The organism is Synechococcus sp. MU1611 (assembly GCF_020514255.1).
Lineage (GTDB): Bacteria > Cyanobacteriota > Cyanobacteriia > PCC-6307 > Cyanobiaceae > Parasynechococcus.
Genome location: NZ_VTLC01000002.1, coordinates 54,341 through 109,521, shown reverse-complemented (window position 1 = coordinate 109,521; position 55,181 = coordinate 54,341). Strand labels below are relative to the sequence as shown.

Annotated in this window: 59 protein-coding genes and 1 pseudogene (2 of these 60 running past the window's edge); 31 read left to right on the top strand and 29 right to left on the bottom strand. The window is 60.9% G+C overall.

Features of this window, described 5'->3' with window-relative positions:
- Positions 1–502: the final stretch of an AMP-binding protein gene (locus FZZ92_RS05055; protein WP_226397406.1), read on the top strand. Its footprint begins 665 nt before the window's first position; only the last 502 of its 1,167 coding nucleotides appear in the window; its start codon lies beyond the left edge, outside the window; the stop codon is at positions 500–502.
- Here the strand turns inward: FZZ92_RS05055 and FZZ92_RS05050 are convergent.
- A complete protein-coding gene (locus tag FZZ92_RS05050; RefSeq protein WP_226397405.1) occupies positions 473–922 on the bottom strand; it encodes a thioesterase family protein in 450 nt (149 codons plus the stop codon). The genes FZZ92_RS05055 and FZZ92_RS05050 overlap by 30 nt on opposite strands.
- Before the next feature lie 59 nt (positions 923–981).
- On the opposite strand from FZZ92_RS05050, the gene FZZ92_RS05045 reads away from it, so the two are divergent.
- Entirely contained in the window at positions 982–1,659 is a 678-nt protein-coding gene (locus tag FZZ92_RS05045) for a hypothetical protein (RefSeq protein ID WP_226397404.1), read from the top strand.
- 4 nt (positions 1,660–1,663) lie between these two features.
- Here FZZ92_RS05045 and FZZ92_RS05040 read toward each other — a convergent pair whose 3' ends face one another.
- Entirely contained in the window at positions 1,664–1,966 is a 303-nt protein-coding gene (locus tag FZZ92_RS05040) for a DUF2752 domain-containing protein (RefSeq protein WP_370629792.1), read from the bottom strand.
- Between the two features lie 139 nt (positions 1,967–2,105).
- Between FZZ92_RS05040 and FZZ92_RS05035 the strand changes: the two genes are divergently transcribed.
- Positions 2,106–2,612: a DUF6790 family protein gene (locus tag FZZ92_RS05035; protein WP_226397403.1), complete on the top strand. Its 507-nt coding sequence runs from the start codon at positions 2,106–2,108 to the stop codon at positions 2,610–2,612.
- Here FZZ92_RS05035 and FZZ92_RS05030 read toward each other — a convergent pair whose 3' ends face one another.
- On the bottom strand, positions 2,613–3,797 hold the full coding sequence (locus FZZ92_RS05030) for an NAD(P)H-quinone oxidoreductase subunit H (protein WP_226397402.1): 1,185 nt from the start codon (positions 3,795–3,797) through the stop codon (positions 2,613–2,615). It abuts the gene before it with no gap.
- A 54-nt stretch (positions 3,798–3,851) separates the two neighbouring features.
- Between FZZ92_RS05030 and rsmH the strand changes: the two genes are divergently transcribed.
- On the top strand, positions 3,852–4,736 hold the full coding sequence (gene rsmH, locus FZZ92_RS05025) for a 16S rRNA (cytosine(1402)-N(4))-methyltransferase RsmH (protein ID WP_370629790.1): 885 nt from the start codon (positions 3,852–3,854) through the stop codon (positions 4,734–4,736).
- Here rsmH and FZZ92_RS05020 read toward each other — a convergent pair.
- Positions 4,723–5,520: a hypothetical protein gene (locus FZZ92_RS05020; protein ID WP_226397400.1), complete on the bottom strand. Its 798-nt coding sequence runs from the start codon at positions 5,518–5,520 to the stop codon at positions 4,723–4,725. The genes rsmH and FZZ92_RS05020 overlap by 14 nt on opposite strands.
- 33 nt (positions 5,521–5,553) lie before the next feature.
- Positions 5,554–6,687, bottom strand: a complete 1,134-nt coding sequence (locus FZZ92_RS05015; RefSeq protein ID WP_226397561.1) for a cysteine desulfurase family protein — start codon at positions 6,685–6,687, stop codon at positions 5,554–5,556.
- Positions 6,688–6,740: 53 nt separating this feature from the next.
- On the opposite strand from FZZ92_RS05015, the gene FZZ92_RS05010 reads away from it, so the two are divergent.
- The 4 genes from FZZ92_RS05010 (at position 6,741) to FZZ92_RS04995 (ending at position 12,598) form a co-directional block, all read left to right on the top strand.
- Positions 6,741–7,253, top strand: coding sequence for a hypothetical protein (locus FZZ92_RS05010; RefSeq protein WP_226422730.1), 513 nt, complete (start codon positions 6,741–6,743; stop codon positions 7,251–7,253).
- Positions 7,254–7,292: 39 nt separating this feature from the next.
- Complete coding sequence (locus FZZ92_RS05005; RefSeq protein ID WP_115024484.1) at positions 7,293–8,030, top strand: response regulator transcription factor; 738 nt, start codon at positions 7,293–7,295, stop codon at positions 8,028–8,030.
- A complete protein-coding gene (locus tag FZZ92_RS05000) occupies positions 8,027–8,914 on the top strand; it encodes an RNA pseudouridine synthase (protein ID WP_226422729.1) in 888 nt (295 codons plus the stop codon). Before FZZ92_RS05005 ends, FZZ92_RS05000 begins: the two co-directional genes overlap by 4 nt.
- A 234-nt stretch (positions 8,915–9,148) precedes the next feature.
- Positions 9,149–12,598 (top strand): autotransporter domain-containing protein, encoded by a 3,450-nt coding sequence (locus FZZ92_RS04995; RefSeq protein ID WP_226422728.1) that lies wholly within the window; start codon positions 9,149–9,151, stop codon positions 12,596–12,598.
- A 54-nt stretch (positions 12,599–12,652) separates the two neighbouring features.
- On the opposite strand, the gene bchM is transcribed toward FZZ92_RS04995, so the two are convergent.
- From bchM to FZZ92_RS04980, 3 genes are all read right to left on the bottom strand, one after another.
- Complete coding sequence (gene bchM / locus FZZ92_RS04990; protein WP_226397396.1) at positions 12,653–13,366, bottom strand: magnesium protoporphyrin IX methyltransferase; 714 nt, start codon at positions 13,364–13,366, stop codon at positions 12,653–12,655.
- 86 nt (positions 13,367–13,452) lie between these two features.
- The gene (locus FZZ92_RS04985; RefSeq protein WP_226422727.1) at positions 13,453–14,598 is read right to left on the bottom strand and encodes an ABC transporter substrate-binding protein; all 1,146 of its coding nucleotides are present in this window, start codon (positions 14,596–14,598) and stop codon (positions 13,453–13,455) included.
- Positions 14,595–15,779, bottom strand: a complete 1,185-nt coding sequence (locus FZZ92_RS04980; RefSeq protein ID WP_226397394.1) for an N-acetylglucosamine-6-phosphate deacetylase — start codon at positions 15,777–15,779, stop codon at positions 14,595–14,597. The genes FZZ92_RS04985 and FZZ92_RS04980 overlap by 4 nt, the downstream gene beginning before the upstream one ends.
- Before the next feature lie 11 nt (positions 15,780–15,790).
- Here FZZ92_RS04980 and purE point away from each other — a divergent pair, with 11 nt between their 5' ends.
- From purE to FZZ92_RS04965, 3 genes are read left to right on the top strand one after another with little or no spacing between them, the layout of a single operon-like run.
- Positions 15,791–16,345 (top strand): 5-(carboxyamino)imidazole ribonucleotide mutase, encoded by a 555-nt coding sequence (purE, locus tag FZZ92_RS04975; protein WP_226397393.1) that lies wholly within the window; start codon positions 15,791–15,793, stop codon positions 16,343–16,345.
- Positions 16,342–16,971 (top strand): oxidoreductase, encoded by a 630-nt coding sequence (locus FZZ92_RS04970; RefSeq protein ID WP_226397392.1) that lies wholly within the window; start codon positions 16,342–16,344, stop codon positions 16,969–16,971. Before purE ends, FZZ92_RS04970 begins: the two co-directional genes overlap by 4 nt.
- A gap of 21 nt (positions 16,972–16,992) precedes the next feature.
- A complete protein-coding gene (locus tag FZZ92_RS04965; protein ID WP_226397391.1) occupies positions 16,993–18,072 on the top strand; it encodes an AI-2E family transporter in 1,080 nt (359 codons plus the stop codon).
- Here FZZ92_RS04965 and cysC read toward each other — a convergent pair.
- Both cysC and FZZ92_RS04955 read right to left on the bottom strand, forming a co-directional pair.
- The gene (gene cysC / locus FZZ92_RS04960; protein WP_115024469.1) at positions 18,032–18,676 is read right to left on the bottom strand and encodes an adenylyl-sulfate kinase; all 645 of its coding nucleotides are present in this window, start codon (positions 18,674–18,676) and stop codon (positions 18,032–18,034) included. The two genes, FZZ92_RS04965 and cysC, sit on opposite strands and share 41 nt — an antisense overlap.
- Before the next feature lie 31 nt (positions 18,677–18,707).
- Complete coding sequence (locus FZZ92_RS04955) at positions 18,708–19,034, bottom strand: translation initiation factor (protein ID WP_115024994.1); 327 nt, start codon at positions 19,032–19,034, stop codon at positions 18,708–18,710.
- A gap of 29 nt (positions 19,035–19,063) precedes the next feature.
- On the opposite strand from FZZ92_RS04955, the gene FZZ92_RS04950 reads away from it, so the two are divergent.
- Both FZZ92_RS04950 and trpB read left to right on the top strand, forming a co-directional pair.
- Positions 19,064–20,032 (top strand): class I SAM-dependent methyltransferase, encoded by a 969-nt coding sequence (locus tag FZZ92_RS04950; protein WP_226422726.1) that lies wholly within the window; start codon positions 19,064–19,066, stop codon positions 20,030–20,032.
- A 22-nt stretch (positions 20,033–20,054) separates the two neighbouring features.
- A complete protein-coding gene (gene trpB, locus FZZ92_RS04945; RefSeq protein ID WP_226397389.1) occupies positions 20,055–21,311 on the top strand; it encodes a tryptophan synthase subunit beta in 1,257 nt (418 codons plus the stop codon).
- 10 nt (positions 21,312–21,321) lie between these two features.
- Here trpB and FZZ92_RS04940 read toward each other — a convergent pair whose 3' ends face one another.
- Together FZZ92_RS04940 and FZZ92_RS04935 are read right to left on the bottom strand one after the other, a co-directional pair.
- The gene (locus tag FZZ92_RS04940) at positions 21,322–22,299 is read right to left on the bottom strand and encodes a heat-inducible transcriptional repressor HrcA (protein ID WP_226397388.1); all 978 of its coding nucleotides are present in this window, start codon (positions 22,297–22,299) and stop codon (positions 21,322–21,324) included.
- Positions 22,299–22,652, bottom strand: a complete 354-nt coding sequence (locus tag FZZ92_RS04935) for a rhodanese-like domain-containing protein (protein ID WP_226397387.1) — start codon at positions 22,650–22,652, stop codon at positions 22,299–22,301. The genes FZZ92_RS04940 and FZZ92_RS04935 overlap by 1 nt, the downstream gene beginning before the upstream one ends.
- 17 nt (positions 22,653–22,669) lie before the next feature.
- On the opposite strand from FZZ92_RS04935, the gene FZZ92_RS04930 reads away from it, so the two are divergent.
- Genes FZZ92_RS04930 through FZZ92_RS04890 form a run of 9 tightly spaced genes read left to right on the top strand, consistent with a single transcriptional unit; the run spans position 22,670 to position 30,213 of the window.
- On the top strand, positions 22,670–24,286 hold the full coding sequence (locus FZZ92_RS04930; RefSeq protein WP_226422725.1) for a DUF3352 domain-containing protein: 1,617 nt from the start codon (positions 22,670–22,672) through the stop codon (positions 24,284–24,286).
- Positions 24,264–24,749 (top strand): histidine phosphatase family protein, encoded by a 486-nt coding sequence (locus FZZ92_RS04925; RefSeq protein WP_226422724.1) that lies wholly within the window; start codon positions 24,264–24,266, stop codon positions 24,747–24,749. Before FZZ92_RS04930 ends, FZZ92_RS04925 begins: the two co-directional genes overlap by 23 nt.
- Before the next feature lie 16 nt (positions 24,750–24,765).
- Positions 24,766–25,956, top strand: coding sequence for a citrate synthase (locus FZZ92_RS04920; RefSeq protein WP_115094999.1), 1,191 nt, complete (start codon positions 24,766–24,768; stop codon positions 25,954–25,956).
- A gap of 27 nt (positions 25,957–25,983) precedes the next feature.
- The gene (gene nuoH / locus FZZ92_RS04915; RefSeq protein WP_226397560.1) at positions 25,984–27,102 is read left to right on the top strand and encodes an NADH-quinone oxidoreductase subunit NuoH; all 1,119 of its coding nucleotides are present in this window, start codon (positions 25,984–25,986) and stop codon (positions 27,100–27,102) included.
- 59 nt (positions 27,103–27,161) lie between these two features.
- Positions 27,162–27,809, top strand: a complete 648-nt coding sequence (gene ndhI / locus FZZ92_RS04910) for an NAD(P)H-quinone oxidoreductase subunit I (RefSeq protein ID WP_226397384.1) — start codon at positions 27,162–27,164, stop codon at positions 27,807–27,809.
- Complete coding sequence (locus FZZ92_RS04905; RefSeq protein ID WP_115024450.1) at positions 27,806–28,405, top strand: NADH-quinone oxidoreductase subunit J; 600 nt, start codon at positions 27,806–27,808, stop codon at positions 28,403–28,405. The genes ndhI and FZZ92_RS04905 overlap by 4 nt, the downstream gene beginning before the upstream one ends.
- On the top strand, positions 28,405–28,734 hold the full coding sequence (nuoK, locus tag FZZ92_RS04900) for an NADH-quinone oxidoreductase subunit NuoK (protein WP_115024448.1): 330 nt from the start codon (positions 28,405–28,407) through the stop codon (positions 28,732–28,734). The genes FZZ92_RS04905 and nuoK overlap by 1 nt, the downstream gene beginning before the upstream one ends.
- A gap of 18 nt (positions 28,735–28,752) precedes the next feature.
- Positions 28,753–29,703 carry an NAD(+) kinase gene (locus tag FZZ92_RS04895; RefSeq protein ID WP_226397383.1) on the top strand — a complete coding sequence of 317 codons (951 nt, stop codon included), beginning with the start codon at positions 28,753–28,755 and terminating at the stop codon, positions 29,701–29,703.
- A gap of 3 nt (positions 29,704–29,706) precedes the next feature.
- On the top strand, positions 29,707–30,213 hold the full coding sequence (locus FZZ92_RS04890) for a CYTH domain-containing protein (protein ID WP_226397382.1): 507 nt from the start codon (positions 29,707–29,709) through the stop codon (positions 30,211–30,213).
- A 208-nt stretch (positions 30,214–30,421) separates the two neighbouring features.
- Here the strand turns inward: FZZ92_RS04890 and FZZ92_RS04885 are convergent, their stop codons facing one another.
- Positions 30,422–30,700 (bottom strand): response regulator transcription factor, encoded by a 279-nt coding sequence (locus FZZ92_RS04885; protein WP_226422723.1) that lies wholly within the window; start codon positions 30,698–30,700, stop codon positions 30,422–30,424.
- Between the two features lie 67 nt (positions 30,701–30,767).
- Here FZZ92_RS04885 and FZZ92_RS04880 point away from each other — a divergent pair, with 67 nt between their 5' ends.
- Complete coding sequence (locus FZZ92_RS04880) at positions 30,768–31,673, top strand: methylenetetrahydrofolate reductase (protein ID WP_226397381.1); 906 nt, start codon at positions 30,768–30,770, stop codon at positions 31,671–31,673.
- On the opposite strand, the gene FZZ92_RS04875 is transcribed toward FZZ92_RS04880, so the two are convergent.
- From FZZ92_RS04875 to FZZ92_RS04850, 6 genes are all read right to left on the bottom strand, one after another.
- Positions 31,654–32,832, bottom strand: coding sequence for an NDP-sugar synthase (locus FZZ92_RS04875; protein ID WP_115024437.1), 1,179 nt, complete (start codon positions 32,830–32,832; stop codon positions 31,654–31,656). The genes FZZ92_RS04880 and FZZ92_RS04875 overlap by 20 nt on opposite strands.
- A gap of 47 nt (positions 32,833–32,879) precedes the next feature.
- Positions 32,880–33,782 carry a segregation/condensation protein A gene (locus FZZ92_RS04870; RefSeq protein WP_226397380.1) on the bottom strand — a complete coding sequence of 301 codons (903 nt, stop codon included), beginning with the start codon at positions 33,780–33,782 and terminating at the stop codon, positions 32,880–32,882.
- Between the two features lie 87 nt (positions 33,783–33,869).
- Complete coding sequence (locus FZZ92_RS04865; protein ID WP_226397379.1) at positions 33,870–34,253, bottom strand: lipopolysaccharide assembly protein LapA domain-containing protein; 384 nt, start codon at positions 34,251–34,253, stop codon at positions 33,870–33,872.
- A 67-nt stretch (positions 34,254–34,320) separates the two neighbouring features.
- Positions 34,321–35,958: an NAD(P)H-quinone oxidoreductase subunit 4 gene (locus FZZ92_RS04860; RefSeq protein ID WP_226397378.1), complete on the bottom strand. Its 1,638-nt coding sequence runs from the start codon at positions 35,956–35,958 to the stop codon at positions 34,321–34,323.
- A gap of 93 nt (positions 35,959–36,051) precedes the next feature.
- Positions 36,052–38,061 carry an NAD(P)H-quinone oxidoreductase subunit 5 gene (locus FZZ92_RS04855; RefSeq protein ID WP_226422722.1) on the bottom strand — a complete coding sequence of 670 codons (2,010 nt, stop codon included), beginning with the start codon at positions 38,059–38,061 and terminating at the stop codon, positions 36,052–36,054.
- Between the two features lie 34 nt (positions 38,062–38,095).
- The gene (locus FZZ92_RS04850) at positions 38,096–38,827 is read right to left on the bottom strand and encodes an NnrU family protein (protein ID WP_226397376.1); all 732 of its coding nucleotides are present in this window, start codon (positions 38,825–38,827) and stop codon (positions 38,096–38,098) included.
- An 81-nt stretch (positions 38,828–38,908) separates the two neighbouring features.
- On the opposite strand from FZZ92_RS04850, the gene FZZ92_RS04845 reads away from it, so the two are divergent.
- Complete coding sequence (locus FZZ92_RS04845; protein WP_115094925.1) at positions 38,909–39,898, top strand: LysR family transcriptional regulator; 990 nt, start codon at positions 38,909–38,911, stop codon at positions 39,896–39,898.
- Here FZZ92_RS04845 and FZZ92_RS04840 read toward each other — a convergent pair.
- Together FZZ92_RS04840 and FZZ92_RS04835 are read right to left on the bottom strand one after the other, a co-directional pair.
- Entirely contained in the window at positions 39,889–40,521 is a 633-nt protein-coding gene (locus FZZ92_RS04840; protein WP_226397375.1) for a DUF3172 domain-containing protein, read from the bottom strand. The genes FZZ92_RS04845 and FZZ92_RS04840 overlap by 10 nt on opposite strands.
- Positions 40,518–40,865, bottom strand: coding sequence for an NAD(P)H-quinone oxidoreductase subunit M (locus FZZ92_RS04835; protein WP_115094927.1), 348 nt, complete (start codon positions 40,863–40,865; stop codon positions 40,518–40,520). Before FZZ92_RS04835 ends, FZZ92_RS04840 begins: the two co-directional genes overlap by 4 nt.
- 88 nt (positions 40,866–40,953) lie before the next feature.
- On the opposite strand from FZZ92_RS04835, the gene pds reads away from it, so the two are divergent.
- Positions 40,954–42,372 (top strand): 15-cis-phytoene desaturase, encoded by a 1,419-nt coding sequence (gene pds, locus FZZ92_RS04830; RefSeq protein ID WP_226397374.1) that lies wholly within the window; start codon positions 40,954–40,956, stop codon positions 42,370–42,372.
- Positions 42,373–42,375: 3 nt separating this feature from the next.
- Positions 42,376–43,284, top strand: coding sequence for a phytoene synthase (locus FZZ92_RS04825; RefSeq protein WP_226422721.1), 909 nt, complete (start codon positions 42,376–42,378; stop codon positions 43,282–43,284).
- An 81-nt stretch (positions 43,285–43,365) separates the two neighbouring features.
- Here FZZ92_RS04825 and FZZ92_RS04820 read toward each other — a convergent pair.
- Positions 43,366–43,798 (bottom strand): annotated as a pseudogene (locus tag FZZ92_RS04820) (RNA recognition motif domain-containing protein).
- A gap of 61 nt (positions 43,799–43,859) precedes the next feature.
- A complete protein-coding gene (locus tag FZZ92_RS04815; RefSeq protein WP_226422720.1) occupies positions 43,860–45,053 on the bottom strand; it encodes a CCA tRNA nucleotidyltransferase in 1,194 nt (397 codons plus the stop codon).
- Positions 45,054–45,084: 31 nt separating this feature from the next.
- Between FZZ92_RS04815 and FZZ92_RS04810 the strand changes: the two genes are divergently transcribed.
- Genes FZZ92_RS04810 through FZZ92_RS04800 form a run of 3 tightly spaced genes read left to right on the top strand, consistent with a single transcriptional unit; the run spans position 45,085 to position 46,531 of the window.
- Complete coding sequence (locus FZZ92_RS04810; RefSeq protein ID WP_115024415.1) at positions 45,085–45,336, top strand: Ycf34 family protein; 252 nt, start codon at positions 45,085–45,087, stop codon at positions 45,334–45,336.
- On the top strand, positions 45,297–45,956 hold the full coding sequence (gene tsaB / locus FZZ92_RS04805; RefSeq protein ID WP_226422719.1) for a tRNA (adenosine(37)-N6)-threonylcarbamoyltransferase complex dimerization subunit type 1 TsaB: 660 nt from the start codon (positions 45,297–45,299) through the stop codon (positions 45,954–45,956). The genes FZZ92_RS04810 and tsaB overlap by 40 nt, the downstream gene beginning before the upstream one ends.
- Entirely contained in the window at positions 45,956–46,531 is a 576-nt protein-coding gene (locus FZZ92_RS04800) for a YdcF family protein (RefSeq protein ID WP_115024411.1), read from the top strand. Before tsaB ends, FZZ92_RS04800 begins: the two co-directional genes overlap by 1 nt.
- On the opposite strand, the gene FZZ92_RS04795 is transcribed toward FZZ92_RS04800, so the two are convergent.
- Genes FZZ92_RS04795 through rpaB form a run of 5 tightly spaced genes read right to left on the bottom strand, consistent with a single transcriptional unit; the run spans position 46,494 to position 51,162 of the window.
- Positions 46,494–47,147, bottom strand: coding sequence for a lysophospholipid acyltransferase family protein (locus tag FZZ92_RS04795; protein ID WP_166018477.1), 654 nt, complete (start codon positions 47,145–47,147; stop codon positions 46,494–46,496). The two genes, FZZ92_RS04800 and FZZ92_RS04795, sit on opposite strands and share 38 nt — an antisense overlap.
- Entirely contained in the window at positions 47,144–48,040 is an 897-nt protein-coding gene (fabD, locus tag FZZ92_RS04790; RefSeq protein ID WP_226397368.1) for an ACP S-malonyltransferase, read from the bottom strand. The genes FZZ92_RS04795 and fabD overlap by 4 nt, the downstream gene beginning before the upstream one ends.
- Positions 48,041–48,068: 28 nt before the next feature.
- On the bottom strand, positions 48,069–49,058 hold the full coding sequence (locus FZZ92_RS04785; protein ID WP_226422718.1) for a beta-ketoacyl-ACP synthase III: 990 nt from the start codon (positions 49,056–49,058) through the stop codon (positions 48,069–48,071).
- Between the two features lie 57 nt (positions 49,059–49,115).
- Positions 49,116–50,435 carry a phosphate acyltransferase PlsX gene (gene plsX / locus FZZ92_RS04780; RefSeq protein WP_226397366.1) on the bottom strand — a complete coding sequence of 440 codons (1,320 nt, stop codon included), beginning with the start codon at positions 50,433–50,435 and terminating at the stop codon, positions 49,116–49,118.
- Entirely contained in the window at positions 50,416–51,162 is a 747-nt protein-coding gene (gene rpaB, locus FZZ92_RS04775; protein ID WP_115094937.1) for a response regulator transcription factor RpaB, read from the bottom strand. The genes plsX and rpaB overlap by 20 nt, the downstream gene beginning before the upstream one ends.
- A gap of 90 nt (positions 51,163–51,252) precedes the next feature.
- Between rpaB and radA the strand changes: the two genes are divergently transcribed.
- Positions 51,253–52,650 carry a DNA repair protein RadA gene (gene radA, locus FZZ92_RS04770; protein WP_226422717.1) on the top strand — a complete coding sequence of 466 codons (1,398 nt, stop codon included), beginning with the start codon at positions 51,253–51,255 and terminating at the stop codon, positions 52,648–52,650.
- A 1-nt stretch (position 52,651) separates the two neighbouring features.
- On the opposite strand, the gene FZZ92_RS04765 is transcribed toward radA, so the two are convergent.
- Positions 52,652–53,173, bottom strand: a complete 522-nt coding sequence (locus tag FZZ92_RS04765) for a photosystem I assembly protein Ycf3 (protein WP_115024398.1) — start codon at positions 53,171–53,173, stop codon at positions 52,652–52,654.
- An 85-nt stretch (positions 53,174–53,258) separates the two neighbouring features.
- On the opposite strand from FZZ92_RS04765, the gene FZZ92_RS04760 reads away from it, so the two are divergent.
- Positions 53,259–55,181, top strand: partial view of a heavy metal translocating P-type ATPase gene (locus tag FZZ92_RS04760; RefSeq protein WP_226422716.1) — the 5' portion only. Its footprint extends 387 nt past the window's final position; only the first 1,923 of its 2,310 coding nucleotides appear in the window; its start codon is at positions 53,259–53,261; its stop codon lies off the right edge, out of view.

Below are 55,181 nucleotides of genomic sequence, written 5' to 3'. Positions count from 1 at the left end.
TCGCCTGGCCGCTGATGGCGCCCTAGAGGTGCGCACCGATCGGCTGGCCCATGGACGTTGGTGTGCGGATCAGCCGGATCGGTTCGAACAGCTCACGGATGCGGATGGCTGGTGGCGCTCTGGGGATCGAGCCGCTTTCACCCCAGGCCTTCAGATCGTGGGGCGAATGGATGGCGCCATTCATTCCGGTGGTGAAACCGTGTTTCCTGAGCAGCTCGAGCAGCGTTTGATGGCGGCGGTGCAGGCGGCATCGCTTCCGGTGAGTTCCGTGTTGTTGCTGGGTGTTGACAATCCGGAGTGGGGGCAGACGCTGGTGGCGCTGGTCGGCAGCGCTGACGATGCGGTGCTTCAGCGCCTTGCGACCCTTACGCGTTACTGGGAGCCGCCGGAGACACCACGGCGTTGGGTGTTGTGCCCCGACTTGGCCCCTTCTGCGCTGGGGAAATGGCAGCGCCAGCGCTGGCGGGAGTGGTTACAGCGGTTGGATTCGGCCCATGCTTGATGCTTCCAGCCACCGCTCCACCCCATCGGGCAGGGCACAGCGGCGACGCGTTTTGGCGTCGATGGCTATGTGGTGCAGGCAGCCAAGGGCGACAAGCTGCTCCTCCAGCAGTACCTGGCTGTTCACCGCAAAACTGCTGGGATCGAGCCGTTCTGGTTCCAGGCGGATCAGCAGCTTGTCGCCCACCTGCACCGGGGCACGAAAATCGGCATGGCAGTGCACGATCGGCAGGGCCACGCCGGGTTGCTCTCCGCGTCCGCCGGGGAACACCGAACCAGCCGGAAGACCAAAGCATTCCAGGCTTTCTTCCCAGGCCTGGTGGCACCAGCCCAACAGCTGCTGAAAGTGCATCACACCGGCGGCGTCGGTGTCGCTGAAGCGCACGGTTCGGCTCAGCTCCAGCCAGGGGGCAGAGGTCATGGCGTTGTGTTGTTGAAGCTGGTGCCGACTGTCACCCTGACAGAAGTTCAGCTTGAACCATGGCCGCGCCGATCGCTCATGAGCGCCCCTCTATTCAGAAGGCCTGGCAGGCCTTTCTGCAGCACGTCCCCGTGGTTCTGGTGATCTGGGTGGGCTCCATCGTGCTGTCGCTGCTCGGTGTTCTCGCTTATGCCCTGATCATCGTCGTGGTGTCCGCGACCCTTGGCAGCAGCGATGCGGCGCTGGGGCTCGGGGCTGTTCTGGCCCAATTGGTTCAGCTGCCCTTCTCGCTCCTGGCCAGCCTGTTGTCGGTGTTGCTGGTGGCTGTTCCTGCCCTCTATTACGAGCGTGGTGAGGTGGTGACGATTTCAGCGGTTGCTCAGCTGCTCACAAGCCGTTGGGGGCGCTATCTCTTGGCGGGGCTGTTCTTTTCGCTCGCCACCACCATTGGCTTTCTGCTCTGCATCCTTCCCGGCATTGCGGTGGCGTTGGTCACGCCGGTGTTTGTGAATCGCATTTTTGTCACCGACATGGGCATCGGTGAAGCGTTCGCCCAGTCGTTTCAGGTGGTCTACCGCTCGGAGAACGGTTTGAGCTTTGTGGGCCTTGAGGTGTTGACGGGCATCGTTGTGTCGTTTCTTGCCCTGATCACCTGCGGTTTAGGTGGCTTTGTGGTGATCCCCATGGCCAGCTTTTTCCTCCAGAACATGGCCTATGAGCGCGGCCTGTTGCGTTGAGGGTTCAGCCGCTGGGCCAGGTGTTGTTGCTTAGGCGCAGCAGCCAGTAGCTGATCAAAGCTCCACCAACGACGGGAACGGGCCAGAGGGGCAGGCCTTTTGGGATGAGACGGCGTTGGTAGAGAGCCAGGCCACTCCAGAGGATGAGCCCTAGGGCGGTAATGGGGCCGAAGAAATGCCATTGCAGCGAGCCGCTCAGATCACCGGTGAGGGCTGCTCCCGTCGCTCGGGTCAGAAAGCAGGTGGGGCAGGGCATGCCCGTGAGTGCGCGAAGGGGGCAGCCAAGGCCCGGAAGGGCTGGATGCAGGCCCTTGAGCCATAACGTGCCCGTCAGGGTCGCGGGCAGCAGATAACCCGTGCGTTGCAGCCGACGAAGAAAACGGTTCAGAGCTTGATGCGACCAGCTGACCTGGCCACAGTCTGATCAGTGTTGGACGGATGAGGGAATGGAAGCTCTGAGTCGTGCCTTGCTGGCCAATGTGCCGGTCTGGAGCTTGATCTTGGCTCTGGTCCTGGCTGCATTGCAGACCCGCAGAGCCTGGCGGCTTGATCGATGGGCGGAGGCATCCCTGCTTTGGATCGCCTTCTGGGTTCTGGGGATCGGCGGTGTGTACGGCTTTGTGGCTCATCTGGCGTTTGGTCCGTTCATTGCTGAACAGATCGGCTGGTCCAACAGCCCCTTCCAGAACGAAGTGGCCTACGCCAACCTCACCATCGGCCTCCTGGGCCTCACCAGTTTTTGGTACCGACGCCGCGACTATCTGCTGGCAGCCATGGTCGGCTACTGCAGCTGGTTTTTTGCCGATGGTGTCGGCCATGTGGTGTCGCTGTTGGTCGACAGCAACACCGCTCCATCAAATGCCGGGTCGGTGCTTTACACAGATCTGTTGACCCCATTGCTGGTGGTGCTCCTGCTCTGGCTCAGTCGCAAGGAGCGTTGCCGGCTGCGTTGATCAGCGGTCCACTGATCCCATGATCACGTCGATGGAACCGAGGATGGCCATGATGTCGGCCACCTTGTGTCCCTTGAGGATGTGGGGAAGGATCTGCAGGTTGTTGCTGTCGGCAGCGCGGATCTTGAAGCGCCACGGGGTGACGTCGTTGTTGCCCTGGATGAACACGCCGATCTCCCCCTTGCCCGACTCCAGCCGGGTGTAGAGCTCACCGTTGGGGATCTTGAAGGTGGGCGCCACTTTTTTGGCCACGTACTGGAAGTCGAATCCAGTGGCATCGCTGCCCTTGCCTTCGTTGAGGCGCTTGGCTTCGAGGTTTTCGGTGGGGCCGCCGGGGATCATGTCGCAGGCCTGGCGGAGGATCTTGAGCGACTGGCGCATTTCTTCGATGCGCACGCGATAGCGGGCGTAGCAGTCGCCTTCTTTCTCCCAGGCGACCTGCCAGTCGAAGTCGTCGTAGCACTCGTAGTGGTCGACCTTGCGCAGATCCCAGGGAACGCCGGAGGCCCGCAGCATCGGGCCGGAGAGGCTCCAGTTGATGGCGTCTTTCTTCTCGATCGTTCCCAGGCCTTCAATGCGGCGCCGGAAGATCGGGTTGTTGGTGATCAGCTTTTCGTATTCATCAATTTTTGGGCCGAACCAGTCGCAGAAATCGCGGCATTTCTCCAGCCAGCCCCAGGGCAGGTCGGCGGCGACGCCGCCGATTCGGAAATAGTTGTTATTGATCAGCCTCTGGCCGGTGGCGGCTTCCCAGAGGTCGTAGATCATCTCCCGCTCGCGGAAGATGTAGAAGAACGGTGTCTGGGCCCCAACGTCCGCCAGGAAGGGTCCAAGCCAGAGCAGGTGGTTGGCGATGCGGTTGAGCTCAAGCATCAGCACCCGGATGTAGCTGGCCCGCTTGGGCACCGGGATGTCAGCCAGTTTTTCCGGGGCGTTCACCACGATCGCCTCGTAGAACATCCCCGCCGCGTAGTCCATGCGGCTCACGTAGGGCACGAACATCACATTCGTGCGGTTCTCGGCGATCTTCTCCATACCGCGGTGGAGGTAACCGATCACCGGTTCGCAGTCGACCACGTCCTCACCATCGAGGGTGACCACGAGCCGCAGCACCCCGTGCATGGAGGGGTGGTGAGGCCCGAAGTTCACCACCATGGGCTCCGTGCGCGTTTCCAGCTGCGTCATGGGAGCGGTGGTCCGATCGATGAGTAGATCTTAAGGAGTCTTCGCCTGTGGCTTGTGCCCCCCTTCAGCCATGTGCCCGTACTGGCCGATGCGGTGCTGGATGCAGCCCGGCAGATCCCTCGCCCGGAGGGCCTGTTGATTGACGCCACCCTCGGTGGTGGCGGCCATAGCGCCCTGTTGTTGGAACAGCATCCAGGCCTGCGCTTGATTGGCTTGGACCAGGACGCCACGGCCCGGGCGGCGGCGGCAGAGCGTTTGGCGTGCTTCGGAGAGCGTGTTTCGATCGTTGCCACCAACTTTGCCGACTTTGTGCCGCCCGAGCCCGCCGTGATGGTGCTGGCTGACTTAGGGGTAAGCAGTCCCCAGTTGGATGTGGCGGAGCGGGGTTTCAGTTTTCGCCTCGATGGTCCGTTGGACATGCGCATGAACGCGGGGGGTGAGGGGGAGACCGCGGCCGAGCTCATCGACCGCCTGGAGGAAAACGAGTTGGCGGATCTGATCTATGGCTATGGGGAGGAACGGCTCTCTCGCCGCATCGCCCGGCGGATCAAAGCCGACATCAAGGAGAACGGCGCCTATGGCGGCACCGCCGCGTTGGCCTATGCCGTGGCGGGCTGTTACCCCCCCAAGGCGCGGCGAGGGCGGATTCACCCAGCCACCCGCACCTTCCAGGCCCTGCGCATTGCGGTGAACGATGAGCTGGGGGTGCTGGATCGCTTGTTGCAGCAGGCCCCCGACTGGCTAGAGCCTGAGGGCCTGCTCGGGATTATCAGTTTCCATTCCTTGGAAGACCGCCGCGTCAAGACCGCCTTCTTGCGGGATGAGCGCTTGCAACGGATCACCCGCAAACCGGTGGTGGCCACCGACCAAGAGGAAGAGGCCAATCCCCGCAGCCGCAGTGCCAAATGGCGCCTGGCCTGCAGGGTCAGTGAGGGCTGATGAAGCCGGTTTTGTCTTCTTGGCCAAACAGCTGTCGGTAGGCAGCGCCGGTGATGCAAATGCAGACCGGAGCGGCGGCCACCAAACCCACCACGCAGGCCAGAAACCCCAACAGCAGGATCAGCACCTGCAGGATCAGCAGGCCCAGCACCTGCCACCACTGGCCCTGCACCACAGTGATGCCCCGTTGGATCGTGGCGATCGGGTTTAGATCCTCCAGCAGCGCAATGAAGCCAAGGAAACTTTGGTTCACCTGGATGTAAGTGGCGAACAGCCAGCCGACGGCCAGGGTCAGCAACGCCAGGGGGCTGCTGCTGACGTTGAGCGCCAGCTCCAGGGCGGCCGCACTGCCTGCGTCTGCAAGCTGCGGATCGTTGGGGTCCACTGTTAACGCCAGGTTCATCAGTGGTCGAAACACGGTCCAGGCATCTGCGGCATTGAGGGCCACGACGATCACCAGCAGGGCGATGGGCAGCAGCAGCAGAGTCAGCACCAACTGTCGGCTGAACAGGCGCCAGGCGGCAGAGCCGTTCCAGCGGGTGAAGTCTTCGAAGCTGGGGGCGGTGCCTTCCAGGGCGATCCAGGAGCCGCGGATCAGGCCGACGCCGCCCCAAAGGTTCACCAGAGTCGCCACCAGCGCGCCCAGGACGGGAATGAGATTGGCCAATTGGGCGAGCAGCGCGCTGAGCAGCACAAAACCGACAAAGACCCAGGGGGCCAGGCGAAAAGCACGCCAGCCTTCCTGGATGGCGGTCCCGACGGAGAGTTCGGCCCTGCTGCTCATGGATCTAGCTCAGTCGAATGGAACGTAGGGGGATCAGAGCTGGGCGGCAGCGACGGCGTCGTGGATCACGGCGATGGCCTGTTCCACCTCGGCTGCTGTGGTTTCGCGCCCCAGGCTCAGGCGCAGCGAGGCTTCGGCTTCAGCGCGTGAGCGACCGATCGCTTGCAGCACATGGGATGGAGCGCCGTTGCTGCAGGCGGAGCCACTGCTGCAGGCCAGGTGGGGGCGCAGGGCCCGATGTAGGCGGCTGCCGTTCACCCCAGGCAGGCTGATGTTGATGTTGTGGGGCAGGCGCGGCTCCAGCGCTCCATTGAGCAGCACGCCGGGAAGGCGCTGCTGCAGGCCTTCCCAGAGCTGATTGCGCAGGCGTTGCAGCCGGCTGTTGCGCTCATCCCGCTCTTCAAGCGCGAGGCGGGCTGCCGCGGCAAAGCCCACGATCAAGGCGGTGGGCAGGGTGCCGGCCCGGAGCCCTGCTTCCTGGCCACCCCCCCACTGCAGCGGTTCGATGGCGATGCCCTCCCGCAGTACCAGGGCGCCGATGCCTTTGGGCCCATACAGCTTGTGGGCACTGAGGCTCAGTAGATCAACCCCCAGGGCGTCGGGGTTCAGCGGCAGCGTCCCGAAGGCCTGGGCCCCGTCGCTGTGCAGGGTGATGCCATGGGCCTGGCAGAGGGCACCCAGCTGCTCCAGCGGCTGGAGCACACCGATTTCGTTGTTGGCTGCCATCACGCTCACCAGCCGGGTGTCGGGGGTGATCGCCTCCTCCAGCTGTTCCGGAGTGATCAGTCCATCGGGGCCTGGGGTCAGCAGGGTCACGCTGAAGCCTTCCCGCTGCAGCTGCTTGAGGGGATCGAGCACGGCGTGGTGTTCGCTGGCCACGCTGATCAGATGGGCCTTGCCTAGGGCGCGGGCATGGCCCAGCAGCGCCAGATTGTTGGCCTCCGTCGCACCACTGGTGAACACCAGCCGTTCCGGGGTCACCTCCAGAGCCTCCGCCAGCTGACGTCGCGCCAGCTTCACCGCTGCAGAGGCGCTGAGGCCGAGCCGATGCTGACGGCTGGAGGGATTGCCCCATTCCGCACTCCAGAAGGGCGCCATCGCCTCCACCACCTCAGCCGCACAGGGGGTGGTGGCTTGGAAATCAAAGGCGAGAGCGGAACCGCTCAGGACGAATCAGGCAGATGTTGCGATCATGGTGCTGCATTGCAAACAGCACTGGCATGGGTCTGCGATTGCCGATGGCTCTGCTGGGCTTGGGCTGGTTGGTCTGCGCGCAGCCTGTCAGCGGCTTTGATCGTGAGCAGGTGCTGGAGCAGATGCGCCAATCCCGGCCGGCCGATCTCAAGGTGTTGATCGAACGACCGGCCCCCGTCGGCACTTTGTCGATCGGAATCTATGGGGTGACGCCAGCGCCTTCGAATCCCGATACCCGCAGCTACAGCTTGTGGGAGGAGTCGGCGTCGGATCTGAACGTATATATCGAGAGCGTCAACTGTTCCACCACCAAGCCTGTGCGGGTGAAACGCACGCCGCTGGTGGTGTACGTGCGCACCCTTAATCCCGGCGGCCCGATCACCGATTTCAACAGGGAGGATCACCTGGTTTGGTGGGCAGCCTGCGTGCCGGAGGTCGCGGGAACCGATCCCGCGACGTTGCGTCAAAAAGCTCTGGATCTGGGCTATTCGACCCTGATTCCCGAACAGCAGGAGCAGTTACCCGCACTAGCTCGATGAGCTCGGTCTCCATACATTGCGACCAGAGCGATTCCGGCCATGAGCGACGCGCCCACCCCCACCGATGAATCCGTAGAGGCCGCGGCGCCCACGCCAAGGCTGTTGCTGGTGGATGACGAGCCGGGTCTGCGCACAGCGGTGCAGGCCTACCTGGAAGACGAAGGTTTCGATGTGACCACCGCGGTGGATGGGGAAGAAGGATTCGCCAAGGCCCAGCAGATGCTGCCGGATGTGGTGATCAGCGACGTGATGATGCCGCGGCTCGATGGCTATGGCTTGCTGCAGAAGCTGCGGGCGGATGAACGGCTCGGCGGCACCCCGGTGATCTTCCTCACCGCCAAGGGCATGACGGCAGACCGCACCCAGGGCTATCTCGCCGGAGTGGATGACTACATCCCCAAGCCTTTCGATCCTGATGAGCTGGTGGCGCGGGTGCGCAACGTCGCCCAGCGTCAGCAACGGCTGCTGCAGGAAGCGGCTCGCTTTGCCGACACCGATATGGGCCAGATGGCCAAGCAGATCACCGAGATCCGCTCGCTGCTGGCCCAGGCGGAAGCGCTGCCCTCCACCGAGCCGGTGGTGCACAGCTTCACGCCGCGGGAGGCGAGTGTGCTGCAGCTGGTGGCAGAAGGCTTGATGAACAAGGAAATCGCCCGTCAGCTGGAGACCTCGATCCGCAATGTCGAGAAGTACGTGAGCCGTCTGTTCAACAAGACGGGTACCTCCAGCCGCACGGAACTGGTGCGTTATGCGCTGGAGCACCGTCTGGTGACTTGAAGGCGGCCGCGCTTAACGACGGCTGGACCTACCGCGACAAGGTGCCGCGGATCGATTCCGGCACCTTGGTGAGCGAATGGTTGGCGGATCGCTACCGCCACTCCGATAGGGCAGTGTGGCAGTACAGAATCGCCGCCGGTGAGCTGGATTTGAACGGAGCGCTTCTCTCAGAGGATCGAGCGCTGCAGGGTGGAGAGGTTCTCTGCTGGCGGCGTCCGCCATGGCTGGAGGAGGCGATCCCCGATCAGTGGGAGACGATCCACGATGACGGCGACCTGTTGGTGATCAATAAGCCCTCGGGCTTGCCGGTGATGCCCGGTGGTGGCTTTTTGCGCCACACCCTCACCGCCTTGCTCGAACCCACAGGGGCGTGGCCGGTGCACCGCTTGGGGCGCTTCACCTCTGGATTGCAGGTGTGTGCCCGTTCGCCGCAAACCCGTGCCCTTTGGTCGAAGCAGTTCCGGCCTGATGGTGGTTGCCGAAAGGTGTATCAGGCCTGGAGCCAGCGGGTGCCGGGGTTGGAGTTGGGGCAGTCTTTGACGGTGAGCAGTGATGTGGTGGAACGGCCGCATCCGCTGCTCGGTTGGATCTGGGGGCCGGAACCGTTGGAGGAGAAGCCGATCCGCAAACGGCTCTCAGCCCACTCCGAGCTGGAGCTGTTGGAGCGCACGGCTCAGGGCGATCGCTTGCAGGTGACGATCACCACAGGCAGGCCGCATCAGATCCGAATCCACCTGGCGCAGCTGGGCAGCCCATTGCTGGGCGATCCGTTGTACTTGCTCAATCGTGAGATTTCAGCAACAGCAACCCCCGGTGATGGGGGTTATCGGTTGCATGCTTGCCGGCTGGAGGGCCATGGCCATCGATTCCAATGCGATGACTAGAGATGCTTATTTTTAGTCTTGCTAGATGCAATTTTTTTTGGATCGGGTGTTGGTTGCAGGCAGGCCTGTGATGACTAGCGTAAAAATATTGTAGTTTGAGAAAGATGAACAAGAAAGAGGCGCTCGTTCAGTATCTTTCATGGTCCTTTCTAACTGTAAGTCAAAAGTCAATATTTTCTGCATAGCATGCTTTGGTAGCGCTGCTAAAACCAAGAAAGATCTTTTTTGTGTCCGGTGTCCAGAAAATTGCTTTCAGGTCTCTCTCTGGGCATTGCTCTATCTGTTTCTGCTGCGCATGCACAGGCGGCTCCTTCGCCGGTCGGGTCAGAGATAGCCAGTAGCGGCGTAGTAAAAATTTATACTTTGCCCTCAGAGATGCAAACAGTTGTCGAGGGTGATGACGGTTACTATGCAATTAATTACTACACGTGGTCTGATCCAAAGTCAAATCCAAAAATAGAGGAAGTCCCTGGAATCTCTTTAGGGCAATGGTGGACTGACGAAAAAATAGGAAAATTCTTTCCTTGGGGAGATGATGAGAAGCTGGCAGAGCGCCTTTCGGATGGATATCGAAGTTATGCAGAGACCAAAGGCCTGCTAGATGCTAATGGTGATTTAAATCTAAATGGTTATGATAATGGCGGTGGATTTATTTTTGGAAATTGGAAAGGCTCTCCTCCACTATTAGGCACGCAGAGGCCAGATAATGATTCGACCAGGGGTGAGGGATTAATGTATGAATGGAATTCAATTCAATATTACACTGAAGGGGGTAATGATAATCGAATTCAGGCCTTTGGTGGCTGTGCAGTTAATGCGATTTCTGCAGGCGAAAGGCCAACAACCGGAAATGGTCCCAATGGCTTAATAAAAAGTGCCACTAATCCTTGTGTTTATGATTCTGGGGAGAATGTGGTTGCACAAGATCGCTACGCTCCAGTCTTTGAGGGCGGTACTCTTGTCACGGTTGAAGATGTTCCTGGAGAAGTATCTAATACTGAACTAGATGTTCCTTTCTGGGTTGGTTCCGAAGGCGGAACAATTGATAATGACGGTATTAATACAGCCTTTAATGGTGCCTTCAAGGATGTTTTTGTGGCTTCATTCTCGGGTGTGGGTGATCTTGCTTTTACGGGAAAAGGTATAACCACTCTTGCTGCCGAAAATACCTATACAGGTAATACCAATATCCTTGAGGGTACTTTGCGAGTTACTGGAACGCTGAGCAACTCCACAGCGGTTTCTATTTCCGATGATGCGACGTATGAAGTTGCTAATAGCGATGAGGTTGGTTCGATTGAAGGTGCTGGAAATATTGTTATTGCTGAAGATCAGATGCTGACTGCTGGTGGTTTGGATACGGCTACCACTGTGTCTGGAGAGATCTCCGGTGGTGGTGGCTTTATGAAAGTTGGCGATGGCACACTCACCTTCTCTGGTGTTAACACCTACCAGGGCGAGACAACCGTTGACGATGGTATTTTGTTGCTCGCTAATCTGTCTGCGATTCCTCGGGAATCTCCGACATTCGTGACTGGTACTGGCCAGCTCGATCTGCGATCAGAGCCCACGGGTAAGGGTGAATTCAAGATTGATCGGCTTAGTATTAAAGAAGGTGGAAAAGTGTTTGTTTCTCCTGATCAGCCGTTGGTGTCTAAGACAATTACGCTAGATGCTTACTCTTTGGAGAATTCAAATCCAGGAGGGATCATCACCTCTTTGGATGGAAGAACGAACCCTCCTTTACGTGTGAGTGAGTCATTTGACTATGATAGCGGGACCCTTGTTGTTGCAATTCCTGAGGAATATCACGATGTTGAGTTGGATGATGATGGCAAAGCACGGTATCAAATTATTGATGGAAACGTCGAAAATATTAATGATCTTGCCGAAAATACATATATTGTTGTTAGTGAAGATCAGATTTTTTCCTTCGATGGAATCGGTGAAGAGAACGCCAAAGATGGCCCAGCTCTTTACAAGGGTTATTTAGCCGAAGGCTCTTTAGAGCTTGTTGTTGAAGCAAAGGACCCGGATGAGATTATTTGCGACTTGCATCCTGACTCTGATGAGTGTAAGGAAGAGCCTAATAAGCCTGACCCGGATCCGCCGATCTGCGACTTATACCCTGCCCTTGAAGAGTGTAAAGAAGAGCCTAATAAGCCTGACCCGGATGAGCCGGTCTGTGAGGGCGATGAATGCAAAAACGATAAGCCTGATCCACTTCCCGGTTGTGAAGAAGATGACGACTTGTGCGACGTGATTAGTGATATTGATGGTGATGAGGATGAAGCTTGGGAAGAGGAGGAAGAGGTTGCGGTGGAGATTATTGACGCCGTGCTCGACGGTGTAGAAGATGAGGAGATTGATCTGCTATTGGGCTTTGATTACGGGCAATTGGCAAAGTTGGTGGGCAGTGGCTTAGCCCCACGGAATGTGGATGCGGCGGGCCGTGGTTTGGCGTTGCACAACAACCTGCTGGTGGATGCGGTGTTTGATCGCCAGCCGCTGCGTCAGTTCGAGGAACTGCTGATTTCAGAAGAAGTTGTTGAGGAGAGCGTTGTGGAAGAAGAGGCCGTGATTGAGCAGGCGGACCCCGTGCAACCGCTGTGGCTGAAGGCTGAGGAGCTTGGTGATGGAGAAGCAACTGCCTATGTGGAAGGAGCGGTGGCAGAGGTTGAGGTCGCCGATGTGGAGGTGAATGGCGAGGTTGCTGTTGAGGTTGAGACAGAAGAAGTGGTAATTGAGCTTGATGGGGTGAGCCTTGTCGATCAGCAGGACGACGAGCTGGATCTGGCCAAGCGTGATGGCGTAAGCGCTTGGGTGAAGGGATTCGGCGGCAACAGCAGGGCCGATGAGTCGTCGATTTTGTACAACGACTACGACCTGAGCGCCTATGGCACCAGCTTTGGTGTGGATGTGGCGCTGAGCGAGAGCTTCCAGATCGGTGCTTATGCGAATTACGGCGATCTGAATGTGAACCAGCTCAGCGGTGATACCGGTGGTGGCAGCTGGAACCCTGAGGGATGGGGCGGCGGCATCACTGCCCAATACTCCACCCGCCATTTCTATTTGCAGGGTCTATTGGGGGCGAGTGAATTCAGCGGCGAGCAGTCGCGCCACATCCTGCGCATCAATAGCTATTTGGGCGGCAACACCGCCAAGGGCGACAAGAGCGTCACCAGTTATCTGGGAGCACTGCGGATTGGTGCACCGTTCAAGACCGGTGGCGTGGTGCTGGAACCGCAAGGCCAAGTGGTGTGGACGCGGAACCAAGAACAAGGCTTCTCCGAAAGCCATGGAACGGAGAAGAACCTGCGGCTGAAGTACAAGAGCCGCACGACGAACTTTGCGGAGACGGAATTGGGGATGAAGCTGTCGGTGCCGATCCGTACCGGCGAGCGGTCGCTGTTGGTGCCGAGTCTGCGTGCTGCCTGGCTGGCGGATTGGAACCAGGCGAACGAGGGCCAGGAGATTGGCTACAACTTCACCAAGAAAACGGTGAATTTCGATTCACAGCTGGGCACCGAGAACGGCGCCTTGCTTGAGGCGGGTCTGGACTACACGGTGCAGAACTTCAACGGCATCTCGGTGAAGCTGTACGGAAGAGGTGGCATGGAGTTTTGGGCCAGCGACCGTGGCACCACATGGCGCGCGAGCGGGGGTGTGACCTTCCAGTTCTGAACTCAAAAACGTTGAGCGCGTCCACCCCGTGAAGGGGTGGACGACGCCTCGATGTCACGCCTTGCGGAACTCGATCAACCGCGAGAAGTAGAAGGGGGCTTTGTTCAGGCTGCGGCGCACCAGCTTGAAGCCGCAGGCTTCTGCCGCTTTGACGATGCCGTCTTCCTTCAAGGTGTAGGCCCGGGTGGTTTTGCTGGGGCCAGGGAACAGCTGACCGATGCCCTTCAGCAGAGCCAGCAGCGGCGTGTAGGGCGCAAAGCTCACGATCAGCCGCTCTTCCGTGAGGCTGCAGAGGTGTTTCACCATCTCCTCGGCCGGTTCTTGGGGGTAATGGATGAACACATCCAGGCAGCACACCGTGTGGAAGGAGCCACTCAGGCTTTCCAGGTCGCTGGCGAAGAAGTTGAGCTTGGCCATGTCGAGGCCGGCCTCGCGCGCCCGGCGCTCAGCTTCCTTGGCCATGGCCTCGGAGATGTCGCTTGCATTGATCGACCCAGCCCCCATGGCCGCCAGCGGCAGGCTGAGGCTGCCGACGCCGCAGCCGGCGTCGCAGAAGCTCGCCTGGTTCAGTTCTCCGCTCTCCTTGATCCAAGCCAGCACTTCATCGACGGTTTTCTGGTGACCGATACGGATGTTGCGCTGCACCTTGTTCACGTCATCACTGTCGCTATAGATGCGATTCCAGCGATCAAATCCCGTGGTTTCGAAATAACCTTTGACGACCTTTTTTTCATTCTCTTTTATTTCAAGCTTCTGTTCCGCTGCCACTGTGTTTAAACGATTTTGATCATGTTACCACTGGATATTGCTGATCATGTATCTGTGTTCCTGAGTGCTTGCCGCCCTTGGTGGCCTTAGTCGCGCCAATCTTTCTCAATTTGCTCTGTCAGTCCGCTTCTATTCAATTTTGCTATTTCAACATTGATCGCTTTTTTGAGTTCTTGATTGATGTTGCTTCCGAAGACGAAAGCCTGCGGTGTTTTGCTTGGCATTTGGTAGGAGAGTTCGAATTCATCTTCTAGTTCCGATTGCTTGAGTATTGTTTTGTATGTGGTTATATTCGTTACCATGTGCTTTGGCTTTGGATCACTTTTTCCTTGAATTAGTTCCATTAGGTGTTGCATGTCTGATGCATATATCGGAGTTGCGCCCATGTTGCGCGTGATTCCTGTATTGTTCATCTGTTTTTCTAGCCAGTGAGCATTAGATGTTTCTTTTTGCACTGCCAGGCCTTGTTGGAGAAGTTGGTAGAGTTCCTTGTTGGCTAGTTCGTTTGTTCTTTTTGTGATATTTTCTTCGAAGATAATTGTTGCTGTCGTTCCGATAATGGCTCCCATTAGCAGTGTATGCACAAGGCTTGTGATTAAAACTGTAATGTGATCACGGATCTTGTTTCCGACAATTGTGTCAATGCCATCATTGAGTATCAAAAATGTCCACGCTTTCGCAAGTCGCCTGGCTTTTAGCTTTGACGCGGGTCTTGAGTTGTTGAAGTAACTAGATGACCATGCCGTTAGGCCTGTTATTACGATAAGTAGGAAGCTACATCGAACAACAATTTTGTTCTGAATGATTTTGCCTACAAGGCTGATGACTGGCTTTTTGCTTTGTTGGCTTGCGATCACGATTCCCCCGGTGGTGTAGGGGATTGCGTATTCGATGGATTGCAGTCGTTCGGGTGTGATTTCGTGGCAGGAAGCGATCAGGTCGAATTCCCCATTCGCTGCGAGTGCGACCGCCTGGTCAAAGCTTGATATTGGTTGCATTGTGTAACTGATATTGAGTCTTTCGCTAATTCTTCTCCAGATATCGATGGAGAGGCCTTCGAAGTGTTGATTGATTTGATCCGAGCAGGGGAGATAGTCATCAACTGTTCCAACTTTAACGATGCTTCCTTCCCAGGATGGCATCTCGTTTCCGATAGCTGTTGCGCCTGTGATTGTTGCGCTCACTGTCATGATGACTAGCCCAATCTTCAGGCCCAAAGCTTTGTAATTCATGGGCTTAGTTGTGCATTTCGCCACGATAATGTTTTTTGGTCGATACTCCAGCGAAGGAGGTCTTGGATAGATCGGCCAAGTAGCGCATCGACGCACGACCGGCTGGTTTGAATGGCGATGCGTGGCGCCACCGTGGCGCTCCAGATCGCAGCACTGGGGGCGTCACTCCAGCGGGCGAGACGTTTAACCCCCTCCAGTTGGGGCAGGGTCACCCCTGCCAGGGTTCCGTCCTCGAGGCGGCAGGTGCCGTTCTCCACCACCAGCACCCGCTCGTCCCAGCGGTGTTCCCCGTCGGCAAGGCCATAGGGGGCGAGGGCATCGCTCACTAGCACCGTCTGCTCCGGTGCCAGCCTTTGCAGCAGCAGGGCCATCGTCGGGTGCACGTGCACGCCATCGGCGATCAGCCCCACGGCGATCCCACCGCGCCGGCAGGCCTCTCCCAGCGGGCCTGGCGCCCGGTGGTGCAAGCCCGGCATGGCGTTGAAGGCGTGGGTGAGCATGCCCACCCCCTGATCGAAACCGGCACTGGCCTGCTCGGCAGTGGCGGCGCTATGGCCGAGGGCCACATTGATGCCCAGCTCCCGCAGCCGTTGGATCACCGCAGCGGCTCCCTCCAGTTCGGGGGCCATGGTCACGAGGGCAATCTCCGTCTCGAACCCACCGATCCGTTCAGCCAGGGCTTTCAGGCTGGGGCGTGCCAGGTGCTCACGGGGATGGGCACCGCGGCGGGCCTCCGCCAGAAAGGGGCCCTCCAGATGGGCACCAAGCAGCCGGCAACGGCCGGGACGGTGATGTTCCCGCGCCTCCCGCAGCACGGCCAGGGCCTGGCGCAGCGGCGCGATGCCGCAGGTCACCAGGGTTGGCGCGATCGCTTCGACACCATCGCGCCATAACAGCTCCAGGAGCTCCTCAAGACGGGGCACATCTGCTGGTGTCAGTTCCGGGAAGGCCAGCCCCAATCCGCCGTTGAGCTGCAGATCGACGCCTCGGGGGCTGAGCCAGTCGCCGTTCCAATTCTCATCAGTCTGTTGGTCCTCAGTGCCCATCGCTTCGATGCGGCAAATCAGCCCCTGGGAGTCCAAACAGACGGCATAGCGCTGGTCTCCGTCGCCAGGTAGGGGACCAGGCAAACGAACGTTGGTGATCCGATGCATCAACGCAACACTGGCCTCGGCAGCCATGGGGGGAGACGATGGCAGTCTTGCCCCTCTGCGTTGTGCCGCCAGTGCTCCCCCGAGTTGCCGTTGTGATGGGAAGTGACTCTGACTTGCCCACCATGGATCCCGCCGCCGCCATCCTGCGCGAGCTGGAGGTGGAGGTGGAGGTTCGGGTGCTCTCGGCCCATCGCACGCCGTTGGAGATGGTGAGCTTCGCCCAGGCCGCCCGGGATCAGGGCTTCGGTGTGATCGTCGCCGGTGCCGGCGGGGCTGCCCATCTCCCTGGCATGGTGGCTGCCCTCACCACGCTGCCCGTGATTGGCGTGCCGGTGAAAAGCCGGGCGCTTTCGGGGGTCGACTCCCTCCATTCGATTGTGCAGATGCCGGGTGGGATCCCTGTTGCCACCGTTGCCATCGGTGGGGGCCTCAATGCCGGCTTGCTGGCGGCTCAGATTCTGGCGGTGGCGGATGCTGGCTTGGCCAGGAAACTTGAGGCTTACCGCAGCAGCCTCCACGATGCTGTGGTGGCCAAGGATGCGCGCCTGGTTGATCTGGGCAGCACGGATTACCTCTCCCAGATGGATTCATGAGTGTTCCCGTTCGTTCCACGCTTCGTTCCACGCTGCTTTGGGCGGTGGTGCCGGCGGCCATCGTCTATGCGATTGCGCTGGGCTGGAGTGCTTCAGAGGGCATCAGCGCCAAAATGGTGTTGAAGGATTTGGCCCAGTCCTGCAAAGCGCCTCTGGGGGAGGGCTTTCTCTCAAGCGTGGGCTATTTGCTCTGGATGGCGGCGGCTGCCATTGCCTTGTTTGCGGCGTCCACCCGGCAGATCCAAGGTTCCGTTCTGAACCGGCAATTTGCCTTCTGTGGGGGTGGTTTCTCGCTATGGCTTTGCCTCGACGACATGTTCCTGGTGCACGACCGCTACCTCGGTGAGGCGTTCCTCTACATCACCTACGCCTTCTTCACCGGTCTGCTGTTGTTCCGCTTCCGTGGCCCCCTTCGGCGCTTCGGTGGCGACACTTTTTTGGTTTCCGTTGTGCTGTTGGGCCTGTCGGTTCTGACCGATGCTCTTCAAGGGCTTTGGCCGAATTCCTACGAGACGGTGCAGATTTTTGAAGAGGGATTCAAGTTTCTTGGGATTGCCGCCTGGCTCAGTTTTTGGTGCCATTACGTCAGTTCCGCTTCCAAGCTTTCTTCTCTTGATCAGCACTGATCGAAATGCGTCATCCTCTCGATGACGCCCTGGCCCGCCTGGTTGCGTCTCGGTCTTCTCCTCCCCGTGCTGGGCTTGAACGCCTTTGTGCTGAAGCGCTTGCTGGTTCAGTTCGCGCCGTTCCCTGGGCTGTTTCTGACCGCGGCCTTGATTGCCTTTCTGTTGGATCTGCCCTGCCGCTGGCTTACGCAACGGGGCCTGCCCCGCGCCTGGGCCATCGTGAGCGTTGTTCTGGTGACCGTGGGGCTTTTGGTTTGGGCGGCCGTGGCCTTGGTGCCGCTGCTGATTGAACAGCTCAGCCAATTGATCAGTGCCTCACCGTCCCTGCTGACGGCCGCAGAGCAGTGGATCGACCGGGGTCAGCTTTGGGCGGTGGACCATGGTTTGCCCGCCGATTTCGCTGATCTCAGCAGCGATCTGGTGTCCCAGTTCAGTCGCCTGGCCACGCAGCTGAGCCAGCGCTTGTTGGGACTTCTGGGGGCAACGGTGGGCACCACGATCAATGTGGTGATCGTGCTGGTGCTGGCGGTTTTTCTGCTGCTTGGGGCGGATCCGATCGTCGAAGGCCTGGCCCGTTGGCTGCCGGATCGCTGGCGGGAGCTGGTGCAGACGACCCTCGAGCGCACCTTTCGGGGCTACTTCGCCGGGCAGGTTGTGCTGGCGTTGATCCTCAGTGGCGGCCAGCTTCTGGTCTTCACCGCCCTGAAAATCCCCTACGGAGTGTTGTTCGCTGTGCTGATCGGATTCACCACCCTGGTGCCTTACGCCAGCGCTGTGTCAATTGTCTCGGTGAGTGCAGTTTTGGCAGTACAGGATCCCCGCACAGGATTCGAGCTGCTCGCCGCGGCGATCGTCGTTGGTCAGATCGTGGATCAGGTCATCCAACCGCGGCTGATGGGCAGCATCGTTGGGCTGCAACCGGCCTGGTTGCTGATTGCTTTGCCGATCGGCGCCCGGGTGGGCGCCCTTTACGGCGTGGGGGATCTCCTGGGACTGCTATTGGCGGTTCCGGTGGCCAGTTGCATCAAGACCCTGGCCGATGCCGCCAGGGCTGGCGATGTCAGGCCGCCGGAATCACCCCCCGCTCCTGGAGTGCCTTGATCACCAGCTCCACGGAGTCGGCCAGATCCTGCTTGCCGGTGTCGATCTTCAGCTCGGGCGTTTCTGGGGCTTCATAGGGGCTGGAGATGCCGGTGAATTCTTTGATCTGCCCAGCCCGTGCCTTGGCGTAAAGGCCTTTGGGATCGCGGGATTCGCAGACATCGAGATCGGCAGCGCAGAACACCTCGAGAAAGTCGCCGTCCTCCACCAGGCCACGGGCCTTGTCGCGGTCAGCGCGGAAGGGGGAGACGAAGGCGGTCAGCACGATCACCCCCGCATCCAGGAACAACTTGGCCACTTCACCGATGCGGCGGATGTTCTCCTCCCGGTCGGCATCGGAGAAACCCAGGTCTTTGCAGAGCCCATGGCGGATGTTGTCCCCGTCCAGCACATAGGTGGCGAGCCCCCGCTCGAACAGAGCCGCATTGACGGCGTTGGCCAGGGTGCTTTTGCCGGAACCGGAGAGTCCGGTGAACCAGAGGATGGCGCTGCGATGGCCGCGCTGCTTCGAGCGCTCGTCTCGGCCTACGGAGGCTTCATGCCAAGCGATGTTGGTGGACGCACCCTTGTTGGTGAGTTCTCCGTAGGTGGGGCTGGCAGTCATGGCCACGGCATGAAGTGGCGGCCATTCTCACTTATCCACCAGCTCGTTTCGGCCGGTATCCCTCTTTGCTGAGCAGCTCGAGAGTCAGGTCGACCTGATCTCCTTGAAGTTCGATCACCCCATCCTTGGCGGTGCCGCCACTGCCGATGCGTGTTTTGAGTTTCTTCAGCAGAGCCTTGAAGCCCGCAGCATCAAGCTCCAAGCCTCGAATTACCGTCACAGTTTTGCCCCCCTTGCCGCCGCGAGTGGGCTGCACCCGCACCATTTGCTGAGACTTTGCTGTGGGCTCCGTCGTCGCCCCGCTCGGTCGCTGCAGACTGTCAGCGCTGCTGAATTCCTGCCAGCCGCCCTTCGGCATCCACCCGTCGCAATCGAATTGCATTGTCGATGACCACCCATGCTGCGCCCACAACAACGCCGCGCTGGGCCGACTCCAGCCGCGGCCTCGGCCGTTTGATCGAGGCCTTGATCGGTATCGGTCTGCTGCGTCGTCCCCTGTTCTTCCAGGCGCGGCAGCTGATCATTCGTACGGCTGAGCGCAACGGCATTCCTTGGCGGGCCCGACGCAAGGAGCTGCAGCAGGCGGCAGCACCGTTGCTGGCTGCCAGCACTACGGCAGGTCTCACCCCGCCGGCCTATTACCTATCTCGATTCCATGCCTATGAGCAGGGCAACCTCTGCTGGCAGGCTGCCGCTGAAGCAGAGCAGGCCACCGATGCCATGGCCTTGCGGGTTTGGCCGGAGGAGCCGCTGAAGCCTGCCGAGGCTCAGGCACGACTCCGCGATGCCATCCATGCTGTGGCAGAACCGTTGCTCCCCGCAACGATCGACCGTGTCGTGGATCTGGGCTGTTCCGTCGGGGTGAGCACCCAGGCCCTGGCCCGCTGGCTGAACGCCCGTGCCGCAGCCAGCTCTGTGCACACTCCGACGCTGATCGGCCTGGATTTGTCGCCAGAGATGCTGTCGGTGGCCCGCGTGCGTGACCCCCAGGGCCTTGTGCATGACTGGCGACATGCCGCCGCCGAAGCCACCGGGCTGGCCTCGGGTTCAGTCGATCTGGTCAGCCTGCAGTTCGTCTGCCATGAGCTTCCCCAGGGGGCGACCCGTGCTGTCCTGGCCGAAGCGGCCCGGTTGCTGCGGCCTGGTGGTGTTCTGCTGATGGTGGATCAGGACCCTGGCTCGTCCGTGCTGCAGCGCTTGCCGGCGCCGGTGGCCACGTTGCTCAAGAGCACAGAGCCCTTCATTGAGCAGTACTTCGCCCTGGATCTGCCCGCAGCGCTGCAGGAGGCCGGGTTCCGGAATCCCAGCATCCGTGCCTGCGACCCACGGCACCGTGTGATCGCCTGCTTACGCTGAGCCGACGCTCCAACGTCGATCCGTGACCAGCACTTTGCCCAACGCCAGCACTCCGGATCCCTCCAGCTTGCAGCCGGCGGTTCGTCCCGGCGCCCATGGTCGCTTTGGCCGATTCGGGGGGCAGTACGTGCCTGAAACCCTGATGCCGGCTTTGGCGGAGTTGGAGCAGGCGGCCGCCCAGGCCTGGAATGATCCGGCCTTCACTGCTGAGCTCAACCGCCTGCTGAAGAACTACGTCGGTCGGGCGACACCGCTCTACGAAGCTGAGCGTCTTACTGCTCATTACCGCCGCTCCGACGGTGGTCCCCGCATCTGGCTGAAGCGAGAAGATCTCAACCACACCGGTGCGCACAAGATCAACAACGCTCTGGGGCAGGCCCTGCTGGCGCTGCGCATGGGCAAGAAGCGAATCATTGCTGAGACCGGTGCGGGCCAGCACGGCGTCGCTACGGCCACGGTTTGTGCCCGCTTCGGCCTCGAGTGCGTGATCTACATGGGTGCGGAAGACATGCGCCGCCAGGCCCTCAATGTGTTTCGCATGCGCTTGCTGGGCGCCACGGTCCAACCGGTGACGGCGGGCACCGCCACCCTTAAGGACGCCACCAGTGAAGCCATCCGCGACTGGGTGACCAACGTCGAGTCCACCCACTACATCCTGGGCTCCGTCGCTGGCCCGCATCCCTATCCAATGTTGGTGCGGGATTTCCACGCGGTGATTGGTGAAGAGTCCAAGCAGCAGTGTCAGGAGGCCTTCGGACGGCTGCCGGATGTGTTGATGGCCTGTGTGGGTGGTGGCTCCAATGCCATGGGTCTGTTCCACCCCTTCGTTCAGGACACCTCTGTTCGCCTGATCGGCGTTGAGGCCGCCGGCGATGGCGTGGCGACAGGCCGCCACGCCGCAACGATCACCGAAGGCCGTGCCGGCGTTCTCCATGGCGCCATGAGCCTGTTGCTGCAGGACGGCGACGGCCAGGTGATGGAGGCCCACTCCATCTCGGCTGGTCTCGACTATCCCGGTGTCGGCCCTGAGCACAGCTACCTGCGTGAAATCGGCCGGGCGGAATATGCGGCCGTCACCGATCAGCAGGCCCTGGATGCCCTGCGGTTGGTGAGTGAGCTGGAGGGAATCATTCCGGCCCTGGAAACCGCTCACGCCTTCGCTTGGCTGGAGCAGCTCTGCCCAACCCTGGCCGAGGGCACTGAAGTGGTGATCAATTGCTCCGGCCGAGGCGACAAGGACGTCAACACCGTGGCCGAGAAGCTGGGGGATCAGCTTTAGAGCTCAGGTATCAAGCCAGCAGCAACTCAAGATGTCGGGCTACGCACTGCACCGCAGCGCGTGCCGTGGCGTAGGCCATGCGCATGGGACCTACGAGGGCCACGTGCCCGAGCCCCTCGTTGCAGCGATAGGGGGCTTGAACCACCGCACACGCCTCCAACGCAGGCTGCGGATGCTCGCCGCCGATCCACACCCGTGCGGATGCACCGCGACTTATCAAGGTGCAGGGTTCTTCGTCGATCAGTTCCAGCAGCGGTCGAAGGCTTGCCGTGCTTTCAAATTCCGGTTCGCTCACCAGCCTTGAGAGGCCATGCACCACTACAGACGTGGGGTTGTTGGTGGGAGTGGGCTGGTCGAGGGCGCTGCGCAGCACAGCGCCGCTGCGTTGCAACTGCCTGGGCAGTGCCTCCCAGTTCAGCTCGCCCTCTTCGAGCTGCGCCGACGCCCAGCGTTCCATTGCGGTGAGTTCGGCTTCGGCGCCGTGCGGCAGGCGCAGGTTGAGATGGCTGGCGCTGCCATTGGCTTCCACCAGCATCACCAGCAGTCGATCACCACTCGGCACCAGACGGATCGTCTCCAGTTGGCGGTTCTCCTGCTGCGGTTGGGTGATCAGGCTCATCAGGCCGGTGAAATCCGTTAGTCGCCGCGCCAGATGCATCAGCAGGTCATCGAGACCCGCCCAGCGCAGGCTTAGGCCCGTCAGCTCCCGTTCCAGGTGCTGAACGGCAACGCCTGGTTCAGGCAGCAGCGCATTCACGTAGTGCCGGTATCCCATCGGACTGGGAATGCGTCCGGCTGAGGTGTGCGGTTGATGCAGCAGACCACGACGTTCTAGAGCCCCCATGGCGGAGCGAACGGTGGCTGAGCTGGCTGGGATGCCGAAGCGTTGCACCAGGGTGCGGCTTCCCACCGGTTCCATGGTGTCGACGTAATGGTGCACCGTCGCCTGAAGCACCTGTTCTTGCCGAAGGGACAGGGGCTTGCTCATCAGTAGCGGGGAACGCTGGGATCCACCTGCAGGCTCCAGGCATCAATTCCTCCCTCAAGGTTCCATACCTCGAGGCCCCAGGGCTGGTCCAGCAGCCACAGGCCGAAGTGGTAGCTGCGAACGCCTGCATGGCAAACCACCACCACCGCTTGATCGGGTTTGAGGTCAGCTTGCAGCGTCGTGAGCCATTCATTGGATTGGCTTAGGGGTCGGTGCAGAACTGCGCCGGGGAAAGGTGCGATCGCGAGCTCAGCCGCCTCACGCACATCCACCAGCTGGGGTGAAGGCTGCTCACTTTGCAGCCACTGCTGCAATTCGGAGGCTTGGATTGGTTGTGGTTGGGATTGGCCCATGGCGCCATTCTGCGTTGATGGACAAAGATGAAGGGATCCGAGAACGCCGGCCCATGAAGGCCCGCCCCTTCCTCAGCGCTGCCGGCGCTGTGCTGCTGTCGCTGCTTCTTCTGGCTGCTGGTCTGCTTTGGACCATGGATCGCCAGAGCCCCCTTCATCTGGCTGAGCAGCCTTTGCGTCTGCCCCGGGCGGCTCGCTTTGTGCCGAGGGATGCCGATTTATCCCTGCACTGGCTGGCCGATCCCAGACGTCTGCCCGCCTATGCCCAGGCCGTCGCCCCTGCATCGGAACGCCGCGATGCCCGCGATGGTGCACGGCAGTGGCGTGAGGGGGTCTTCGCCTTGGCGGGCCTGCAGTTCGGTCTTGAGCTGGAGCCCTGGCTTGGTGAGGAAGTCAGCCTCACCCTCACCGATGGCGCCTCCAACGCCGGCTGGGTTCTGGCCTTGACCAGTCGGGATGACGATGGCGCCAGGCGTTTCTTGCAACGGTTCTGGCAGACCCGCAGCCTGGCGGGCACCGATCTGCAGATCAGCAGTTACCGCGGCATCGGTGTGATCAGCGGCCAGGGGGCCTTGGTGGGGCATGACCCCCAACCTCTGGCCACGGCCTTGATTGATGACGACCTGCTCTTGGTGGCCTCAGGCCGGGGCGTGCTGGAGCAGGCCCTCGATGTCTCTCAGCTTCCGGATCAGCATCAGCTGGGGGATGAACGTCTGCAGCGTCAGGTCGCTGATCTCGGTCAGGGTGTGGCGCTGCTGACGGCATCGCCACACGCCCTTCAGCATTGGTTGCAGTTTCCTGAGGTGGTAGCCCAACGCGAGGATCTGAACGGGCTTGTGGCTTCGCTTCGGCCGGAGGGTTCGACCCTTGCGGTGGATGGGCGGCTCGGGTTCCAGCAAGCCATTGCTTCCGCCCCATGGCCTGACCTGACGGATCTGACCGCCTCGGCTGGTGGACATGGCCGTTGGCTGGCGCAGCTGCAAAGTCCAGCACGTCTGTTGGATCCGGGCGAAAGCCATCCGCTGGCCCAGTGGTTCGGCCCGGTTCTCGCGCAGCAGTTGCGGGACCAGCCGGCTGCAGATGCTGTTGTTCAGTCCGATGAAGGCCCTCTTCTCTGGCAAGACCAGTCCGAGGGCTGGCTCTTGGCCACGCGCTCTCAAAGTCCCGCCAGGGATGCGGTGGATGCACGTCTGCAGGAGCAAGGCCTGACCCGGTCTGAGCTGGACGGAGATGGTGAGGTCTTGAGTGTGTGGACGCGTCTTGTTCGCCAGCGGGGACGCCAGCCTGGAGTGGATGCCCAGCTGGCTGTGGCTCAGGTCAGCTCGTCCTCTCTGAACTGGTGGGGTGAGTCGTTGATGGCTCTGGCGCAGCGTCAGAACGGACGTGCCCTTCAGCCTCTCGTGAACCAGTGGCAGGAGCTCGTATCGGCCTCCCAGCCCGTGCAGGCTCTTCTTTTGGCGGATGCCCCGGCTCGATCACTGTTGGGTCAATGGCGGCCGTGGGGGCTGCTGCAGGTGATGGCAGGGCGGCCCTTGCAGGACCAGGTCAGGGGTCTGGCGTTCGCCGTCGACGCTGATCGTCTGGAGCAGGGCGGTACCGAGATTCCTTTGCATGCCCGCCTCGAACTCGGCTGAACTGGTTCTGCTGCGGCATGGCATCGCAGAACCCCGCCAGGCGGGGCGGGATCATCCGGATCGCCCCCTCACCGCGGCCGGGCGTCAGCGCACGCAACTGGTGATGGCAGCCTTGGTGCGACGGGGGCTGAGGCTCGATCGCCTGTTGTCCAGTCCTTACCGCAGGGCACTGCAAACGGCGGAACTGGCCCTAGAGGCGGGGCTCGCCTCACGCCTTGTGGTGGACGAACGCCTCAAGCCAGGAGGGGCCCTTGAAACGCTGCTGAGCTCGGTCGATGGACGGCTCGGCCTGGTGGGCCATGAGCCGGATCTTGGAGACCTGGCCTGCATGCTTCTGGGGTGTCCCCCTGGTGGCCTGCTGTTGAAGAAAGCCGGCGTGATCCAGCTGCATTGTTCGGCGGGCCAGTGGCAGTTGCAGGCCTTGCTTCGCCCGGCACTGTTGATTGAAGATTTAGGTTGCTGATAGAGGCAATCAGGTGGTGGCCCAGCAGCAGACAGGAGACCTGCGCCATGCGCGGACCGGGATCGAACTGCGGCCAGGCCTCGACGGTGTTCCGGCGACCCAGTCGGGCATCTGCGATATCGATGGAGACCAGGGGCTGCTCACCTATCGCGGCTACCCGATGCAGGATCTGGCAGCCAACAGCAGCTTTCTGGAGACGGCCTACCTGCTGATCTGGGGAGAGCTGCCGAGCCGCGATCAGTTGGCGCAGTTTGAGCACGCGGTGCAGATGCACCGGCGTGTCAGCTTCCGGGTGCGGGACATGATGAAGTGCTTCCCGGCCAGCGGCCATCCGATGGATGCCCTGCAATCAAGTGCAGCATCCCTCGGCCTGTTTTATTCCCGCCGGGCCATTGACGACCCGCAATACATCTATGACGCGGTGGTGCGGCTGATTGCCAAGATCCCGACGATGGTGGCGGCGTTTCAGCTGATTCGCAAAGGCCAAGATCCGATTCAGCCTCGGGATGATCTGGCCTACTCCGCCAATTTCCTGTACATGCTCACGGAGCGGGAGCCTGATCCCCTGGCGGCGCGCATTTTTGATCGCTGTTTGATGCTTCATGCCGAGCACAGCCTCAATGCGAGCACCTTTAGTGCCCGTGTCACCGCCAGCACCCTGACGGATCCCTATGCCGTGGTGGCCTCGGCCGTCGGCACCCTGGCGGGGCCGCTCCACGGCGGCGCCAATGAAGATGTTCTCGCCATGCTGGAGCAAGTGGGAAGCCCCGAGAACGCCGGTGCCTTCCTCGACGATGCCGTTGCGTCCAAGCGGAAGGTTATGGGTTTCGGCCACCGCGAGTACAAGGTCAAAGATCCCCGCGCTGTGATCCTTCAGTCGCTGGTTGAGGAGATGTTTGACAGCTTTGGCCATGACGACCTCTACGACGTGGCCCGGGCGATTGAGCAGGAAGCGGAATCCCGGCTCGGCCCGAAAGGCATTTATCCCAACGTGGATTTCTATTCCGGGCTCGTTTACCGCAAGCTCGGTATTCCCAGGGATCTGTTCACGCCTGTCTTCGCGATCGCCAGGGTCGCCGGATGGCTGGCCCATTGGCGTGAGCAGCTGGGGGCGAACCGGATTTTTCGGCCCTCGCAGATCTATTCCGGGTCACAGCCACGCTCCTGGATGCCCATCGAGGAGCGAGTTTCGGCTCCGGCCGCCTAAGTTGCACCCACTTCCGTCGACACCATGGTGAGTCCGGGACTTGACCTGGAATTGAGCTTTAGCCAGGCGCTGCAAGGCTTAGGCCTCTCTCCAGAAGTGGCGAGACTGCTCTGGCTGCCGCTGCCGATGCTGCTGGTCCTGGTGGCTGCAGTGGTGGGTGTTCTCGTGTCGGTTTGGTTGGAACGCAAGATTTCCGCCGCCGTTCAGCAGCGGATCGGTCCGGAATATGCCGGTGCCCTGGGCGTGCTTCAGCCTCTGGCGGACGGCCTCAAGCTGTTGGTCAAGGAAGACATCATTCCGGCGCGGGCCGACAGCCTGCTGTTCACCCTCGGCCCGGTGCTGGTGGTGGTGCCGGTGATCATTTCCTGGCTGATCATCCCCTTTGGCCAGAACCTGCTGATTAGCAACGTTGGCGTTGGGATCTTTCTTTGGATCGCCTTCAGCAGTATTCAGCCCATCGGTCTGCTGATGAGCGGTTATGCCTCCAATAACAAGTATTCGCTTCTTGGCGGCCTAAGGGCAGCAGCGCAGTCGATCAGCTACGAGATCCCCCTTGCTTTAGCAGTGCTTGCCGTGGTGATGATGACCAACTCGCTGAGCACGGTCGACATCGTTGATCAGCAGACCGGAGCAGGCATCCTCAGCTGGAACATTTGGCGTCAGCCGGTGGGCTTCCTGATTTTCTGGATCTGTGCCCTGGCTGAGTGCGAGCGCCTTCCCTTCGACCTCCCTGAAGCCGAAGAAGAGTTGGTCGCCGGCTACCAGACCGAATACGCGGGCATGAAGTTTGCCCTCTTCTATCTGGCCGGATACATCAATTTGGTGCTCTCCGCCGTTCTGGTCAGTGTTCTGTATCTCGGTGGCTGGGGCTTCCCAATCCCTGTGGAGTGGCTGGCTGGCTGGTTGAACCAGCCCATCGATGCACCGGTGGTGCAGGTGATCACCGGGACGGTTGGCATCGTGATGACGGTGCTCAAGGCCTATCTGCTGGTGTTCGTGGCCATCCTGCTGCGCTGGACCACCCCCCGCGTGCGCATTGACCAGCTGCTGGACCTGGGCTGGAAGTTCCTGCTGCCCCTGTCTCTGGTGAATCTTCTGGTGACAGCAGCCCTCAAGCTCGCTTTCCCCGTTGCATTCGGCGGCTAGGTTTTCCTACCTAGGATTTCTGCGCTTCCGGCTCCGCTTCGTTCTCTCCCCTTCAGACCATGTTCGGCTTCCTCAAACAGGTCGGTGATTACACCCGGGATGCAGTCGATGCAGCCCGGAATCTGGCCCAAGGCTTTTCGGTCACGTTTGACCACATGCAGCGCCGTCCGGTCACGGTGCAGTACCCCTACGAGAAGCTCATTCCGTCCGAGCGTTATCGGGGCCGGATTCACTACGAATTCGACAAGTGCATCGCCTGTGAGGTGTGCGTGAGGGTGTGCCCGATCAACCTGCCGGTGGTGGATTGGGTGATGAACAAGGCGACGAAGAAAAAGGAGCTGCGGAATTATTCCATTGACTTCGGCGTTTGTATTTTCTGCGGTAATTGCGTGGAGTACTGCCCCACCAACTGCCTCTCGATGACTGAGGAGTATGAGCTGGCTGCGTTTGATCGCCACAGCCTCAACTACGACAACGTTGCCTTGGGGCGGCTCCCCACCAGCGTCACCACGGATCCTTCGGTGATTCCATTGCGCGAGCTGGCATATCTCCCCGCAGGAGAGTTGGATCCCCACACCGTGCCTGCAGATCGCCCGCGGGCCGGCCAGCTTCCCTCCCAGGTTCTGGAGACCCTCACGCCGCCGCAGAAGCCAGCCGTCAAGGATGAGGGACAATCCTCCAGTGAGGACAAGGAGGGCGACGTATGACCATCGCGACCACCACCGAGCTGATCTGTTTCCTGGTGCTGTCTGCCGTTGTGGTGGTTGGTGCCCTGGGTGTGGTGCTACTCAGCAACATCGTCTATTCCGCCTTTCTGCTTGGCGGTGTGTTCACAGCTGTTGCAGGGCTCTATCTGCTGCTCAATGCGAGCTTCGTGGCCGCTGCCCAGATCCTGGTCTATGTCGGCGCCATCAATGTGCTGATCCTGTTCGCGATCATGCTCGTGAACAAACGGGAGGATTTGAAGGCCATCGCCAACCTCACCACCCGACGGGTGGTGTCAGCTGGCGTCTGCGCCGGTCTGCTGGCTCTTCTGGTCCGCGTTGTGGTGACCACGCCTTGGTCGCTTCCAGGCCCCGCCGCCGTGGGTGAGGAGGCCACCGCCCGCATCGGTGAACACCTGTTCACTGACTACCTCTTGCCGTTTGAGGTGGCTTCAGTGCTGCTGCTAATGGCCATGATCGGAGCGATCGTTTTGGCCCGCCGCGATGTGTTGGCTACCGATGTGGTCACCGGTGAAGTGGCTGACCAGGGCCTGATCGAGAAGGCCCGTACTCCCTTGCTGATGAACCGAGCGGACTGATGAGCGATTTCCTTTCAACGCTTCCTTCCCTGCAGGCTTACCTCCTGGTGGCCGCAATGTTGTTCTGCATCGGTGTCTGGGGACTGATCAACAGCCGCAACGCCGTTCGGGTGTTGATGAGCATCGAGCTGATGCTCAATGGCGTGAACATCAATCTGATGGCCTTCTCATCCTTTGTGGATGGCGATCTGATCCGAGGTCAGGTGTTTGCTGTGTTTGTGATCACGGTGGCTGCTGCTGAAGCTGCGGTCGGTCTCGCGATCCTGCTGTCGCTTTATCGCAATCGCGTTACCGTCGACATGGAGCAGTTCAACCTGCTGCGCTGGTAATTCCCGCACACCTGGATCATGCGTCTCGATCGGGTCTGGGTGATCTATCGGGCCGATAGTCAGCCTGCTCAGAGGGAAGCTCGCCAATGCGCCAAGGAGCTCAAAGCCCTTGGAACGCATGTTGTGACCGCGATGTCAGGGCCGAGGGTGAACCCTTTCCCTGGCTTGCTGGCTGTTGAAGATGCTTTGCCCGACCTTGCTCTGGTGCTTGGGGGGGATGGCACGGTTCTTGGGGCTGCCCGTCATCTTGCGGTGCATGACATCCCGATCCTGAGCATCAATGTGGGAGGGCATCTGGGCTTTCTCACCCACGATCGCCGGGTGTTGCGTGGCGATCAGATCTGGCAGCGACTTCAGGACGATCAGTTCGCGATCGAACGGCGCATGATGCTTCAGGCCATGGTCGATCGCCGCTCCGCTGAAGAACGAACGGCGTCCCCTGGCCTGTTGCAACAGCCGGATCTGGAAGATGACGAAGAGCACCACTGGGCCTTCAACGACTTCTATCTGAGGGCCTATCGCGATGAGATTTCGCCCACTTGCACCCTGGAGTTGGAGATCGATGGAGAAGTGGTCGACCAGGTGCGTGGAGATGGCCTGATCCTGTCCACGCCGACCGGATCCACCGGTTACGCCCTGGCGGCGGGAGGGCCGATCCTGCATCCCGGTATTGATGCCATCATCGTCGCCCCGATCTGCCCGATGAGTCTTTCCAGCCGAACGCTGGTGGTGCCACCCCGGGCAAGGTTGACGATTTGGCCCCTGGGTGCCGGCGATCACCGCATCAAGCTCTGGAAGGACGGTGTGGGCTGCACCGTTCTGGAACCAGGCGAGTGCTGTGTCGTTCAGCAGGCGCGTCACCATGCCCTGATGGTGCTGCTGAACCAAAGTCCCTCCTATTACAGAACGCTGTCGCACAAGCTTCACTGGGCGGGAAGCCTGCAGGCGGCGCAGCCGTCCCAGAATTGATTCATGGCTCTGGAGATCGAACGACGTTTTCTGGTGCGTTCTGACGCCTGGCGCAGCAGTGCCGGCCCCGGGCAGGCCCTACGACAGGGGTACCTGGCCGCTAGTGCTGAGGGGGTGACGGTCCGGATGCGACTGCGCGGAAGGGATGAGGCCTGGCTCACCCTTAAAGCTGCTGCTGATGCCGTTGGTCTGGTACGCCACGAGTTCGAATATCCAATTCCGGTGGCGGATGCCGAGGCCCTCTGGGATCTGGCTCCGCACCGTCTGGAAAAAGTCCGTCATCAGCTGGATTGCCCTGGTGGAGACTGGGTTGTGGATTGTTTTCAGGGGGAGAATGCGCCCCTGGTGCTGGCGGAGGTGGAGCTTGCATCGGCTCAGGTTGACCTGGTGATTCCGCCCTGGTGCGGTCAGGAGATCACAGGGGAGTCCCGTTGGAGCAATGCGGTGCTGTCGCAGCACCCGATTCAGGCTTGGCCGCTGCAGGATCGATGCCGTTTGGGCTGGATTTAAGGCCGGGCTGGATTTATCTTCAGATTTCCTTTAGCTTTGAGGGGTTCTGATCGGTGATCGTTTCCAGTGGTGGGTCTTTACGACACAACTGGAATGCTCCGTTTTGCGGGATCAAGTGTTGAGGCTTGCCTCGAATACGCCACCTTGTTTCGGATTCCTGTCGGTCCCAGCTCCTTGCAAAGTCTTCCGGAACCTGTCATCTCCACCATCAGGGTGAGGGGGGATCGTTTTCTGGAAGGACGCAACAATTGAAGCCGTCCCGGCAGATCTTGCCGTTGTCCATCGCCCAGTTGAGTAGAGCAACCCTGTTCTTGGAACCGGTTTTGGTGAACACGTTGCTCACGTGGTTGTCGACCGTTCGTTTGCTGATGGTGAGACGGTCGGCGATTTCTTGATTGGTCAGTCCTTCTGCCACGAGTTCAATGATCTCGACCTCCCTGGCTGAGAGGGAGATCTCAAGGGGATCAATTCCGTCGAGGGAGGACATGAGTGACCACCGATGGCGTCATGCTAGTCCGGACCGTTGCTCCGATCCTGCATAGTGGGCCGGTGAAATGGAACGGGATTTGAGGACGGCGCTTCAGCGCGCGATTGAGGCCGGCAATCAGGTCCTCACGGCCGAGGTGATGCCGCCTCGTGGTGCGGATCCGACGCATATGTTGTCCATGGCTGAATCGCTGCGGGGCCGCGTTCATGCGCTGAACGTGACCGATGGCAGCCGGGCCGTGATGCGCATGAGCAGCCTGGCGTCCTGCAAGTTGCTGCTTGAGGCCGGTCTGGAGCCCGTCTTGCAGATGGCCTGTCGGGATCGCAACCGCATCGCCTTGCAGGCTGATCTCCTTGGGGCCCACGCGTTGGGGATCCGCAATCTGTTGTGTCTCACCGGAGATCCGGTGCGCGCGGGAGACCAGGCGGATGCGCGTCCGGTCAATGAATTCGAGTCTGTGAAGCTGTTGCAGCAGGTGCAGGCTCTCAACAGCGGTGTCGATCCCGTTCAGGGCACCCTGCCGGACGGGGAGACCACGCTGTTCGCCGGGTGTGCCGCTGATCCGCAATCCAGGAGCTGGAGCGGTTTACAGCGCCGGTTGCATCGCAAGCAGGCCGCGGGAGCCCGCTTCGTTCAAACCCAGATGGTGATGGATCCTTCAGCTCTTGAGCGCTTTCAGCATGAGCTGGCTGCGCCCCTGGGTCTGCCGGTGTTGGCCGGTGTGTTTCTGTTGAAGTCAGCCAAGAATGCCCGGTTCATTAACCGTGTTGTGCCCGGGGCATGCATCCCCGATGAATTGATCCATCGGCTTGAGTGTTCGGAGCATCCCGCAATGGAGGGGGTGGCCATCGCCGCTGAGCAGGTGAAGCGTTATCTCGGCATCGTCAGTGGTGTGCACTTGATGGCGATCAAGGCGGAGGAGCGTATCCCGATGATTTTGGATCGAGCCGGACTCAGCTCGCTGCCTGGGTGAGATCTGTACCCAGCAGCTCAGCCATGGCTTTCTGCTGGGGGGACGGTTCCACTAAATCCTGACGCCGGGCGTCGGTGATCAACCAGTCGAGGGATGCTTCCTGCAGGTCGAAGTGATCGCCGTCCTTGCCCACGCAATAGCGGCCGAACACCAGCTTCTCTAGAAGCTGGACGCCGGCGCCGATGCGCGAATAGTCAAAGATGATCGAATTGTCCACCGTGGCACCCTCACAGATGTGGCAGCTCGGGCCGATCATGGTGGGTCCGATGATCGTTGCACCGTCTTCGATTTTGGTCATCCCGCCCACGTAAACGGGTCCGGAGACGTTGATTTTGTCCCAGTTGGCGGCCACATTCAGGCCGGTGTAAACCCCGGGGCGCACCTCCTTGCCGGGGATTCCGACCTGACGCACATCGCCCATCAACACACTGCGGATGGCTTGCCAGTAGTCGGGAACTTTGCCGATATCCACCCATTCGAAATCCATCGGAATGGCATAGAAGGGTGCCCCGAGCTCGGCCAGTTTCGGGAACAGATCAGAGCCGATGTCAAAGGGCTGACCCGAGGGGATGTGCTCGAAGATTTCCGGCTCGAATATGTAGATGCCGGTGTTGATGGTGTCGCTGAGGGCTTCCTCAACGCTGGGTTTTTCCTGAAAGCTTGAAATTCTGTTCTGGTCATCCGTGACCACAACGCCGTAGCTGCTCACCTGATCCTTGGGGACCCGCTTGGTGACAAGGCTGGCGATGGCACCCTTCTCACGGTGCAGACGCAACGCTTCGCTGAGGTCAAGATCGATCAGTGCATCACCGCAGAGCACCACGAAGGTGTCGTCGAAGAAGTGCTGGAAGTCTTGGATTTTTTTGAGTCCGCCGGCGGATCCCAGCGCGTTGCCGATCAGTTCTCCGTCTTCAATCCGTCCTTCGAAGCTGTACGCAATTTCAACGCCAAAACGCTGGCCATCTCGGAAGTAATTTTCAATCTCTTCGGCGAGGTGGGAGACGTTCACCATCACTTCGGTGAAACCGTGCTCCTTGAGCAGTTCCAGCAGGAATTCCATCACCGGCTTCTGCAGGATTGGAATCATCGGCTTGGGGATCACATGCGTGATCGGTTGAACCCGCGTCCCCTTGCCAGCCGCCAGAATCATCGCCTTCATTGGCGTTTCACGGGGGTCAGTACAAGGTAGTGACCATAGACCCGGTCTTAAGCCGCCACGACTGTCCGGGTCGGCGACGGATCTGGCACCTGAAGGCTGCGGATCGGTAGTTGTGTCGCGGTGCCACTGGCAGGGATGAATTTCAGTCGCAAGGGGCCGTGAAGCCAGCCCTCCTGCTCGAGTTCAACCCGGCCTTGGGAGGAGAGAAACAGCAGAGCCCAGAACACCCCGACTCGGTCACGGTCAAGGTCAGCGGCTGCGGCGACCTCCCAACGCTCCACGAGCTGATCGAAGCCCACCCAGTCCAGGGCAGTCTCCCAACCGTTGAGAAACACCCCCAGCGCTGCGGTGGTTTCCGGGAGTTTTTCGCGGTGGGCCAGTCCAGCGACCTGGGCGATGGCTTCACGGTTGCTGTAGCGCTTCTGCCGTTTCCGCCGTCGCGCCTCCAGTTCGTCCGATTCCAGTTGCTCTGCGATCGATTCCAGTTGTTCGATCAGCTCCCCAAGGGTGACGGGGCGTCTTAATGGCGGTGGAGCGACGGGCCGCCGCAGCAGGTGCTTCTCCGGCCGTCGGGGCAGATCGAAGGCGGGATCAAGCCAGCCCTGCTCATCAAAGTCTGCGTCGAAGTGGTCTTCGATCTCCGGGGCGGGAGGCAGCATGCTGGCCTCGAGCATTTCTGCTTTGAGCCCCACCAGTACAGAGGCGGCCAGAAAGGCTTCGCTGCTTTCGGCTAGGTCCCGTTCATAACTGCCGCCCCGTCCGGCCAAGACGGCAGCCACCTGACCGGGAACCTCGATGCGTTGTCTGAGTTGATCCAGAAATCCGTCGATGACAGCGATCACATCGACATCCCACGGATCGAGATCTCCACTCTCCGCTGCGTTCTGCAACAGCCGGATCGCGAGGCGGGCTCCAGCATCAGCGCCGTCGTTGGGAGCCACCTGGAGCAAGTCAATTCACCCTCTTCCGGCAAGGTATCGGGCGCAAACGGTTGCTGCCAGGGGGCTGTTTCAGCGATTCATCAGCGCGATCAGGCCTCAGTCGGCCGAGTTGTCGCCGGATTCATCACCTTCGGCAGCGCTGGCGGTCACGGTGGCGGCGGGGAGGAGACCCAACTGGGTTTCAACGGTGGAGCGATAGCGGTTGAGGTCGGTTTCCAGCTCTTGGATGCGCACCTGCTGCGCTTCAAATTCGTTGGCTTTGGAGAATTGATCCACGTTGTTGAGCATTCCCGTCCAGGCGGCAAAAAACCACGCCGCTACTGCACCGAATCCAGCCACCAGAAGCAACAAACCGGCAAGAGGCAGGGTGTATTCCATGCCTGGCAACACATGCACGGTGGTTGCGTTGGTGTTCGCCAGCGTGAAAAACACGGTGATCAATCCAAAGGAGAAGATCAGGCCGAAGTTGATCTGGCGCATGTTCTGGAGGAGCGACAATTCAACTTACGGACAGTTGGTAGCTCCCGAACAAGAATCGATACGTGTTTTATGAAGTGCCCACGATGGGGGCCTGGATCACTGCCGGAACCGTTGCTTGGCCTCGAATCAAGGGGGCCGTTGGTGACATCACCTGCTCCATGGCGCCCAGGTTTCGGTTCACCAGGGCTTCAATTGAGCTGCGGTAGCTGTCGGTCATCAGCTTGGGATAGAGCCCAATTCCGATGATCGGCACCAGCAGGCAACCGATGATGTACACCTCACGCGGCTCCGCATCCACCAGGTTGGTGTGGGACACCAGCTCCTCCTTCTCTTTGCCGAAGAAGATCTCCCGCAGCATCGAGAGCAGATAGATCGGCGTGAGAATCACGCCAACAGCGGCCAGTGCGCAGATCACCACGCGGAAGGGCAGGGTGTAGGCCTCATCGGTTGCGAAACCTGCAAACACCATCAATTCACTGACGAATCCACTCATGCCTGGCAGAGCCAGGGATGCGAGGGCACAAACGGTCCACAGCGCGAACATGATCCGCATCTTCTGGCCAATGCCCCCCATCTCATCCAGCTGAAGGGTGTGGGTGCGGTCGTAGGTGGCACCCACGAGGAAGAACAGGCTGGCCCCGATCAACCCGTGGCTGATCATCTGGAGCATGGCGCCACTGGTGCCGAGGGCACTGAAGCTGCCCACGCCGATCAGCACGAAACCCATGTGGCTGATCGAGCTGTAGGCGATCTTTCGCTTCAGGTTGCGCTGGGCGAAAGAGGTGAGGGCGGCGTAGATGATGTTGACCACCCCCAGCACAATCAGCAGCGGTGCGAACTGAGCGTGGGCCGCTGGCAGCAGTTCGCAGTTGAACCGCAGCAGGGCATAGCCCCCCATCTTCAGCAGGATGCCGGCCAGAAGCATGTGCACCGGTGCTGTGGCTTCGCCATGGGCATCCGGGAGCCAGGTGTGCAGCGGCACGATCGGCAGTTTCACGCCGAAGGCGATCAGCAGCCCGGCGTAGCAGAGCAGTTGAAAGCCCGTGCCGAAGTCCTTGGCGGCAAGAGCGGTGTACTCAAAGCTGGGGGTGCCACCGCCGAAGAATCCCATGGCCAAGGCGGCCAAAAGAATGAACAGGGAGCTGCCAGCGGTGTAGAGAATGAATTTTGTGGCTGCGTACTGGCGTTTCTTGCCGCCCCAGATGGCCAGAAGTAGATACACCGGGATCAGCTCCAGCTCCCAGGCCAGGAAGAACAGCAGCATGTCTTGCACCGCGAAGACGGCGATCTGGCCGCCGTCCATGGCCAGCAGCAGGAAATAAAACAAGCGCGGTTTGAAACTCACCGGCCAAGCAGCCAGGCAAGCCAGGGTTGTGATGAAGCTGGTGAGCAGAATCAGCGGCATCGAGAGCCCATCCGCTCCAACCGCCCAAGTGAGCCCCAGATCGGGCAGCCAGCTCACCCGTTCGGACAGCTGCAGGCCACTCAGGCTGGGGTCATAGCCGGTCAGGTACGCCGCAACGGTGATCAGAAAGGTGATCAGCGTCACGATCAGGGCATACCAGCGCACCTTTTTGCCGTCCCCTTCATCGGGAACGAGAGGAACCAGCAGTGCACCCACGATCGGAACCAGGATCGATAGGCTCAGCCATGGCACTGTGGCCTGCACCGGGTCGCCAAGTCCGGCGACTGCGAATTCGAACACGCTGTGAATCCGACCCTTACTGGTTGGATCGTAGAAATCATGGGCGCTGTGTCATCACCTCGATAGGCGATGACACACATGTCCGATTGAGACTTAAGAGATCGGCCCGCCGATGACGCCGAACAGCACCACCAGAGCAATCACTCCAGCGAACACGATCAGGGCATAGAACTGAGCGCGTCCGGTCTCGAGATACTTCAGACCCTCGCCGCTTCCGAGGGTGAGAAGTCCGGTGAGGTTGACAACACCATCAACAACCTTCGCGTCCACTTCGAGAACCTCTCGGGCCAGTTTGCGGCTGCCTCGCACAAACAACTTTTCGTTGACCACATCGAGATACCACTTATTGGCGAAGAAGGCATTCACCGTGGGGAAGCGGCCAGCCACCATTTCACCCAGATCGATCCGATGCAGGGCATAGGCCAGAACAGCCAGGGTGATGCCCGCGACGGAGATAGCCACTGAAGCCCCAGCCAGTGGCAGGAATTCCCCCCAGCTGAACTGTTCTGCCATCTCGAGAGCTTCCTCAGGATTCAGCAGCCCTGCAAAGCGGCTGTTCCAGGGTGTTCCGAGAAGACCAATGAGCACCGAAGGCACCGCCAACACCGCCAAGGGTGCGGCCATGGGCCAGGCGGACTCGTGCACGCTGCCGCCATGGGGATGGTGTTCCGCAGGATCCTTGCCAGCTGCCGTGAGCAGTTGGGTCTGCATGGCGGTGTCGTTGCCGCGGAACTCCCCTTCAAAGGTGAGGAAGTACAGGCGGAACATGTAAAAGGCCGTCATTCCCGCAGTCATGAAGCCCACCACCCACAGCAGGGGGTAACTGTTGAAGGCTTGACCAAGGATTTCGTCTTTGCTCCAGAAGCCAGCCAGGGGAGGAATGCCGCTGATGGCGATGCAACCGATGAAGAAGGTGATCGAGGTGACTGGCATCTTTTTGCGTAAGCCACCCATCAGACGCATGTCTTGGGCGAGCACGGGCTCGTGACCTACCACCTCTTCCATGGCGTGGATCACGGAGCCAGAACCCAGGAACAGCATGGCCTTGAAGAAGGCATGAGTCACCAGGTGAAAGATGCCAGCAACCGGGGCTCCACAACCCATGGCCAGCATCATGTAGCCGAGCTGGGAGACGGTGCTGTAAGCCAGCCCCTTCTTGAGGTCCATCTGGGTGAGGGCGATGGAGGCCCCCAGGAAGCAGGTGATTGTGCCGACGACGGCAATCACCGTTTGAATGATGGGGAATTGGGCGTACAGCGGATCGAGGCGGGCCACCAGGAACACCCCTGCAGCCACCATCGTGGCGGCGTGAATCAGGGCTGAAATAGGTGTCGGACCCTCCATGGCATCGGGCAGCCAGACATGGAGTGGGAACTGAGCCGACTTGGCCATCGGACCCATGAACACCAGCAAGCAGAGCAGCAGTGCTGCCCATGGGGCCACCGTTCCATTGGCCAGGCCGTTCTGCAGACCATCGGCGATGCCCTGGAAATCAAAACTGCCGGTGGCCCAGAACAGGCCAAGGATTCCCAGTAGCAGGCCGAAGTCACCGACTCGGTTCACCACAAAGGCTTTCTGGGCTGCATGGGCGGCACCATCGCGGTCGTACCAGAAGCCAACCAGCAGGTAGGAGCACATGCCCACCAGCTCCCAGAAGACGTAGATCTCCAGGAGATTGGGACTGATGATCAACCCCAGCATGGAGCTGCTGAACAGAGCCAGGTAGGTGAAGAAGCGCACATAGCCCTTGTCGTGAGCCATGTAGCCATGGGAATACACCATCACCAGCAGGGCGATGGTGGTGACCAGCGCGAGCATTACGGCCCCAAGCGGATCAACCACGTAGCCCATCGGCAAAACGAAGCTGCCCGCACTGGCCCAGACGAATAGATGCTCGACCGGTGGGGCCCCATTGAGCTGGTTGAACAGGATGCTGTAGCTCAGTACCGCAGCTGCACCGACACAGGAAATCAACAGCAGCGCAACGGGTTTGCGCAATCGGTTGATCGTGCGGTTGAAGCTGATCAATCCCAACCCGGTCAGCACGGCGCCGAACAGGGGCAAAACGGGAATGAGCCAGGCGAGTTCCTCGGCCGAGGGCATCCGCAAGCAGCAGGTTGAAGCGAGTGTAGGCAGCTCAGCCCAGGAGGTTCTGGAGTGCTGAATTGCGCATCAACCCTGCAGCGGTCGGAATGAAGCGATGGGCCCACCAAAAGATGCCGACGGCGATGGCGATGCCGAGTTGCGCGGGTCGGACGAATTCCTGCCACTGGAGCTGCTGGCGTCCATCCAGAACCGCGGCGAAGGGCACGATGGAGGTGTTGGCCTTGAGTTCATCAAAGGCTTCACCGAAGCGAGCTTTCGAACGCCGGTCGCCATGCCAGACGGCGAATATGTGATGACCGATTAAGCCCACGCAGGTCACCAGCATGAAGCTGCTGCCGATCCAGAGGCCGTGGGTGAGGCACCAGAGAATTTGACCGATGGCCTGCGGATGCCGGCTGATGCGGATGATCCCTGTGGCGTAAAGACGCACCTGCGGTTTCAGCACCGCCGGGATCTCCAGCAGGTTGTAGGTGGCTGGGTAGAGAAAGAAGAAGCTGACGGCTGTTCCGATCCACACCACAGGCACCATCCCGGGGACGCCTTGAAGATTCCACAGCCGCACCCCGTCGTAGCGATGGGCCAGGAACCATCCGATCACCACCACGGCCGAGGGAATGCTTGCCGCGGCGAAAATCAGTCTCCAGGCCCGTGCTCCGATCACGGCCTCAGCTCGGGTGCGCAGGGCTGCTCCACCGCTGTGAATCACCGCAAACAGGATCAGCAGCACCAACATCACGATGCTGCTGTGGTGGGTGGAGGCCATAGGGGCTGCCTGGGAAGGGCGTGATTCTGGCTGGCGGCCCCGGCAGTCCTAAATTTCAAACGTTCCCCCGGGTGTTCCGCGGTGGCCGATCTGCCGTTCACCCTCGACCAACTGCGGATCCTTCGCGCGATTGTTAGCGAGGGCAGCTTCAAGAAAGCCGCCGACAGTCTTTACGTCACCCAGCCCGCCGTCAGCCTTCAGATCCAGAACCTGGAGAAGCAATTGGAGGTGTCGCTGTTCGATCGCGGCGGGCGCAAGGCACAGCTGACGGAAGCCGGCCATTTGCTGCTGAGTTACTGCGACCGCATCCTCAGCCAGTGCCATGAAGCCTGTCGGGCTTTGGATGATCTCCACAACCTCAAAGGTGGCTCCCTGATTGTCGGTGCGAGTCAGACCACCGGCACTTACTTGATGCCTCGGATGATCGGCTTGTTCCGCCAGAAATACCCGGAGGTATCGGTGCAGCTCCAGGTCCACAGCACCCGGAGAACCGGTTGGAGTGTGGCCAATGGCCAGATCGATCTGGCCATCATTGGCGGTGAATTGCCGGCGGAACTCAATGAACTGCTGCAGGTGGTTCCCTACGCCAGTGACGAGCTCGCGCTTGTGCTGCCGGTGAAGCACCCGTTGGCCCGACTGGCTGAACTCACCAAGGAAGACCTCTATCGCCTGGGCTTCGTCTGCCTGGATGCGCAATCGACCACCCGGAAGATGGTCGATCAGCTCCTGGCCCGCTCCGGCCTGGATGTGCAGCGCCTGCGCATCGACATGGAACTGAATTCGCTTGAAGCGATCAAGAATGCAGTTCAGGCGGGCCTTGGTGCCGCCTTTGTTCCCGTGGTGTCGATTGAGCGGGAGTTATCGGCGGGAACGATTCACCGCCCTCAAGTGGCCGATCTGCAGGTGCGGCGCCAGCTCAAGCTGATCACCCATCCCGCCCGCTACTGCTCACGGGCCTCGGTGGCCTTTCGCAATGACGTCTTACCTGTCTTTGCCAGTGCCGACAGCCCCATACGCCAGGCACCAAAAGCTGTGCCTGAGGTGATGGGGGAGCCGCTGATTCAGAACTGATCTGCTTCTGGGGTCAAACCGACCGAGTCGTCAGCCACGCCACGGGTCAGGAATTTGTTCTGAGTGATGTCGGTTTGGTAAACGCAGCGCACCACGGGTTTGTCCCGCACAGAGCCGATGTAGGCAAAGGTATTCATCCGTTGTTTGCATTCACGCTCCTGCTCGGAGCTGATGGCCCCCTCCTTGCGCAGCACCGACCAGTTTTCCCGGCGGATAACGCAACCCGGTTGCAGCGTTGGCTGGGTCACGAAGCTGCTGGAAGGGTTGAGCGTTGTGTACATCTCGATGTCCATGACGAAGGCGCTCGCCCCCCACTGCCGGCAGAATTCCGGGTCTGGCACAGCCATGTCCAGTTGCTGGGAACTGGCGATGTTGCCCTGGTCACCTTGAGTCGTGCTGGTGACAGCACTTCCGATGCCGATCCCCACCACAAGAACGCCTGCCAAAACAGCAACGGTGAGGGTGCTGAATTGGAAGGGGCCCTGAGATCCACCTCCCGGTGGGGGACCTGGTGGTCGCCCGTATCCACCACGCTGCGGGGGGTCGTAGCGATCCCGCTCAGACCGGTCGTAACGGCTGTCCCGTGGTCCGCGATTACCTCGGTCGTACCGCGAGCGGGTCACAACAGTTCAGGGGTGCGGGGCAGGCCCATGGAGAAGTTCTGCACACGGCCATCGGTGTTGTAGCTCAGTTCTCCTGCTTGCAGCAGCTGCCGGATAAATCCCTCCAGGTCGGTGCCGATGCGGCGCAGGGTGTAGTCACTCAGTTCGCCGCCGGCCGCGGCATCCACCAGTTCCTTGAAGCGTCCTTGCACCTTGGTGAGGCTGGCGTCGTCCCACAGGAATTCATTGTCGGGATCCAGATCCAAGGTGAGTTGGTCGTCCGAAGGAACGAGATCCTCATCCTGGAGGGCCGCTGTGAACAGGCGCACGTGGCGGGTGGTGCACTTGAGAAGGGTGTCAGCCAAGACGCGCCCACTAGAAAGCTGTCACGACTTTAAGAAGCGAACGGGGGGCAAGCCCTTTTAAGGTTGGTTTCACTTTTGAGACGGCCGCATGCGCGTCGCTATTGCCGGAGCTGGTCTTGCAGGACTCTCCTGTGCCAAATATCTGGCGGATGCCGGCCACACGCCGATCGTTGTCGAAGCCAGGGATGTTCTCGGCGGCAAGGTCGCAGCCTGGAAAGACGAAGACGGCGACTGGTACGAGACCGGCCTGCACATCTTTTTCGGCGCTTACCCGAACATGCTGCAGCTCTTTAAAGAGCTGAACATCGAAGACCGGCTGCAGTGGAAGAGCCACTCGATGATCTTCAATCAGCAGGAGGAACCAGGCACCTACAGCCGCTTTGATTTTCCTGATCTGCCAGCCCCTGTGAATGGTGTGGCCGCGATCCTGGGAAACAACGACATGTTGAGCTGGCCTGAGAAAATCAGCTTCGGCCTGGGCCTTGTGCCTGCGATGCTCCGGGGTCAGGGGTATGTCGAAGAGTGCGACAAGTATTCCTGGACCGAGTGGCTGCGGGTCCACAACATTCCCGAGCGGGTGAACGATGAAGTGTTCTTAGCGATGAGCAAGGCGCTGAATTTCATCGATCCCGATGAAATCTCTGCCACGGTTGTGCTCACAGCGCTCAATCGTTTCCTGCAGGAGAAGAACGGCTCCAAGATGGCTTTCCTCGATGGCGCGCCCCCGGAGCGGCTTTGCCAGCCGGTGGTCGAGCACATCGAATCACTCGGAGGGGAAGTGCACCTCGATAGTCCCCTGCGGGAGATCAAGCTCAATGAGGATGGTTCTGTAGCGGCCTTCCATATTGGCGGCTTGAAGGGCAAGGAGAGCTTCGATCTCACCGCTGATGCCTATGTCAGCGCATTGCCTGTTGATCCCTTCAAGCTGCTCTTGCCCGAGCCCTGGAAGCAGATGGAGGTTTTCAGCAAGCTCGATGGTCTGCGTGGTGTGCCCGTGATCAACCTGCACCTCTGGTTCGATCGCAAGCTCACCGATATCGACCATCTGTTGTTCAGCCGGTCGCCCCTGCTCAGCGTCTACGCCGACATGAGCATCACTTGCAGGGAGTATGAAGACCCCGACAAGTCAATGCTCGAGCTGGTGTTCGCGCCAGCCAAGGACTGGATCGGTCGTCCTGATGAAGAGATCATCGAGGCCACCATGGGCGAGCTCACAAAGCTGTTCCCGATGCATTTTGGTGGTGAAAATTCCGCCACACTGCGCAAATACAAGGTCGTGAAGACCCCTTTGTCCGTCTACAAAACGACCCCTGGTTGTCAGCAGTTGCGCCCCGATCAGACCACCCCAATCAAGAACTTCTTCCTGGCCGGGGATTACACAATGCAGCGCTATCTCGCATCGATGGAAGGCGCCGTGCTGAGTGGCAAGCTCTGCGCCGGTGCGGTGGACCGCAAGACAGGTCAGCTGGCATCATCAACCTCGTCTAGTGAGCCCGTGACGGCCTGAGCCATGCCCCTCGCCTCCCCGGATCTCTACGCAGCCTTCGAGGCCTGCCGTCGGGAGACCGCTGAGTGGGCCAAGACGTTCTATATCGGCACCTTGCTTCTGCCCCCAGAGAAGCGGCGTGCCATCTGGGCGATCTATGTCTGGTGCCGTCGTACGGACGAGTTGATGGATAGCGCTGAGGCTCAGGCGCGTCCTGTGGAGGAGCTTGCTGAGCGGCTCGACCGCTGGGAGGAGAAAACCCGGGCCTTGTTCGCCGGACGGGTGGAGGACGATCTGGATGCGGTGATGGTGGACACCCTGGAGCGGTTTCCCCAGGGCATCCAGCCTTATCTCGACATGATTGAGGGACAGCGGATGGACCTCACCTGGACCCGCTATCCCCGCTTCGAGGACCTCAAGCTCTACTGCTACCGCGTTGCTGGCACCGTTGGCCTGATGACCCAGGGAGTGATGGGTGTCGATCAGGCGTACACCTCAGCTCCCTGGAGTGACTCCCCAGACACATCCGATGCTGCCGTCGCTTTGGGGATCGCCAACCAGCTCACCAACATCCTTCGGGATGTGGGTGAAGATCGGGGCCGCGGTCGTATCTATCTGCCGCAAGAAGACCTCGAGCGCTTCGGATATTCAGAAGATGAGTTGATGGCAGGAACGCTCAACAGTTCCTGGCGTGCCTTGATGCGATTCCAGTTGGAGCGGGCCCGCGACTGGTTTGCGCGTTCTGAAGCCGGGGTGCGCTGGCTCTCCGCCGATGCGCGCTGGCCGGTGTGGACGTCGTTACGGCTCTATCGGGGAATCTTGGATGAGATTGAACGCGTCGATTACGACGTGTTCAATCACCGTGCCTACGTGGCCAAGGTCAACAAGCTGCTCGATCTGCCGCGTTCGTTCCTCCTGGCCCAGGCACGCTGAGGTTCGAGTCAGCAAAAAACCCCTGCCAGTAAAACCGGCAGGGGCTGAATAGCGTTTTGCTCAACCAGATCGCTAACGGATTCAGACTGCCGTCTTCTGGTCGGCCAGCAGGTCCTTGAGCTTGGACAGCTCACCAGCCCAGCGGGGGTCGGGAGCGCCTTCGCTCTTCTCGTCACTGTGAACCACCTTGTTCACCGCTTTGCGGGCCACTTGAGGCTGTCCTGCAGCATTGGGGGCGCCACGACGGTTGCCACCGGCGTTGTTTCTCCCGTCGTTCGGAACGCTCGATCCGCAGGGAGCTGCCACCGAACTCTTTGCCGTTCAGCTGTTCGATCACTGCATCGGCGACCTTGGCGTCATCGACATTGGCAAAGCCGAATCCACGGCAGCTGCCGGTTTCGCGGTCGAGAACCGACTTGAACCGAATCCCCTCTCCCACTGACTTGAGCAGAGCCACCAGCTCCTGTTCTTCAAAGGTCTGCGGCAGGTTGCCGATGTACAGGCGGATGCTCATGAAGGAAAGAAAATGCGATCTGTCGGTGTCTGACCGTCATCATTGACACCTGCAAAGTTAATCACAGAGCCTCGCTTTCACGGGTCAAGAAATGTTTGGCTTCCTCAATGGCCTCAGTCGTGGTCTGGATCCTTTTGAAGGCGCGCTCAAGCTTCAGATGATGCAGTAGACGTCCGAGAAGGGGGCCGGGTTGGATCTCCAGGGCATTGACCAGGCTGTTGCCGTCGATGGGTGCTCTGGGGTGGAACAGGGGGTCGTCAGCGTCTCGCCATCGCCGCAGCCAGATCTCTTTCTCGGGCATTGGCAGTTGCAGGGCGAGGGCGGGGAGATCCCGTTCAAGCTCGTCATGCAATCTCAGTCGATCGGTTTCCTGCAGACACTCCGGTGCCAGGCCGGTGCGCTGCTGCCAGAACCGCAGGCGTTCGCAGCGTTGGCGCAGGGCCCGACTGGCTCGGAGTTGGATCATGCCGTCATCACTGATGAGGGCTGTTAACCGCGCCAAGGGCAGAGCGACAGCTATTTCCTCCTTGCTCATCCCTTCCGTGTCAGAGGGCGCTGGAGGTTGCCCCTCGGCGGCCCAGGGGCGAAGCAACGGCACGCTCTTTAAGGTTGCGATCGCCGCATCGGCGTGCTCGCCCCGCACCAGGCGCTGCAGTTCCGCGAGGATCCGCTCCGGTGCCGCCTCAGGCAGCCGTGAGGCATGACGCTCAATCCAGCCCATGGTTTGGCTGCATATTGTGAGCGGGATCTCAGCCGCTAGCCGCAAGCCCCGCAGCAGCCGCAAGGGATCGTCGGTGAGGTTGGTTTCCGACACAGCCGTCAGGCAACCCTGTTGGAGATCGTTCAGCCCACCGGTGGGGTCCCACAACTGCCCCCAGGGTTGGAGCGAAACAGCGATGGCATTGAGTCGGTAGTCGCGGCGCCAGAGATCGTCTTCGATGCAGGCACCGTCCTGTCGGGCGATGTCCACCGTCCAGCCTCCGAGCACCAGCCGAGCAATGCTCCGTTCCGTGTCCAGCACCACACAGGTGCCATGGAGCTCCTGGGCTAGGGCCTGGGTCAGAGCGATGGCGTCGGTCGGGACCACGAGGTCTAGATCGGGTTGATCCTGGAGACGGTCGAGCAATCCATCGCGAACTGCCCCGCCCACCAGCGCTGTGCCTTTGGGGAGCCGTTTCAGGGGTAGCGGCCATTGCGCTGGAGCCAGTCGCGCTCGCAACTGTTCAAGCAGTGCGTCGCCAGAGCCTTGGACCATCAGAATGGGGGAGTGAACGGCCTTGGGAGGCATGTGCATCTGCGTGGACTGCAGCTGGGTCGACCGTTGTCAGGCCTATCACGCAGTTGAGCGTCAGCATGGCGTTCCGCATCTTGCTGAGACCCCGGATTTTGAGCCAGATGCGCCGAGAATTCACGTGTCGGTGATCGATCTCCCCAATGGTCAGGCCGGGGTTGAGTGGGATGTTCGGTCCTGCTCAAGCTTTAAGGCAGATCCCGGTCGATGGCGGCGTTGCTGTCCAGGACAGGAGTTGCCCCGATGACGGCCTTGCCGCTGCTGCTCGCCTTGCACAGCTGTTCGGATCGTTTTGGCATGGCGCTGCTGGATCCTGAGCAGCCTGGAGCAGGACCGCTCGTGCAGGTTCATCCGGATGGACGGGGGCTGTCTAACAGTTTGATTTCGCGCGTTCAGGCGCTCCTCCCCCCTGAGCGTTGGCCTCAATTGCAGGGCCTTGCCGTGGCGACGGGGCCCGGCGGCTTCACCGGCACCCGCCTGACGGTGGTGATGGCGCGCACCCTGGCGCAACAGCTGGATTGCCCTCTGCTCGGAGTAAGCAGTTACGCCTTGATGGCGCCACGCCTGGAGTCGCAACTGCTCGGATCGAATCATGGGCAACCGTTCTGGATCACTCAGGAGTTGCCCCGCAGGGGGGTGGTTGGTGGTCAGTACCAGGTCACCGCGGGGCAGGTCCACGAACTCAGCCTGCCGACGTTGTTGCCGGAGGGATGCTCTCCCAAGCCAGCCCTTGGGGCTCAACTCGATGTGGCTGAGGATGTGGCGCGCCTGTTGCAGCTGTTGAAACGCAGTCATGCCGCTGGCGCTGCGCTGCCCTGGGCCAAGGTCTTGCCGATCTATCCCACCTCTCCTGTTGGACAGGTCTGATGGCGGGAGTGCGCACAGGGCTGCTGCTGGGTGCCGGCCTCATGGCCTGGCTGCTGGGGCCCGGACCGCTGTCTCCCTATCGCCAGGCTCTGTTGGATCGCAGCCCACCGCAACTCGTTCTTGTGCTTGGAGGTGATGTGGACCGGGAACGCATGGGTGCCCGCTTGGCGCGTCAGCTTGATCTGCCGCTGCTGGTGAGCGGTGGCAGCAATCCTGAGTACGCCGAATGGATGCTCAGTGAAGAGCGCTTCAATCCAGACCGCGTCACCCTCGATTACAGGGCCCGTGACACCCTCAGCAACTTCACCTCTGTCGTGGACGAGCTGCAGGCGGATGGCGTTCGCCATGTCTTGCTGGTGACCAGCGAAGACCACTTGCCCCGCTCGATGGCGGTGGGCCAGGTGGTGGCTGGCAGCCGTGGAATTCAGCTCACCGGAGTTCCCGTGGAGTGCCGTACGGATTGCATGCAGGAGGGTCGCTTGAAGAAATGGAGTGACTGGCTGCGCGCTGTGGCTTGGGTGATGACGGGTCGAGACCTCAGGGATGCTGCGGACCCTGATCCAGCAGAGCATTGATGCGTTCCTGCAGCAGGGCGGTGGTGGCATCCAGATCGGGCCTGCGGCGACTGGCCGGTGCCGGGATGGGGTCACCGATACGCAGCTGGATGGGCACCAGCCGCGGCCAGCTGCGCCCCGTTCCCAAGGCGCGGTGGCTGTTATGGATGGCCACCGGCAGCAGTGGGGCGCCTGTACGCGCCGCCAGAAGGGCCGCTCCGGGGAGTGGGTTGTTGATCCGGCCGTCGCTTTGTCGCGTGCCGTCCAGGAAAACGCCGGTGGCCCAGCCCTCCTCGAGCCGTGCCGTCGCGGTTCGAATCGCTTCGCGATCGCTGGCCCCCCGCCGGACGGGGTAGGCACCACAGGCCCGGATCACGCGTCCCAGCAGCGGGATGCTGAATAGTTCTGCCTTCGCCATGAAAGCAACAGGGCGCCCCAGGGCATGGCCCAGCAAGGGGGGGTCCAGATGGGAGCCGTGGTTGGCCACCACCACGAGAGGCCCTTGCATGGGTACTCGGTTGTTGCCTGCGGTCGAGCCGCGGAACAGCAAGCGAAAGACAGGGAAGACCAGAAGGTTGCTGACCAGCCTGTAGGTGAAGCTCGGCTTGGGTGTGGGGACGAGGCTGGATTGACTCACTGTCCGAGGTCTCCCGCCCCGGCGATTTGGGCGGTGGTCACGCCACTCATGCTGCGTTTCGCCAGGCCACTGAGCACGTTCCCCGGTCCGATTTCCACCAGGGTGTCGACGCCGCTGTCGGTCATGGCCGCCATGGTTTCTCGCCAGCGCACCCCTGTTGTCATCTGTTGCTTCAGGCGCTGTTTGAGCTCGTCAGCGCTGGTGCTGGCGCTGGCAGCGCTGTTGCTGAGCACCGGAACGCGGGCATCTTGGAATGGCACCTGGTCCAGTGCAGCGGCAAAGCGCTCAGCAGCCTCTGCCATGAAAGGAGAGTGGAAAGCCCCGGAAACGACCAGAGGGATCGCGCGCTTGCATTTCAGGGCTTCACTCACGCTCTGCACGGCCTCTGGAGCGCCGGAGATCACCACTTGGGCATCGCTGTTGTCGTTGGCGATGCTGACGCCGTCCGTGGCGGCCACCAGGTCGTCCAGCTGACCGCGATCGAAGCCGATCACGGCCGTCATGGCACCGCCCCCAGCGCTCGCCATCAGTTCTGAGCGGGTTTTCATCAGCTGCAGGCCGGTGTCCAGCCCGAATACACCAGCGCTGTAGAGGGCGACCAGCTCGCCCAGGCTGTGGCCGGCCACCAGTGCAGGCTCGCGGCCCTGCTGCTGCAGATTGTCGGCCAGCAGCGATTCGATCACGAACAGGGCGGGCTGGGTGTTGCGGGTGTCGTTGAGATCATCCGGTCCATCACCGCCGCCGCTTTCGCCCTGGCAGATCGCCAAGAGGTCGCGCCCCAGCAGTTCGGAGGCTGTGGCGAAACGTTCGCGGCTGCCATCGATGCTGAGCAGCGCTTCTGCCATGCCCACCTTTTGAGAGCCCTGACCGGGAAAGACCCAGGCGATCGCCATTGCTGTGTTCTGCTGACCGTGCCGGAGATTAGGCGGGCCCGCTCCAGCGGAAGAGTGCTGCACCCCAGCTCAATCCCGCTCCGAAGCCACTGCTGGCGATGCGGTGCCCGGGTTGGATGCGTCCATCGCGCACGGCTTCGTCAAGCATCAAGGGAATGGTGGCCGCCGATGTGTTGCCGTAGTGCGCCAGGTTGCTGAGCACTTTCTCGGATGGGACAGAGAAGCGATCTGCCACTGCATCAAGGATGCGTTGGTTGGCCTGATGCAGTAGCAGCCAGTCCACGGCATCTGCGGCGACGCTTTTCTGTTCGAGCAGTTGCTCGAGAATGGCTGGCACTTCGCGCACCGCGAATTTGTAGACCTCCTGCCCGTTCATCTGAATGGGTTCGAAGCCGCCGCACTGATGGCTGGCGTTCCCCACAAGGGACTTGCGCTCGCTGACCTGGGGAAGCTGGAGCACCTCGCCTCGGCTGCCATCAGAGCGCAGCAGGAATCCCTCCAGATTGTCTTGGCCGTTGTCTGATGCCTCCAGCACCACGGCGCCGGCCGCATCACCGAACAGAACACAGGAGCGTCGGTCGTCCCAGTTCACCCAGCGGCTCAGTTGATCGGCTCCCACCACGAGGATGCGGCGCATCGCCCCACTGCGCAGGTACTGGGCAGCGGTGACAACGGCGAAAAGAAAGCCACTGCAAGCGGCGGTGAGATCAAAGGCCACGGCATTGGTGGCACCGAGATGAGCCTGCAGGCGTGGCGCCGAGCCGAACAGGTCGTCTGGGGTGGAGGTCGCCAACACAATCAGATCGAGGCTGTCGGCAGACCAACCAGCCATGGCCAGAGCCCGTTCCGCTGCTAATCCACTCAGTTCGTTGAGGGATTCATCCGCATCGATCACACGTCGTGCGGCAATCCCGGTACGACTCCGAATCCAGGAATCACTGGTTTCAACCCGCTGGCCGAGCTCTTCGTTGCTGATGGAGCGGCTGGGCGTCGCGCTGCCAGACCCTCGGAACAACACCCCTCTGGTTGTGCTGAGCGGCTCGACCAAAGCGGAGGTTGAAGGACGTCGCGTCAGTCAATCACAACCCTGATGCAGTGTTGCGAGATCCTCCATCACGCCATGGCTCGCAGCGGAGTGGGCAATGCGCAGGGCACTAACCACCGAGAGGGCCCGGCTGCTGCCATGGCCGATCACGGAAATGCCGTTGACGCCCAGAAGCAGCGCCCCACCGTGCTCGGCATGGTCCAACCGCTTCTTAATGCGTTTCAGGTTGCTGCGCAGAAACGCTGATCCCACCTTGCCGCGCCGCCCCCGGGGCAACTCCGCCCGCAGCACCCCCAGCAGAACACTGCCGACGGATTCCAAAAACTTCAGCAACACATTGCCGGTGAATCCATCACAGACCACCACGTCGAAATTGCCCGAGAGCACATCACGGCCTTCGCAGTTTCCGGCGAAATGCAGCCTGGATTCATCCCGCAGCAGTTCATGGGTCTTTAAGGAGAGATCGTTCCCCTTGCATTCCTCTTCGCCGATGTTCAGCAGGCCGATCCGCGGTTGACTCACCTGGAGAACATCACGGCTGTAGATGTTCCCCAGCAGGGCGAACTGGTGCAAATAGGCGGGTTTGCAGTCCATGTTGGCGCCTACGTCGAGCACCAACACCGGCTGACCGGGATCTTTGGTTGGGAACAGTGCACCGATGGCTGGTCGGTCGATGCCCTTCAGCCGTCCCAGCCGGAAAATCGCCGAAGCCATCACCGCGCCGGAATTCCCGGCTGAATAAACCGCGAGAGCCTCCCCTTTCTTCACGAGGTTCATGGCCACATTGATGCTGGCGTCCCGTTTGCGCCGCACCGCCGTGGCCTCGTCATCCATGCCGATGGAGGGGCCACTGGCCACCAGATCCAGATGCCCTGCTGCCCTTGCACTTTCTAGGGATTCGCGCAGGCCGAGGCTGTTGGCGGCGGCCATGACCCGCTCGATTTCCCCCACGAAGCGGATCTTCAGAGGCAGCCGGTCAATGGCGTCCAGACATCCCTCCAGAATCGGCCCCGGCGCATGGTCACCGCCCATGCCATCAACGGCGACCCAGAGACGCTCCGCATCGTCAATGTCGTCGGTGTCGGTGCCCCCCTGCAGCCAGCGGAGAGGGTCGAAAACCAGAGGTTGGAGCACGCTGCTGGCCACCGTGCCGGCTCCGGAGACCACGGTTTCCGCCACGTTGCCCGCCATCGATCCCGCTGCCGTTGCTGAGTTGGCAGCACCATCCACGATGGTTGTGACGGCGGCGTTGCGCCGATACCAGATCACCAGGCGACGGATCGCCCGAGGACGGTTGGTCTTGTTCCGCGGCTGAGGGGCCGGGGCGGGATCAGGGACCTTCGGAGGCAACGGAATCGACGATGCGCTGGAACAGGTAGCCGGTGCCCCGAGCTGTGAGGATCAACTCGGGATTGGCCGGATCATCCTCCAGTTTGGATCGCAGGCGGGAGATATGAACATCCACCACCCGGGTGTCCACATGGCGTTCCGGGGTGTAACCCCAAACCTCTTTGAGGATTTCGCCGCGGTTGAACGGTTCACCGGAACGGCTCACCAGCAGTTCCAGCAGGCTGAATTCCATGCCTGTCAGCCGGATCCTTTCGTCGCCACGGAACACCTGGCGTTTGTTGGTGTCGATTCGCAAGTCGATCACCTGAATGACCCCGGAGTTAGGGATGCCCGCCACCTGTTCCTTCTCAACCCGTCGCAGCACGCAGCGGATGCGGGCTTCCAGCTCCTTGGGGCTGAAGGGCTTCACCACGTAGTCATCGGCCCCAAGCTCAAGCCCTGTGATCCGGTCGGCAACGTCGCCGAGGGCCGTCAGCATCACGATGGGTACGTCCGACTCCTTGCGCAGCTCTTGGCAGACGCCGTAGCCGTCTAGCTTCGGCATCATCACGTCCAGCACCACGAGGTCGGGAGTGCAGGTCGGGAACAATTCCAGGGCTTCGGTGCCGTCGCAGGCGGTCACCACGTTGTACCCGATCATGGATAACCGGGTTTCCAGGATCCGTCGGATCGATGCCTCATCGTCGACCACGAGGATCGTTTCCTTGGTGGGAGCCGTGGCCGTCATGGGCAACGAGGCGTTAGTCACTTCTCGCCACAAATAAAAGGGCAGCCCCCTGATTCGTTCATTCAACGGCAACTTTCTTCACAGTTCGCAGTGCCCAAGTCCATCGCTGTTTTTGTCTGTCAGGTCTGCGGAGCCCGTGCCCGACAGTTTTTTGGCCGTTGCCCCGAGTGCGGCAGCTGGAATTCCTTGGTGGAGCAATCTCAGCCTCCAGCCGATGGCCGTCGCCGCCGCAGTGCCCCGGATCCAGAGGTGGCCGCTGCGCCGCGACGGTCCACCGCCATGGCCTCGCTGGAGGATCAACCGCTGCAGCGCCTGGCGACCGGTTCCGCTGAATTTGACCGTGTTTTGGGTGGAGGCCTTGTACCCGGTTCTCTGGTGCTCGTCGGAGGCGATCCGGGGATCGGCAAGAGCACATTGCTGCTGCAGAGCGCCTCGGCGATGGCGGCCGGTGCATCGGTGCTGTACGTGAGTGCTGAGGAATCTGCGCAGCAGGTGAAGCTGCGCTGGCAGAGGCTCGCTGGAGGTGCATCGGAGCTGCAGTTGCTGGCCGAAACCGATCTGGAATTGGTGTTGGAAGAGCTGGAAGCGCTTCGCCCCGCTGTGGCGATCATCGACAGCATTCAGGCTTTGCATGACGCCAATCTCACCAGTGCTCCGGGGTCGGTTGGCCAGGTGCGCGAATGTGCGGCTGCCCTGCAACGGTTGGCCAAACGCCAGAACATTTCCCTGCTGTTGGTGGGCCATGTCACCAAGGAAGGCATGCTGGCCGGCCCGAAGGTGTTGGAACACCTTGTGGATGCCGTGCTCACCTTCGAAGGTGACCGGTTCGCCAGTCACCGCCTGCTGCGTGCCGTCAAGAACCGCTTTGGCGCCACCCATGAGTTGGGTTTGTTCGAGATGCAAAGCGGTGGCTTAGCCGAGGTGGGCAACCCCAGTGAGCTGTTCCTCAGCGATGCCCGTGCGTCCGGTGTGGCGACGATCGTGGCCTGTGAGGGCACGCGTTCGCTGGTGGTGGATCTGCAGGCTCTGGTGAATGTCACCAGCTATGCCAGCCCGCGCCGCACGGCCACAGGGATCGGCACGAATCGTTTGCACCAGATCCTTGCGGTGCTCGAGAAGCACATGGGACTGCCGCTCTCGCGCTTCGATTGCTACCTCGCCGTTGCGGGTGGTCTGGAGGTGGAGGAGCCAGCGGCGGATCTGGGGGTTGCTGCTGCGGTGGTTGCCAGCTTCAGAGACCTCACCCTTCCCGCGGGCACGGTGTTGATCGGAGAGCTCGGTTTGGGGGGACAGCTGCGCCCTGTCGGCCAGCTGGAGTTGCGGCTCCAGGAAGCGGCACGGCTGGGGTTTCGACGGGCTGTCGTGCCCCGGGGCAGTGGCCTCGGAGATTTGGCGTCGGGCCTTGATCTAGCTCTTCTGGAGGCCGATAACGTCACCGAGGCCTTGGTGCTGGCGCTCGGTGATGCTGTGCAGCCCGATCCGACCTAATTCAGAAGTAGACGTCGACGTTGCTGCGGCCTGTTGACTTCAACCAGTTCTCGATATCGAGATAACCGCCGGGATTGAGGCGCACGGCCTGGGTCCAGACATCGGCCGCCTGGTCAAACCAGCGATCGGCTTCGTCCTGCCGACCGCCTTCCTCGGCGATTCGCCCCCGTTTTTCGTAGATCAGCCCCATGTTCTTGAGGCAGGAGGGTTGCTTTGGGTTTTCTTCGAGAGCCTGGCGGTAGGTCTCGATGGCCCGCTCCTCCTCGCCGTTGGACATGTAGATGATGGCCATGTTCTTGAGGGTTTCACTCCGGTCTGTGGAGTTCTCCTCAAGCTTCAGGGCCTCCTCATAGTTCTCCAGCGCCTCGGCGTAATCACCATCGTTCTGTGCAGAGAGGCCATCGCGGTAATAGACGTAGGCCTCCTTCGAGCGGGCATTGATCGGCAACAGCTTGACGATCAGGTCCGCCATCACCGTGAAGCTCTTGTCAATGAAGTTGTCGTTGCGGTTGCTGCGGGGCACGGCGCTCCGGCGGACTGGCCCCCATCCTGACGGGATCAGAGCCCGACCTAGCCTGCTCGTAATGATCCCTGTTGCGTAAACACCTGTGAGCCCTGCGGTTCAGACCGTCGTCCTGGATGTGGAAGGGATGAAATGCGGCGGTTGCGTTCGCGCTGTTGAAACCACCCTCTTGGACCAGCCTGGTGTCCAGCGTGCCGATGTGAATCTGGTCAGCCGCTCGGCCTGGCTCGATCTCACCGCGGGTGAGAGTGATGTTGCTGGGGTATTGAAAGCCCTTGCAGACAGGGGGTTCCCGGCCAAAGAGCGCGCTTTGGACGACCCAATAGGTGCGGCGGCTGCCGGCCAAGCATTGCCGGGCTGGTGGCAGCAATGGCGACAGCTGATGGTTGCCCTACTGCTGCTGCTGCTGTCTGTGCTTGGGCATCTCAGTGAGGCAGGGCAGCTGTCGCTGCCTCTGATCGGCACCCTTCCCTTCCACGCCACGCTTGCAACAGTGGCTCTGCTCGGGCCAGGCCGTCCGATCTTGGTGGGTGGTGTTGCCGCTGCCCGTGCAGGGGCTCCCAGCATGGACTCACTCGTGGGCCTGGGGGTGAGCAGTGCCTATGTGGCGAGCCTGGTGGCGTTGGTCTGGCCCCAGGTGGGTTGGCCCTGCTTCTTCAATGAACCGGTGATGTTGCTGGGCTTCGTCCTGCTTGGACGTTTCTTGGAGGAACGGGCCCGTTTTCGGACCGGGCAGGCGTTGCAGCAACTGGCCCGGCTCCAGCCGGACACGGCTCGCCTGTTGTTGCCCGACGGCGCGATTCGTGAGGTGCGCGTCGGGGCTCTCAGGCCCGGTGAAACCGTTCAGTTGCTGGCGGGTGACCGCGTGCCGGTGGATGGAGTGGTGCTTGAGGGGGCTTCGGCCGTTGATGTGTCGAGCCTTACCGGTGAGCCCTTGCCGTTGCAGGCAGAGCCCGGCATCGAGTTGTCGTCCGGCAGCCTCAATTTGGAGGCAACCCTGGTGTTCAAGGTCACCCGAGTTGGCGCCGAAACCGCTCTTGCCCGGATCATTCGCTTGGTGGAGCAGGCCCAGGCCCGTCGGGCCCCCATCCAGGGCCTTGCCGATCGTGTGGCGGGCCGCTTTTGCTATGGCGTTATTGGCCTGGCTCTCGCAACGTTTCTGTTCTGGTGGTTGTTCGGTGCGGAGCATTGGCCCCAGGTCCTGCAGGCTTCAGCGCCCGGGATGCCCCATGACCATGCGATGCCCCATGAGACGCATCACGGGGGGTTGGGACATGGAGCCAGTACCCCGATTGGTCTGGCCTTGCAACTGTCGATCGCTGTGCTTGTTGTCGCCTGCCCCTGCGCCCTCGGTCTGGCAACTCCAACCGTGATTACGGTGGCCACCGGCCTGGCAGCGCGGCGCGGTTGGCTGTTCCGCGGTGGCGATGTGATCGAAACCGCCGCGGGTCTGGATCATGTGGTCTTCGACAAGACCGGCACCCTCACCTTGGGTCGCCCTCTGGTGACCGATGTGCACGGGGATGAACCGGATCGTTTATTGCAACTCGCCGCCAGCCTGGAGCAAACCAGCCGTCACCCCTTGGCCTATGCCCTGCTGCAGGAGGCCCAGGGCCGGGAGCTCCAACTGCTGGAGTGCGATGACGTTCGCACTGTGTCCGGTCAGGGGCTGGAAGGTTATGTGGATGGTGCGTCGGCCAGGCTTCGTGTCGGAAAGCCCGACTGGTTGGTGGCGCAGGGTGTGGACATCTCCCCAGCCGCTCAGGGCTGGCTCTCTGCGGCTGAAGGCTCGGTGGTGGCGGTTGCTATGGGTGATCGCCTGTTGGGACTGATTCAGATCGAGGATCAGATTCGTCCGGATGTCGCTCCTGCGCTGCAACGCCTGCGGACCCATGGTTTGACCCTTTCGGTCTTCAGCGGTGACCGGGAGGCGGCCGTCCGCCGCCTCGGTCAGCAGTTGGGTTTCGCGGCTCATGATCTGGGCTGGCAGATGCTCCCGGAGCAGAAG

Bases quoted from the DNA above. Each gene is read 5' to 3' on its own strand.
- FZZ92_RS05050 (WP_226397405.1), bottom strand. From the start codon at position 922: ATGACCTCTGCCCCCTGGCTGGAGCTGAGCCGAACCGTGCGCTTCAGC.
- FZZ92_RS05045 (WP_226397404.1), top strand. From the start codon at position 982: ATGGCCGCGCCGATCGCTCATGAGCGCCCCTCTATTCAGAAGGCCTGG.
- FZZ92_RS05035 (WP_226397403.1), top strand. From the start codon at position 2,106: ATGGAAGCTCTGAGTCGTGCCTTGCTGGCCAATGTGCCGGTCTGGAGC.
- FZZ92_RS05030 (WP_226397402.1), bottom strand. From the start codon at position 3,797: ATGACGCAGCTGGAAACGCGCACGGAGCCCATGGTGGTGAACTTCGGG.
- FZZ92_RS05020 (WP_226397400.1), bottom strand. From the start codon at position 5,520: ATGAGCAGCAGGGCCGAACTCTCCGTCGGGACCGCCATCCAGGAAGGC.
- FZZ92_RS05010 (WP_226422730.1), top strand. From the start codon at position 6,741: ATGGGTCTGCGATTGCCGATGGCTCTGCTGGGCTTGGGCTGGTTGGTC.
- FZZ92_RS05005 (WP_115024484.1), top strand. From the start codon at position 7,293: ATGAGCGACGCGCCCACCCCCACCGATGAATCCGTAGAGGCCGCGGCG.
- FZZ92_RS04985 (WP_226422727.1), bottom strand. From the start codon at position 14,598: ATGAATTACAAAGCTTTGGGCCTGAAGATTGGGCTAGTCATCATGACA.
- FZZ92_RS04980 (WP_226397394.1), bottom strand. From the start codon at position 15,779: ATGGCTGCCGAGGCCAGTGTTGCGTTGATGCATCGGATCACCAACGTT.
- purE (WP_226397393.1), top strand. From the start codon at position 15,791: ATGGCAGTCTTGCCCCTCTGCGTTGTGCCGCCAGTGCTCCCCCGAGTT.
- FZZ92_RS04970 (WP_226397392.1), top strand. From the start codon at position 16,342: ATGAGTGTTCCCGTTCGTTCCACGCTTCGTTCCACGCTGCTTTGGGCG.
- FZZ92_RS04965 (WP_226397391.1), top strand. From the start codon at position 16,993: ATGACGCCCTGGCCCGCCTGGTTGCGTCTCGGTCTTCTCCTCCCCGTG.
- cysC (WP_115024469.1), bottom strand. From the start codon at position 18,676: ATGACTGCCAGCCCCACCTACGGAGAACTCACCAACAAGGGTGCGTCC.
- FZZ92_RS04955 (WP_115024994.1), bottom strand. From the start codon at position 19,034: ATGCCGAAGGGCGGCTGGCAGGAATTCAGCAGCGCTGACAGTCTGCAG.
- FZZ92_RS04950 (WP_226422726.1), top strand. From the start codon at position 19,064: ATGACCACCCATGCTGCGCCCACAACAACGCCGCGCTGGGCCGACTCC.
- FZZ92_RS04940 (WP_226397388.1), bottom strand. From the start codon at position 22,299: ATGAGCAAGCCCCTGTCCCTTCGGCAAGAACAGGTGCTTCAGGCGACG.
- FZZ92_RS04935 (WP_226397387.1), bottom strand. From the start codon at position 22,652: ATGGGCCAATCCCAACCACAACCAATCCAAGCCTCCGAATTGCAGCAG.
- FZZ92_RS04930 (WP_226422725.1), top strand. From the start codon at position 22,670: ATGGACAAAGATGAAGGGATCCGAGAACGCCGGCCCATGAAGGCCCGC.
- FZZ92_RS04925 (WP_226422724.1), top strand. From the start codon at position 24,264: ATGCCCGCCTCGAACTCGGCTGAACTGGTTCTGCTGCGGCATGGCATC.
- ndhI (WP_226397384.1), top strand. From the start codon at position 27,162: ATGTTCGGCTTCCTCAAACAGGTCGGTGATTACACCCGGGATGCAGTC.
- FZZ92_RS04905 (WP_115024450.1), top strand. From the start codon at position 27,806: ATGACCATCGCGACCACCACCGAGCTGATCTGTTTCCTGGTGCTGTCT.
- nuoK (WP_115024448.1), top strand. From the start codon at position 28,405: ATGAGCGATTTCCTTTCAACGCTTCCTTCCCTGCAGGCTTACCTCCTG.
- FZZ92_RS04895 (WP_226397383.1), top strand. From the start codon at position 28,753: ATGCGTCTCGATCGGGTCTGGGTGATCTATCGGGCCGATAGTCAGCCT.
- FZZ92_RS04890 (WP_226397382.1), top strand. From the start codon at position 29,707: ATGGCTCTGGAGATCGAACGACGTTTTCTGGTGCGTTCTGACGCCTGG.
- FZZ92_RS04885 (WP_226422723.1), bottom strand. From the start codon at position 30,700: ATGTCCTCCCTCGACGGAATTGATCCCCTTGAGATCTCCCTCTCAGCC.
- FZZ92_RS04880 (WP_226397381.1), top strand. From the start codon at position 30,768: ATGGAACGGGATTTGAGGACGGCGCTTCAGCGCGCGATTGAGGCCGGC.
- FZZ92_RS04875 (WP_115024437.1), bottom strand. From the start codon at position 32,832: ATGAAGGCGATGATTCTGGCGGCTGGCAAGGGGACGCGGGTTCAACCG.
- FZZ92_RS04865 (WP_226397379.1), bottom strand. From the start codon at position 34,253: ATGCGCCAGATCAACTTCGGCCTGATCTTCTCCTTTGGATTGATCACC.
- FZZ92_RS04855 (WP_226422722.1), bottom strand. From the start codon at position 38,061: ATGCCCTCGGCCGAGGAACTCGCCTGGCTCATTCCCGTTTTGCCCCTG.
- FZZ92_RS04850 (WP_226397376.1), bottom strand. From the start codon at position 38,827: ATGGCCTCCACCCACCACAGCAGCATCGTGATGTTGGTGCTGCTGATC.
- pds (WP_226397374.1), top strand. From the start codon at position 40,954: ATGCGCGTCGCTATTGCCGGAGCTGGTCTTGCAGGACTCTCCTGTGCC.
- FZZ92_RS04825 (WP_226422721.1), top strand. From the start codon at position 42,376: ATGCCCCTCGCCTCCCCGGATCTCTACGCAGCCTTCGAGGCCTGCCGT.
- FZZ92_RS04815 (WP_226422720.1), bottom strand. From the start codon at position 45,053: ATGGTCCAAGGCTCTGGCGACGCACTGCTTGAACAGTTGCGAGCGCGA.
- FZZ92_RS04810 (WP_115024415.1), top strand. From the start codon at position 45,085: ATGTGCATCTGCGTGGACTGCAGCTGGGTCGACCGTTGTCAGGCCTAT.
- tsaB (WP_226422719.1), top strand. From the start codon at position 45,297: ATGGCGGCGTTGCTGTCCAGGACAGGAGTTGCCCCGATGACGGCCTTG.
- FZZ92_RS04800 (WP_115024411.1), top strand. From the start codon at position 45,956: ATGGCGGGAGTGCGCACAGGGCTGCTGCTGGGTGCCGGCCTCATGGCC.
- fabD (WP_226397368.1), bottom strand. From the start codon at position 48,040: ATGGCGATCGCCTGGGTCTTTCCCGGTCAGGGCTCTCAAAAGGTGGGC.
- rpaB (WP_115094937.1), bottom strand. From the start codon at position 51,162: ATGACGGCCACGGCTCCCACCAAGGAAACGATCCTCGTGGTCGACGAT.